Annotated in this window: 57 protein-coding genes, 4 tRNA genes and 1 pseudogene (2 of these 62 only partly in view); 27 read left to right on the forward strand and 35 right to left on the reverse strand. The window is 53.0% G+C overall.

From position 1 onward, the window contains the following. The 7 genes from gutQ to srlA all read right to left on the reverse strand — a co-directional run. Positions 1–174 carry the 5' end (the start) of an arabinose-5-phosphate isomerase GutQ gene (gene gutQ, locus FDW88_RS11960; RefSeq protein ID WP_096755978.1) on the reverse strand. The gene continues 792 nt to the left of window position 1, outside the view, so the window shows 174 of its 966 coding nt (coding positions 1–174); it begins with the start codon at positions 172–174; its stop codon lies off the left edge, out of view. Then, positions 167–940: a DNA-binding transcriptional repressor gene (locus FDW88_RS11965; protein ID WP_117343186.1), complete on the reverse strand. Its 774-nt coding sequence runs from the start codon at positions 938–940 to the stop codon at positions 167–169. The genes gutQ and FDW88_RS11965 overlap by 8 nt, the downstream gene beginning before the upstream one ends. Positions 941–1364: 424 nt before the next feature. Next, positions 1365–1724, reverse strand: coding sequence for a transcriptional regulator GutM (gene gutM, locus FDW88_RS11970; RefSeq protein ID WP_115257635.1), 360 nt, complete (start codon positions 1722–1724; stop codon positions 1365–1367). Positions 1725–1825: 101 nt separating this feature from the next. Next, positions 1826–2605, reverse strand: coding sequence for a sorbitol-6-phosphate dehydrogenase (gene srlD, locus FDW88_RS11975; RefSeq protein ID WP_115257636.1), 780 nt, complete (start codon positions 2603–2605; stop codon positions 1826–1828). A 17-nt stretch (positions 2606–2622) separates the two neighbouring features. Further along, complete coding sequence (gene srlB, locus FDW88_RS11980; RefSeq protein ID WP_096755982.1) at positions 2623–2985, reverse strand: PTS glucitol/sorbitol transporter subunit IIA; 363 nt, start codon at positions 2983–2985, stop codon at positions 2623–2625. A 13-nt stretch (positions 2986–2998) separates the two neighbouring features. Beyond that, on the reverse strand, positions 2999–3970 hold the full coding sequence (locus FDW88_RS11985) for a PTS glucitol/sorbitol transporter subunit IIB (protein WP_117343188.1): 972 nt from the start codon (positions 3968–3970) through the stop codon (positions 2999–3001). Beyond that, entirely contained in the window at positions 3967–4530 is a 564-nt protein-coding gene (srlA, locus tag FDW88_RS11990; RefSeq protein WP_096755984.1) for a PTS glucitol/sorbitol transporter subunit IIC, read from the reverse strand. Before srlA ends, FDW88_RS11985 begins: the two co-directional genes overlap by 4 nt. Before the next feature lie 262 nt (positions 4531–4792). Here srlA and mltB point away from each other — a divergent pair, with 262 nt between their 5' ends. The 16 genes and pseudogenes from mltB to FDW88_RS12070 all read left to right on the forward strand — a co-directional run bounded on the left by mltB (position 4793) and on the right by FDW88_RS12070 (position 18996). Further along, positions 4793–5872, forward strand: coding sequence for a lytic murein transglycosylase B (mltB, locus tag FDW88_RS11995; protein ID WP_096755985.1), 1080 nt, complete (start codon positions 4793–4795; stop codon positions 5870–5872). 192 nt (positions 5873–6064) lie between these two features. Beyond that, positions 6065–6562, forward strand: a complete 498-nt coding sequence (gene pncC, locus FDW88_RS12000) for a nicotinamide-nucleotide amidase (protein WP_096755986.1) — start codon at positions 6065–6067, stop codon at positions 6560–6562. A 92-nt stretch (positions 6563–6654) separates the two neighbouring features. After that, the gene (recA, locus tag FDW88_RS12005) at positions 6655–7719 is read left to right on the forward strand and encodes a recombinase RecA (protein ID WP_115257638.1); all 1065 of its coding nucleotides are present in this window, start codon (positions 6655–6657) and stop codon (positions 7717–7719) included. Between the two features lie 68 nt (positions 7720–7787). Then, a complete protein-coding gene (gene recX, locus FDW88_RS12010; protein ID WP_115257639.1) occupies positions 7788–8288 on the forward strand; it encodes a recombination regulator RecX in 501 nt (166 codons plus the stop codon). A gap of 128 nt (positions 8289–8416) precedes the next feature. Next, a complete protein-coding gene (gene alaS / locus FDW88_RS12015) occupies positions 8417–11044 on the forward strand; it encodes an alanine--tRNA ligase (RefSeq protein WP_115257640.1) in 2628 nt (875 codons plus the stop codon). Between the two features lie 238 nt (positions 11045–11282). After that, the gene (csrA, locus tag FDW88_RS12020) at positions 11283–11468 is read left to right on the forward strand and encodes a carbon storage regulator CsrA (RefSeq protein WP_000906486.1); all 186 of its coding nucleotides are present in this window, start codon (positions 11283–11285) and stop codon (positions 11466–11468) included. A gap of 379 nt (positions 11469–11847) precedes the next feature. Then, positions 11848–11940 (forward strand) — tRNA-Ser (locus tag FDW88_RS12025). 3 nt (positions 11941–11943) lie between these two features. Continuing rightward, positions 11944–12020, forward strand: a tRNA-Arg gene (locus FDW88_RS12030). Positions 12021–12080: 60 nt separating this feature from the next. Next, positions 12081–12157, forward strand: a tRNA-Arg gene (locus FDW88_RS12035). Positions 12158–12218: 61 nt separating this feature from the next. Further along, positions 12219–12295 (forward strand) — tRNA-Arg (locus FDW88_RS12040). Positions 12296–12563: 268 nt separating this feature from the next. Beyond that, entirely contained in the window at positions 12564–13130 is a 567-nt protein-coding gene (gene yqaB, locus FDW88_RS12045; RefSeq protein ID WP_137362612.1) for a fructose-1-phosphate/6-phosphogluconate phosphatase, read from the forward strand. Next, the gene (locus FDW88_RS12050) at positions 13127–13555 is read left to right on the forward strand and encodes a YqaA family protein (protein WP_115257642.1); all 429 of its coding nucleotides are present in this window, start codon (positions 13127–13129) and stop codon (positions 13553–13555) included. The genes yqaB and FDW88_RS12050 overlap by 4 nt, the downstream gene beginning before the upstream one ends. A 77-nt stretch (positions 13556–13632) precedes the next feature. Beyond that, entirely contained in the window at positions 13633–15189 is a 1557-nt protein-coding gene (gene gshA / locus FDW88_RS12055; RefSeq protein ID WP_137362613.1) for a glutamate--cysteine ligase, read from the forward strand. 149 nt (positions 15190–15338) lie between these two features. After that, positions 15339–15854 (forward strand): S-ribosylhomocysteine lyase, encoded by a 516-nt coding sequence (gene luxS / locus FDW88_RS12060; protein WP_135911530.1) that lies wholly within the window; start codon positions 15339–15341, stop codon positions 15852–15854. A gap of 329 nt (positions 15855–16183) precedes the next feature. Beyond that, positions 16184–17542: a glycoside-pentoside-hexuronide (GPH):cation symporter gene (locus tag FDW88_RS12065; protein ID WP_137362614.1), complete on the forward strand. Its 1359-nt coding sequence runs from the start codon at positions 16184–16186 to the stop codon at positions 17540–17542. Positions 17543–17625: 83 nt separating this feature from the next. Beyond that, positions 17626–18996 (forward strand): annotated as a pseudogene (locus tag FDW88_RS12070) (carbohydrate porin). A 111-nt stretch (positions 18997–19107) separates the two neighbouring features. Here the strand turns inward: FDW88_RS12070 and emrB are convergent. The 14 genes from emrB to FDW88_RS12140 all read right to left on the reverse strand — a co-directional run bounded on the left by emrB (position 19108) and on the right by FDW88_RS12140 (position 33187). Next, a complete protein-coding gene (gene emrB, locus FDW88_RS12075; RefSeq protein ID WP_115257648.1) occupies positions 19108–20646 on the reverse strand; it encodes a multidrug efflux MFS transporter permease subunit EmrB in 1539 nt (512 codons plus the stop codon). A 16-nt stretch (positions 20647–20662) separates the two neighbouring features. Then, positions 20663–21835 carry a multidrug efflux MFS transporter periplasmic adaptor subunit EmrA gene (emrA, locus tag FDW88_RS12080; protein WP_096755997.1) on the reverse strand — a complete coding sequence of 391 codons (1173 nt, stop codon included), beginning with the start codon at positions 21833–21835 and terminating at the stop codon, positions 20663–20665. A gap of 130 nt (positions 21836–21965) precedes the next feature. Then, a complete protein-coding gene (mprA, locus tag FDW88_RS12085) occupies positions 21966–22496 on the reverse strand; it encodes a transcriptional repressor MprA (RefSeq protein ID WP_096755998.1) in 531 nt (176 codons plus the stop codon). Between the two features lie 90 nt (positions 22497–22586). Then, positions 22587–22922 carry an L-valine transporter subunit YgaH gene (gene ygaH, locus FDW88_RS12090; protein WP_096755999.1) on the reverse strand — a complete coding sequence of 112 codons (336 nt, stop codon included), beginning with the start codon at positions 22920–22922 and terminating at the stop codon, positions 22587–22589. Then, positions 22912–23649 carry an AzlC family ABC transporter permease gene (locus FDW88_RS12095; protein ID WP_115257649.1) on the reverse strand — a complete coding sequence of 246 codons (738 nt, stop codon included), beginning with the start codon at positions 23647–23649 and terminating at the stop codon, positions 22912–22914. Before FDW88_RS12095 ends, ygaH begins: the two co-directional genes overlap by 11 nt. A 122-nt stretch (positions 23650–23771) precedes the next feature. Next, positions 23772–24956 (reverse strand): MFS transporter, encoded by a 1185-nt coding sequence (locus FDW88_RS12100; RefSeq protein ID WP_137362615.1) that lies wholly within the window; start codon positions 24954–24956, stop codon positions 23772–23774. A 155-nt stretch (positions 24957–25111) separates the two neighbouring features. Then, entirely contained in the window at positions 25112–26107 is a 996-nt protein-coding gene (gene proX / locus FDW88_RS12105; protein ID WP_137362616.1) for a glycine betaine/L-proline ABC transporter substrate-binding protein ProX, read from the reverse strand. Positions 26108–26176: 69 nt separating this feature from the next. Next, positions 26177–27241, reverse strand: a complete 1065-nt coding sequence (gene proW, locus FDW88_RS12110; protein ID WP_135911534.1) for a glycine betaine/L-proline ABC transporter permease ProW — start codon at positions 27239–27241, stop codon at positions 26177–26179. Continuing rightward, a complete protein-coding gene (gene proV / locus FDW88_RS12115) occupies positions 27234–28436 on the reverse strand; it encodes a glycine betaine/L-proline ABC transporter ATP-binding protein ProV (protein WP_096756003.1) in 1203 nt (400 codons plus the stop codon). The genes proW and proV overlap by 8 nt, the downstream gene beginning before the upstream one ends. 354 nt (positions 28437–28790) lie before the next feature. Beyond that, positions 28791–29750, reverse strand: a complete 960-nt coding sequence (gene nrdF / locus FDW88_RS12120; RefSeq protein ID WP_117343194.1) for a class 1b ribonucleoside-diphosphate reductase subunit beta — start codon at positions 29748–29750, stop codon at positions 28791–28793. A 10-nt stretch (positions 29751–29760) separates the two neighbouring features. Further along, the gene (gene nrdE, locus FDW88_RS12125; protein WP_137362617.1) at positions 29761–31905 is read right to left on the reverse strand and encodes a class 1b ribonucleoside-diphosphate reductase subunit alpha; all 2145 of its coding nucleotides are present in this window, start codon (positions 31903–31905) and stop codon (positions 29761–29763) included. Further along, entirely contained in the window at positions 31878–32288 is a 411-nt protein-coding gene (gene nrdI / locus FDW88_RS12130; protein WP_115257653.1) for a class Ib ribonucleoside-diphosphate reductase assembly flavoprotein NrdI, read from the reverse strand. The genes nrdE and nrdI overlap by 28 nt, the downstream gene beginning before the upstream one ends. Further along, a complete protein-coding gene (nrdH, locus tag FDW88_RS12135; RefSeq protein WP_115257654.1) occupies positions 32285–32530 on the reverse strand; it encodes a glutaredoxin-like protein NrdH in 246 nt (81 codons plus the stop codon). Before nrdH ends, nrdI begins: the two co-directional genes overlap by 4 nt. A 225-nt stretch (positions 32531–32755) precedes the next feature. Beyond that, positions 32756–33187 carry a carboxymuconolactone decarboxylase family protein gene (locus FDW88_RS12140; protein ID WP_137362618.1) on the reverse strand — a complete coding sequence of 144 codons (432 nt, stop codon included), beginning with the start codon at positions 33185–33187 and terminating at the stop codon, positions 32756–32758. A gap of 90 nt (positions 33188–33277) precedes the next feature. Here FDW88_RS12140 and FDW88_RS12145 point away from each other — a divergent pair, with 90 nt between their 5' ends. After that, on the forward strand, positions 33278–34612 hold the full coding sequence (locus FDW88_RS12145; RefSeq protein ID WP_137362619.1) for a PLP-dependent aminotransferase family protein: 1335 nt from the start codon (positions 33278–33280) through the stop codon (positions 34610–34612). Positions 34613–34735: 123 nt separating this feature from the next. After that, complete coding sequence (locus FDW88_RS12150; RefSeq protein WP_096756010.1) at positions 34736–35086, forward strand: DUF2002 family protein; 351 nt, start codon at positions 34736–34738, stop codon at positions 35084–35086. Here the strand turns inward: FDW88_RS12150 and alaE are convergent. Next, on the reverse strand, positions 35051–35554 hold the full coding sequence (gene alaE / locus FDW88_RS12155) for an L-alanine exporter AlaE (RefSeq protein WP_137362620.1): 504 nt from the start codon (positions 35552–35554) through the stop codon (positions 35051–35053). The genes FDW88_RS12150 and alaE overlap by 36 nt on opposite strands. Before the next feature lie 488 nt (positions 35555–36042). On the opposite strand from alaE, the gene stpA reads away from it, so the two are divergent. Continuing rightward, the gene (gene stpA, locus FDW88_RS12160; RefSeq protein WP_137362621.1) at positions 36043–36444 is read left to right on the forward strand and encodes a DNA-binding protein StpA; all 402 of its coding nucleotides are present in this window, start codon (positions 36043–36045) and stop codon (positions 36442–36444) included. A gap of 35 nt (positions 36445–36479) precedes the next feature. On the opposite strand, the gene FDW88_RS12165 is transcribed toward stpA, so the two are convergent. The 3 genes from FDW88_RS12165 to FDW88_RS12175 all read right to left on the reverse strand — a co-directional run bounded on the left by FDW88_RS12165 (position 36480) and on the right by FDW88_RS12175 (position 37576). Beyond that, positions 36480–36659 carry a hypothetical protein gene (locus tag FDW88_RS12165; RefSeq protein ID WP_115257657.1) on the reverse strand — a complete coding sequence of 60 codons (180 nt, stop codon included), beginning with the start codon at positions 36657–36659 and terminating at the stop codon, positions 36480–36482. Between the two features lie 80 nt (positions 36660–36739). Then, a complete protein-coding gene (locus tag FDW88_RS12170; RefSeq protein WP_135911540.1) occupies positions 36740–37267 on the reverse strand; it encodes a rhodanese family protein in 528 nt (175 codons plus the stop codon). A gap of 9 nt (positions 37268–37276) precedes the next feature. Then, positions 37277–37576 carry a helix-turn-helix transcriptional regulator gene (locus tag FDW88_RS12175; protein WP_096756015.1) on the reverse strand — a complete coding sequence of 100 codons (300 nt, stop codon included), beginning with the start codon at positions 37574–37576 and terminating at the stop codon, positions 37277–37279. A gap of 184 nt (positions 37577–37760) precedes the next feature. On the opposite strand from FDW88_RS12175, the gene FDW88_RS12180 reads away from it, so the two are divergent. Further along, positions 37761–37919, forward strand: a complete 159-nt coding sequence (locus FDW88_RS12180) for a YqaE/Pmp3 family membrane protein (RefSeq protein ID WP_015585265.1) — start codon at positions 37761–37763, stop codon at positions 37917–37919. On the opposite strand, the gene csiR is transcribed toward FDW88_RS12180, so the two are convergent. The 7 genes from csiR to FDW88_RS12215 all read right to left on the reverse strand — a co-directional run bounded on the left by csiR (position 37916) and on the right by FDW88_RS12215 (position 46107). Continuing rightward, the gene (csiR, locus tag FDW88_RS12185) at positions 37916–38608 is read right to left on the reverse strand and encodes a DNA-binding transcriptional regulator CsiR (RefSeq protein WP_096756016.1); all 693 of its coding nucleotides are present in this window, start codon (positions 38606–38608) and stop codon (positions 37916–37918) included. The genes FDW88_RS12180 and csiR overlap by 4 nt on opposite strands. Positions 38609–38653: 45 nt before the next feature. Next, positions 38654–40054 (reverse strand): GABA permease, encoded by a 1401-nt coding sequence (gene gabP, locus FDW88_RS12190; RefSeq protein ID WP_096756017.1) that lies wholly within the window; start codon positions 40052–40054, stop codon positions 38654–38656. Positions 40055–40198: 144 nt separating this feature from the next. Next, positions 40199–41482: a 4-aminobutyrate--2-oxoglutarate transaminase gene (gabT, locus tag FDW88_RS12195; protein WP_117343199.1), complete on the reverse strand. Its 1284-nt coding sequence runs from the start codon at positions 41480–41482 to the stop codon at positions 40199–40201. 24 nt (positions 41483–41506) lie between these two features. After that, entirely contained in the window at positions 41507–42955 is a 1449-nt protein-coding gene (gene gabD, locus FDW88_RS12200) for an NADP-dependent succinate-semialdehyde dehydrogenase (RefSeq protein WP_137362622.1), read from the reverse strand. 23 nt (positions 42956–42978) lie between these two features. Then, positions 42979–44247 (reverse strand): L-2-hydroxyglutarate oxidase, encoded by a 1269-nt coding sequence (gene lhgO / locus FDW88_RS12205; protein WP_137362623.1) that lies wholly within the window; start codon positions 44245–44247, stop codon positions 42979–42981. A 19-nt stretch (positions 44248–44266) separates the two neighbouring features. Next, on the reverse strand, positions 44267–45244 hold the full coding sequence (gene glaH / locus FDW88_RS12210; protein ID WP_137362624.1) for a glutarate dioxygenase GlaH: 978 nt from the start codon (positions 45242–45244) through the stop codon (positions 44267–44269). A gap of 260 nt (positions 45245–45504) precedes the next feature. After that, positions 45505–46107 (reverse strand): short chain dehydrogenase, encoded by a 603-nt coding sequence (locus FDW88_RS12215; RefSeq protein WP_137362625.1) that lies wholly within the window; start codon positions 46105–46107, stop codon positions 45505–45507. A gap of 98 nt (positions 46108–46205) precedes the next feature. On the opposite strand from FDW88_RS12215, the gene FDW88_RS12220 reads away from it, so the two are divergent. Further along, entirely contained in the window at positions 46206–47096 is an 891-nt protein-coding gene (locus tag FDW88_RS12220; protein WP_115257665.1) for a LysR family transcriptional regulator, read from the forward strand. A 96-nt stretch (positions 47097–47192) separates the two neighbouring features. On the opposite strand, the gene FDW88_RS12225 is transcribed toward FDW88_RS12220, so the two are convergent. The 3 genes from FDW88_RS12225 to FDW88_RS12235 are packed head-to-tail and all read right to left on the reverse strand — an operon-like array spanning position 47193 to position 50144. Next, on the reverse strand, positions 47193–48707 hold the full coding sequence (locus FDW88_RS12225; protein ID WP_137362626.1) for a tripartite tricarboxylate transporter permease: 1515 nt from the start codon (positions 48705–48707) through the stop codon (positions 47193–47195). A 10-nt stretch (positions 48708–48717) separates the two neighbouring features. Continuing rightward, the gene (locus FDW88_RS12230; protein ID WP_096756025.1) at positions 48718–49152 is read right to left on the reverse strand and encodes a tripartite tricarboxylate transporter TctB family protein; all 435 of its coding nucleotides are present in this window, start codon (positions 49150–49152) and stop codon (positions 48718–48720) included. 14 nt (positions 49153–49166) lie between these two features. Next, a complete protein-coding gene (locus FDW88_RS12235) occupies positions 49167–50144 on the reverse strand; it encodes a tripartite tricarboxylate transporter substrate binding protein (protein ID WP_137362627.1) in 978 nt (325 codons plus the stop codon). Between the two features lie 152 nt (positions 50145–50296). Here FDW88_RS12235 and tctD point away from each other — a divergent pair, with 152 nt between their 5' ends. From tctD to FDW88_RS12265, 6 genes are all read left to right on the forward strand, one after another. Continuing rightward, positions 50297–50971, forward strand: a complete 675-nt coding sequence (gene tctD / locus FDW88_RS12240) for a transcriptional regulator TctD (protein ID WP_115257666.1) — start codon at positions 50297–50299, stop codon at positions 50969–50971. Beyond that, entirely contained in the window at positions 50958–52370 is a 1413-nt protein-coding gene (locus FDW88_RS12245; RefSeq protein ID WP_137362628.1) for a sensor histidine kinase, read from the forward strand. The genes tctD and FDW88_RS12245 overlap by 14 nt, the downstream gene beginning before the upstream one ends. Before the next feature lie 296 nt (positions 52371–52666). Then, positions 52667–54082 (forward strand): undecaprenyl-phosphate glucose phosphotransferase, encoded by a 1416-nt coding sequence (locus FDW88_RS12250; RefSeq protein ID WP_137362629.1) that lies wholly within the window; start codon positions 52667–52669, stop codon positions 54080–54082. Next, positions 54072–55358: an outer membrane beta-barrel protein gene (locus FDW88_RS12255; protein ID WP_137362637.1), complete on the forward strand. Its 1287-nt coding sequence runs from the start codon at positions 54072–54074 to the stop codon at positions 55356–55358. Before FDW88_RS12250 ends, FDW88_RS12255 begins: the two co-directional genes overlap by 11 nt. 1 nt (position 55359) lies before the next feature. Further along, the gene (locus tag FDW88_RS12260) at positions 55360–55917 is read left to right on the forward strand and encodes a polysaccharide biosynthesis/export family protein (RefSeq protein WP_137362630.1); all 558 of its coding nucleotides are present in this window, start codon (positions 55360–55362) and stop codon (positions 55915–55917) included. Between the two features lie 2 nt (positions 55918–55919). After that, positions 55920–56935, forward strand: partial view of a tyrosine-protein kinase domain-containing protein gene (locus tag FDW88_RS12265; protein ID WP_137362638.1) — the start only. The gene runs 1114 nt beyond the window's last position; 1016 of the gene's 2130 nt are visible here — the first part of the coding sequence; the start codon lies at positions 55920–55922; its stop codon lies beyond the right edge, outside the window.

A 56935-nucleotide genomic window follows, 5' to 3' on the forward strand; every position in this document is an offset into this window, starting at 1 on the left:
TTTGCCAATATGGCCAGACTTACCAATTCCGGAGACAATCACTTTGCCTTCGCAGTGGATGATAGTATTGGCGGCACGAACAAAGTCATCGCCGAGGCGTTCTGGCAGTCGGCTGGCTTCCTGGAGTTCCAGCATTAACGTCTGACGGCCCGCGTTCAGTAGTGCATCACTCATTGGTTTCTCCGGTTATGATCACTTCTATCCCTTTTGCTTCCAGCGCCTGACGAAATACAGGGTCGATGCCCGCATCAGTAATCAGCTTGTCGACGCTTTCCAGACTGCATACCACATTGGGGCTTTTACGCCCGAATTTCGACGAGTCCGCCATCAGAATCACTTCGCGAGCGGCATTGCACATCGCCTTGCTGACGGTATAGACCTCATTAAAGGTGGTCACACCCGCATTCAGATCGATGCCGTCGGTCCCCATGAAGAGTTTATCAAAACTGAACTGCTCGAAGGCATTTTCTGCCAGCTGTCCGTGAAATGACGCCGATTTTTTGCGAAATGTCCCGCCGGGCATCAGGATAGTTTGCTCGTTGTCCAGTTCCGAAAGGGCGTTAACAATGTGCAGGCTGTTGGTCATCACGGTGATGTTACTAAAGCGGGTGAGCATCGGCACCATCTGCAAAACGGTGCTGCCTGCGTCGAGAATGATTGAGTCGCCGTCGTGAATAAAACGCACGGCGGCTTCGGCAATTTGCGCTTTTTTATGCGTGTTGATTAGCGTTTTGTGATCGATGGGCGGGTCAGATTCGTCTTTGTTTAATACTACGCCGCCATAGGTGCGAATGACGGTGCCGGCATTTTCCAGAGTGACCAGGTCTTTGCGAATGGTCGTGCCGGTTGTGTCAAAGTAGTGGGCCAGTTCTTCAACCGAGCATTTTCCCTGCTTTTGCAGGTGCTCCAGTATGGCAGCCTGACGCTGACGAGGTTTCATAGGCGTGATTACCCTGACTTATGTATATACCCGTCATACTTCAAGCTGCATGTGCGTAGGCTTTATTCGGCCTTACGGCCTCACCCCTTCGGGGCCAGCGCAAGCGCTGTTCAAAACAGCCGAGGCGTTTTGTCCTGCAACTCGAATTATTTAGGGTGTAGGTTGCAAAATGATAATTTCGCAAGCTAATAGCATTCATAACGAAATTATCCATGTTTCAGTTTAAGCGCCAATGATAGTGCATTTTGGGAGAGAGGATCATGGGGAAAGATCACAGGCTTTATTCGGCCTTACGGCCTCACCCCTTCGGGGCCAGCGCAAGCGCTGTTCAAAACAGCCGAGGCGTTTTGTCCTGCAACTCGAATTATTTAGGGTGTAGGTTGCAAAATGATAATTTCGCAAGCTAATAGCATTCATAACGAAATTATCCATGTTTCAGTTTAAGCGCCAATGATAGTGCATTTTGGGAGAGAGGATCATGGGGAAAGATCACATCAGGCTGTAATTCATCAAGATGTTTGCCCATTATCGGGGCAATTTTGCCTGGTCTGGCGAATACGGTAAGACCTTTCATAAATAACGTATCAGTTACCCGCTGTTGCTCATCCAGAGCGATAGCAACCACAACGCGCGGTTTAAAACGTCCGCCGGAACGCCCGACGCCGACCCGACCCTGCTGACAAAGCTTGTCGAACGCGCGATTAAAGCGGGATATTTGCCAGCCGCCCAGCGCTAGCTGTAGGCACCAGGCGATGGCGGCGACGGTAATCAGTGCGGAAACCATGTTATTGCTCCTTGATTATATGCCGGGTGGCGCTACGCTTATCCGGCCTACATAATATTCGTAGGCCCGGTAAGCGTAGCGCCACCGGGCAATCATACCTCTTAGAACATCACCTGACCGCCGGTGACGTTAATCGATTGTCCGGTGCAGTAAGACGCTTTCGGGCTGGCGTAAAACAGCAACATGTTCAGCACGTCCTGATAATCGCAGCCGCGCTTGAGTGGGACCTTATCCACATAGTACTGCTCCACTTCATCCGGTTTGAGGCCAAGCTTGGTGGCATACTGTGGTAACAACGACTGGAACATCGGTGATTTCAACAGATTACCGAGCATCAAGGAATGCACGGTAATCCCGTATTCCGCGAGATCCAACGCCAGTGACTGGGTTAATCCCACGCCGCCGAATTTTGCTGCGCTGTAACCTGAGTTGTGTTTGCTGCCCACTTTGCCGGATTTTGAGTTGATCTGGATAATGCGCCCCTGCACGCCGTCGCGGATCATCAGGCGTGAGAATTCACGTGCACAGAGGAAATAACCGACCAGATTCACCTGCAGCGAGCGGTCGAAATCTCCAAGCTCAAAGTCGCTGATAAACGCCGCTTTGGCGATACCGGCACTGTAAACCAGCAGGTCGGCGCGACCGAATATCTCATCTACCCCGCGTGATAGCGCCAGCACGCTTTGTTCGCTGGTGGCGTCGGCACCAAAGCCGTAAGCGGTACCCTCACCAAACTCGGCATTAATTTCCTGCGCCACGTTTGCGGCTTTATCGCTTTGAATATCGACCACCGCAACGCGGTATCCCTCTGTCGCAAGCCCACGGCAAAGGAATGCCCCCAGGGTCTGGCCTCCACCAATGACAACGGCAACTTGATTCATTTTTCTCTCCTTTACGCTTAAGCAACAAACTTCAAAATACAGCCCGGCGCGATGGCGTCCGGTACCGGCCCCGCAACGTGTACGGTGCCAGGAAATTCCGCTTCACTCTGTCCGTCGAAGCGCAGGGTGATATGCCCCAGTTCACGCAAGTTCATTTCTGCCACACTACCCACGGCGGTGACCGGGTAGCGATGCTGGCCCAGCTCAAACTGAATACCCGCCTGCAGAACGCCATTTAGCTCGCCGTGGCAGTGGATGAAACAAAACTCTTCGATATCCGCAGGCGCGCCTTCACGAAAGGTAATCAGCATCTGGTCACAGAGTGCATCCGGTGCGCTCTGGCCAATGCGGGTGATGGTGGTTTGATAGATCACGGTCATCTTTGAGAGCCTCTTATTGATAAATAAAGCCGGAAACAAACCAGGCGATGAGAACGGTAGGCGCGCCAGTCAGGAAGCGGCTTACCAGTACGGACGGCACGCCGACGCGCACGGTGTCCTGACGGGCTTCTGCCAGTGATAATCCCACAGGGATGAAGTCACAGGCGGCCTGGGCGTTGATCGCGAATAGCGCAGGCAGCGCCAGATGTGGAGGGATGTTGCCCAGACCAATCTGCACACCAATCAATACGCCGATAACCTGAGCGATCACCGCGCCTGGGCCGAGGAACGGCGACAGCAGCGGGAAGGAACAGATTAATGCCAGCGTCACGAGCCCCAGCGGATGGCTGGCCAGCGGCGCCAGGCCGTGGGCGATCCAGTCACCCAGACCGGAGGCCATGATTATGCCGATCAACGCCGAGACGAATGCCATAAACGGCAGAATGGTTTTCAGTACGGTATCAATCGTGTCTCGCCCGGACTGGAACAATACCGCCACGGCGGAACCCATGCCCATGCCGACTTTCGCCAGCAGGCCATCGCTCTGTTCAGTGATCTTTTTACTGGTGTCGTAGTCGCGACCCGCCGTGGTGCCTGCCGGTGGTGGCGTCGCGGCGGCTTCACCGACTGCGGTAATGTTGTCTTCTTTGACGCCGGAGACATAAATATCTTCGGTAATGTACTGCGCCAGTGGGCCGGACTTCCCGGTGGAATGAATGTTAATTGTCGGAATCCGGCGTTTCGGGTAAATACCGCAGCGTAGCGTGCCGCCGCAGTCGATGATGGCTGCGCCGATTTCGTCTTCTGCAGGCTCGCCCTCTTTAAAGCCATCAATAGCCTGCCAGCCGGTTAATTGCGCCAGCTTGTCGACAATCGCCGGGCGTGTTCCTGCGGTGATATAGACAATTTTCTTACCGGGGGTTGCGTCCAGTTCAAGCGGGCCACCCCAGCCACCGGTACCTCTTTCAATACGAATACGCCTCATGATGTCGCTCCCGCCAGATGGACTTTCTGCTCAAGTTGAATGCCCATTTTCTTTTCGAAGATGGAGGTGGTGAGGTCGGTCACCCAGCCGCGGAAGAAGTTTGTCACCAGGCCAACCAGCAGATAGCTCACCGCGAGTGGACCGAGCGGCAGGCCAAGCGTGGTCAGGCCGCTGGCGATCCCCAGATAGACAAACAGTTCGCCGGGATTGATGTGTGGAAACAGCCCGTTCATTGAGTGGCAGCTATAAGAGGCTGCCGCGTAGTAACTGGGTTTGTACTTCTCGGGCATAAACCGGCCCAGACTCAACGTCATCGGATTACAAAAAACAAAGGTGCCGATGCACGGCAGCAGTAGATAGCGAGACAGCGGGTTTCCGGCACAGCGTTGAGCAAAACGTTCAATTCGCTGCTGGCCAATAAAGTTAATGAGCGCGTTCATGATGACCAGCAGGCTAATTAACAGTGGAAGAATCCCGGTGACCATGCTGGTGAACACTTCTCCGCCTTTCTGAAACAGCCCGATGAACCACTCTGCGCCCAGGGTGATGGTGTCGATCATTATTCTCTCCTGTAGGGGGTTGGGAATTTGCTAGAACGTGGCTTATTTTAATCACAATGAAAGATTTTAAAGTGTTATTTTGATCGCAAAATGAAAGATAAATATTTTATTGTGAAAGTTATTGCGTGAGGGATCGCAAATGGGGTGGTAAACGGTGAAAGGGGCGGTAAATTCTGCGAAGGAGCGCGACTACCGCTTCCTTGTGTGGCGGTGGATGCTTTACCATACTTCTCTCTGGCTGAATCTGTTTAATGGATGTCTCATGTTCAAGCGTCGTTATGTAGCATTACTTCCCCTTTGTGTGTTGCTTGCTGCCTGTAGTAGCAAACCAAAACCTTCAGAGACTCAAACGACAACGGGTACGCCTTCTGGCGGCTTCCTGCTTGAGCCGCAACACAACGTCATGCTGTCGGGCGGCGACTTCGCCAATAATCCGAATGCGCAACAGTTCATCGATAAAATGGTGAGCAAGCACGGCTTTGACCGTCAGCAGTTGCAGGAGATCCTGTCGCAGGCCAAACGTCTGGACTACGTTCTGCGCTTGATGGACCGTCAGGCACCGACAACGCAGCCGCCAGCCGGGCCTAACGGTGCATGGCTGCGCTATCGCAAGCAGTTCATCACGCCAGATAACGTACAAAATGGCGTGGCGTTCTGGAACCAGCATGAAGATGCGCTGAAGCGCGCATGGCAGGTCTACGGCGTACCACCGGAAATTATTGTTGGCATTATCGGTGTCGAAACCCGCTGGGGCCGCGTGATGGGTAAAACGCGAATTCTGGATGCGCTGGCGACGCTGTCGTTTAACTATCCGCGTCGGGCGGAATACTTCTCCGGTGAGCTGGAAACCTTCCTGCTGATGGCTCGAGATGAAAGCGATGACCCGCTGGACCTGAAAGGCTCCTTTGCCGGTGCAATGGGCTACGGGCAGTTCATGCCGTCCTCTTACAAAGAATATGCGGTTGATTTCAATGGCGATGGGCACATCAACCTGTGGGATCCGGAGGATGCCATCGGCAGTGTGGCAAACTACTTTAAAGGTCACGGTTGGGTGAAAGGCGATACGGTGGCGGTGCCGGCAAATGGCCAGGCGCCAGGGCTGGCAAACGGGTTTAAAACCCAGTACAGCATTTCTCAGCTTGCGGCTGCAGGTCTGACGCCACAGCAGTCGTTGGGTAACCATCAGCAGGCCAGCCTGCTGCGTCTGGATATTGGCACCGGTTACCAATACTGGTACGGGCTGCCGAACTTCTACACCATTACCCGCTATAACCACAGCACGCATTACGCGATGGCCGTCTGGCAATTAGGTCAGGCTGTAGCGCTGGCGCGCGTACAGTAATTACCCGCAACCGGTCTACAGGAGGAAACCTCTTGTAGGCCGGATAGGATGCCTGGCACCGCCATCCGGCAGATCTTCTTGACGCGACGGATCTATTTCCGGAATCCCCCTCGTAAATTACTCTCCTCATCCCCACATTTGTTTTGAAAGTGCTATCTTGTCCGGCATATTTTTTAACTGACAGAGGCTGAAATGACCGACAGTGAACTGATGCAGTTAAGTGAACAGGTTGGGCTGGCATTGAAAGCGCGCGGCGCGACGATGACCACCGCAGAGTCCTGTACCGGCGGTTGGGTAGCGAAAGTCATTACGGATATCGCCGGCAGTTCCGCCTGGTTTGAGCGCGGATTCGTGACCTACAGTAACGAAGCCAAGTCGCAGATGATTGGTGTGCGAGAAGCGACGCTGGCACAGCATGGCGCGGTGAGTGAACCGGTGGTTGTTGAAATGGCCATTGGCGCGTTAAAAGCGGCCCGCGCTGATTTCGCCGTTTCTATAAGCGGAGTTGCCGGGCCGGATGGTGGCAGCGAAGACAAGCCGGTTGGGACCGTCTGGTTTGCCTTTGCCAGCGTAAGCGGCGAGGGGATCACGCGCCGGGAATGCTTCAGCGGCGACCGCGATGCGGTGCGTAGACAGGCGACCGCCTATGCGTTACAGACCCTGTGGCAACAATTTCTACAAAATACTTGATACTGTATGAGCATACAGTATAATTGCGTCAACAGAACATCATCTTTCACGATTCTTGGTTCAACCCGAGAGTGGCATGACAGGAGTAATTAATGGCTATCGACGAAAACAAACAGAAAGCGTTGGCGGCAGCGCTGGGCCAGATCGAAAAGCAATTCGGTAAAGGCTCCATCATGCGCCTGGGTGAAGACCGTTCCATGGACGTGGAAACCATCTCCACCGGTTCGCTTTCTCTGGATATCGCATTGGGTGCAGGCGGTTTGCCGATGGGGCGTATCGTCGAAATCTACGGGCCAGAATCCTCCGGTAAAACAACCCTGACGCTGCAGGTGATTGCTGCCGCACAGCGCGAAGGTAAAACCTGTGCGTTCATCGATGCAGAACACGCGCTTGACCCTGTTTATGCCCGTAAGCTTGGTGTTGATATCGACAACCTGCTGTGTTCTCAGCCAGATACCGGTGAACAAGCGCTGGAAATCTGTGACGCACTGGCGCGTTCCGGTGCCGTAGACGTTATCGTTGTTGACTCCGTTGCCGCGCTGACGCCGAAGGCGGAAATCGAAGGCGAGATCGGTGACTCTCACATGGGCCTCGCGGCACGTATGATGAGCCAGGCGATGCGTAAACTGGCGGGTAACCTGAAACAGTCCAATACGCTGCTGATTTTCATCAACCAGATCCGTATGAAGATTGGCGTCATGTTCGGTAACCCGGAAACCACGACCGGTGGTAACGCACTGAAATTCTACGCCTCTGTTCGTCTGGACATCCGTCGTATTGGCGCGGTGAAAGAGGGCGATAACGTAGTCGGTAGTGAAACCCGCGTTAAGGTCGTGAAAAACAAAATTGCTGCGCCGTTTAAACAGGCCGAATTCCAGATCCTTTACGGTGAAGGCATCAACTTCTACGGTGAACTGGTTGACCTGGGCGTGAAAGAGAAGCTGATTGAAAAAGCCGGCGCATGGTACAGCTACAACGGTGAAAAAATTGGTCAGGGTAAAGCGAACGCAACCAACTGGCTGAAAGAAAACCCGACTACCGCAAAAGAAATTGAGAAAAAAGTTCGCGAGTTACTGCTCAATAACCAAGATTCAAAACCGGACTTCTCCGTTGATGACAGCAGTGAAGGCGTAAAAGAAACGAACGAAGATTTCTGATAATCTGATTTTATCGTATAAAAAGGGCTGCATATGATGCGGCCCTTTTCCATTTCTGAAGGTGCACTATGACAGATTCAACGTCTCGCCGATCCGCGTATTCTCGACTGCTTGACCGCGCTGTGCGCATACTTGCCATGCGCGATCACAGTGAGCAGGAACTGCGACGGAAACTGGCAGCCCCGGTTATGGGAAAAAATGGACCGGAAGAAATTGATGCTACGCCAGAGGATTACGATAAGGTTATTGCCTGGTGTATAGAAAGCCGCTACCTGGATGACGACCGTTTCGTTCAGCAATTTATCGCCAGTCGTAGCCGTAAAGGCTATGGCCCCGCACGTGTGCGCCAGGAGTTGGGACAGAAAGGTATTTCCCGCGAAGCCATCGAACGCGCGATGCGTGAATGTGAGATTGAGTGGGCGCAGTTGGCGCGAGATCAAGCCATCAGAAAATACGGTGAGCCCTTGCCGGTGGATTTTGCAGAAAAGGTGAAGGTCCAGCGTTTTTTGCTCTATCGCGGCTATCTGATGGAAGATATTCAGACAATATGGCGAAATTTTGACGATTGAGCGCATACGGGATTTTACTTCCCCGTGAAGAAAACTTATCTTATTCCCACTTTTCGATTGCCAGCGGCGCTGTTTACGTGCCTGTGCTGGTGATGACATTTCGTTAGCTTGATTTCTTCAGGATAATTATGAGCAAGAGCACTGCTGAGATCCGTCAGGCGTTTCTCGATTTTTTCCACAGTAAAGGACATCAGGTAGTTGCCAGCAGCTCCCTGGTTCCAAACAATGACCCTACTTTGTTGTTTACCAACGCCGGGATGAACCAGTTCAAGGATGTTTTCCTTGGTCTCGACAAGCGTAATTATTCCCGCGCAACCACTTCGCAGCGTTGCGTACGTGCGGGCGGTAAACACAATGATCTGGAAAACGTCGGCTACACTGCACGTCACCATACTTTCTTCGAAATGCTGGGTAACTTCAGCTTCGGCGATTACTTCAAACACGACGCCATCCAGTATGCATGGGAACTGCTGACCGGTGAAAACTGGTTTGCCCTGCCGAAAGAGCGTCTGTGGGTAACCGTTTACGAAACTGACGATGAAGCCTTTGAAATCTGGGAGAAAGAAGTCGGTATTCCGCGCGAACGTATCATCCGTATTGGTGATAACAAAGGTGCGGCCTATGCCTCCGACAACTTCTGGCAGATGGGTGACACCGGTCCTTGCGGTCCGTGCACCGAAATTTTCTACGATCACGGCGACCACATTTGGGGTGGCCCTCCGGGAAGCGCAGAAGAAGATGGCGATCGCTACATTGAGATCTGGAACATCGTCTTCATGCAGTTTAACCGTCAGGCTGACGGTACTATGGAACCGCTGCCGAAGCCGTCCGTAGATACCGGTATGGGTCTGGAGCGTATTGCAGCTGTGCTGCAACACGTTAACTCCAACTACGATATTGACCTGTTCCGCGCGCTGATTGAATCCGTGGCGAAAGTCACCGGTGCTACCGATCTGAGCAACAAATCGCTGCGCGTGATTGCCGACCATATCCGTTCCTGCGCGTTCCTGATTGCCGATGGTGTTGTGCCGTCGAATGAAAACCGTGGCTATGTGCTGCGTCGTATCATTCGTCGCGCGGTGCGTCATGGCAACATGCTGGGCGCGAAAGACACCTTCTTCTACAAGCTGGTGGGGCCGCTGGTCGAGGTGATGGGTTCTGCGGGTGAAGAACTGAAGCGTCAGCAGGCACTGGTTGAGCAGGTTCTGAAAACTGAAGAAGAGCAGTTTGCCCGCACGCTGGAGCGTGGTCTGGCTCTGCTGGATGAAGAACTGGCAAAACTGTCCGGCGATACGCTGGATGGCGAAACCGCCTTCCGCCTGTACGATACCTACGGCTTCCCGGTTGACCTGACGGCAGACGTTTGCCGTGAGCGCAACATCAAGGTTGACGAAGCGGGCTTTGAAGCCGCAATGGAAGAACAGCGTCGTCGCGCGCGTGAAGCCAGCGGTTTTGGTGCCGACTACAATGCGATGATTCGCGTTGAGGGTACCTCTGAATTTAAAGGCTACGAGCATCTGGAACTGAACGGTAAAGTTACCGCGCTGTTTGTAGATGGTAAAGCGGTAGACGCAATTAACGCAGGCCAGGAAGCTGTTGTCGTCCTTGACCAGACGCCGTTCTATGCGGAATCAGGTGGTCAGGTTGGCGATAAAGGCGAACTGAAAGGTGCGGGCTTTGCGTTTGCGGTTAGCGATACGCAAAAATATGGCCAGGCAATTGGTCACATCGGCAAACTGTCTGCGGGTTCTCTGAAAGTGGGCGATGCCGTGCAGGCTGACGTCGATGAAGCGCGTCGTGCGCGTATTCGTTTGAACCACTCCGCAACGCACCTGATGCATGCGGCGCTGCGCCAGGTTCTGGGCACGCACGTGGCACAGAAAGGCTCACTGGTTAACGATAAAATTCTGCGTTTCGACTTCTCTCATACCGAAGCGATGAAACCAGCTGAAATTCGTGCTGTTGAAGATCTGGTGAATGCGCAAATTCGTCGCAACCTGCCGATTGAAACTAACATCATGGATCTCGACGCGGCGAAAGCCAAAGGCGCAATGGCGCTGTTTGGTGAGAAATATGATGACCACGTGCGCGTACTGAGCATGGGGGATTTCTCTACCGAACTGTGTGGTGGTACTCACGCTAGCCGTACCGGTGATATCGGCCTGTTCCGCATCGTGTCTGAGTCCGGTACTGCAGCGGGTGTGCGTCGTATCGAAGCTGTAACCGGCGAAGGTGCTATCAATACCGTGCGTGCTGAGAGCGACCGCTTAAGCGAGATAGCGCATCTGCTGAAAGGTGATAGCCAGAATATCGGTGACAAAGTGCGTTCCGTACTGGAGCGTACGCGTCAGCTCGAGAAAGAATTGCAGCAATTGAAGGAACAGGCCGCCGCGCAGGAGAGTGCAAATCTTTCCAGTAAAGCGGTTGATATCAACGGCGTGAAACTGCTGGTCAGCGAACTGACCGACGTTGAACCTAAAATGCTGCGTACCATGGTTGATGATCTGAAAAATCAGCTGGGGTCTACCGTTATCGTACTGGCAACGGTAGTTGAAGGTAAGGTTTCTCTGATTGCGGGCGTGTCTAAGGATGTGACTGACCGTGTGAAAGCAGGGGAACTGATTGGTATGGTCGCTCAGCAGGTAGGCGGTAAGGGTGGTGGTCGTCCGGACATGGCGCAAGCCGGTGGTACGGATGCCGCAGCTCTGCCTACAGCGTTAGCCAGTGTGAAAGGCTGGGTCAGCGCAAAACTGTAATAATTATAAGCGTAATCCAACGCTGCGGAGGTCAATCTGCAGCGTTTGCATCAACGCTATCGACAACGATAAAGTCAGGTTGAAGTTGTGTATATCGGCTAAACTTAGGTTTAACAGAATGTGATGCCGTGACTGCTTACACTTAGGTGTTTGTCATCGCTTACTTTTTGGCGTTATATGATGGATAATGCCGGGATACAGAGAGACCCGACTCTTTTAATCTTTCAAGGAGCAAAGAATGCTGATTCTGACTCGTCGAGTTGGTGAAACCCTCATGATTGGCGATGAGGTCACCGTGACAGTTTTAGGGGTGAAGGGCAACCAGGTACGCATCGGCGTAAACGCCCCGAAAGAAGTTTCTGTCCATCGGGAAGAGATCTACCAGCGTATCCAGGCTGAAAAATCCCAGCAGTCCAGTTACTAAGGTTTTCGCGTCTCACCTTTCTGGTGAGGCGCAACCTGATTTAGCGCCTCTCTTTTCCTGCTTCTGTTACTTTTCCTTTTCGCTTTACCTCCTGACACCCATCTTGTTCTTCTGATTTCACGCTGTTTTCACTGCTGCACTGCACTTTTTGCCTTTTCCTCAATTTTTCTGTTTGCCCGCCCCCCCGAGAAAACGCCAATTTATCTGTTGATAAAACACTCTTTTTGCCGTTTTTGCAGACTAATTGCGCGTGAAATGTGCAAACGATAAAAGCACTGGAAAAATTGTTTGACTTATAAGTACCAGAAAGTAATATGTGCGCCACGCAGCGACGATGAGCAGAAACAAGTTCTTCGAAGCACTCGCAAGAGGCGTTGTTGGTGAGGTGGCCGAGAGGCTGAAGGCGCTCCCCTGCTAAGGGAGTATGCGGTCAAAAGCTGCATCCGGGGTTCGAATCCCCGCCTCACCGCCATTTGCATCCGTAGCTCAGCTGGATAGAGTACTCGGCTACGAACCGAGCGGTCGGAGGTTCGAATCCTCCCGGATGCACCATATTATCCGATATTGCTTTAGCAGCGGTATCAACTCTGCAGTAAAGTAAGTTTCCCTGATGCATCCGTAGCTCAGCTGGATAGAGTACTCGGCTACGAACCGAGCGGTCGGAGGTTCGAATCCTCCCGGATGCACCATCTCTTACTTGATATTGCTTTGATAGCGATATCAATATCGCAGTAAAATAAGTTCCCTGATGCATCCGTAGCTCAGCTGGATAGAGTACTCGGCTACGAACCGAGCGGTCGGAGGTTCGAATCCTCCCGGATGCACCATCTTCTCCGAAATAACAGCTAAACCGTTGTTTCATGGTCTGCGAGACAGTCGCAAGCACCAGGAAGGATAACGTTGCTTCAGCAACGGCCCGTAGGGTGAACGCCAGTGAGTAATCCTCCCGGATGCACCATCTTCTCCGAAATAATCCCCAGCACCATCTCTCTTTTTCTGAATCAAACTTCTAAAACAATCCTCAATTCGCTGTCAGCGACAAAATCAATCAATTACGATAAAGTAACGTCTGGTCATTCGGCTTGTGAGAAGACGATGTACGAACGTTATGCGGGTTTGATTTTTGATATGGATGGCACCATTCTCGATACCGAGCCAACGCACCGTAAAGCGTGGCATGAGGTGTTAGGGCGTCATGGGCTCCGTTTTGACGAGCAGGCCATGGTCGCACTCAACGGTTCCCCAACGTGGCGTATTGCACAGTCAGTCATTGAACTGAATCATGCCGATCTCGATCCCCATGCGCTGGCGCGTGAAAAAACCGACAGCGTTAAAAGCATGCTGTTGGATAGCGTTCAGCCATTGCCGCTTATTGATGTTGTTAAAGCCTGGCATGGTCGTCGGCCTATGTCGGTCGGAACCGGGAGCGAAAGTGCCATTGCAGAGGCGCTGCTCGCGCATTTAGGGCTACGTCACTATTTTGATGCCGTCGTCGCAGCTGACCACGTACAACGCCATAAACCCGCACCTGACACGTTTTTACTGTGTGCCGAGCGTATGGGTGTTGTCCCGACTCAATGCGTGGTATTTGAAGACGCTGACTTCGGCCTGCAGGCTGCACGTGCGGCCAGTATGGATGCCGTGGATGTCCGGTTATTGTGAGTGATGGACTGTCACTCCTGTCACTGTTTGCCAGCAGTTTCCTCAGCGCCACGCTGTTACCTGGAAATTCTGAAGTTGTTTTAGTGGCTCTGCTGGTTTCCGGGGTGAGTCATCCCTGGGTCTTAGTCTTAACAGCAACAATGGGTAATAGCCTTGGAGGGTTAACTAACGTTATCCTTGGGCGTTTCTTCCCGTTACGTAAAACGTCACGATGGCAAGAGAAAGCGATGGGGTGGCTGCAGCGCTATGGCGCTGTCACACTATTATTAAGCTGGATGCCGGTTGTGGGGGATTTGCTGTGCCTGCTAGCGGGATGGATGCGCATCTCGTGGGGGCCAGTACTCTTTTTTTTATGCCTTGGCAAAGCGTTGCGTTATGTTGTGGTCGCAGCGGTTACGACGCAGGGCATTATGTGGTGGCACTAATTGTGTTGTGGAAATGCCTGTAGGGTAACCAATACTATGATGCTAATTAAAACGATTTTGACAGGCGGGAGGTCAATTTGATCCCGGACGTATCACAGGCACTGGCCTGGCTGGAAAAAAATCCTCAGGCGTTACAGGGGATTCAACGTGGTCTGGAGCGCGAAACGCTGCGTGTTAATGCTGATGGCTCATTGGCGACGACAGACCACCCGGATGTGTTAGGCTCAGCGCTGACGCATAAATGGATAACAACGGATTTTGCCGAAGCGCTGCTGGAGTTTATTACTCCTCCGGGCGACGACATCCAGAAAATGCTCACGTTTATGCGTGATCTGCATCGCTATACCGCCAGAAATCTGGGCGACGAGCGTATGTGGCCACTGAGCATGCCTTGCTATATCGCTGAAGGTCAGGATATTGAACTGGCGCAGTACGGTACCTCGAATATTGGTCGTCTGAAAACGCTCTACCGTGAAGGTCTCAAAAACCGTTACGGCGCGCTGATGCAAACGATTTCCGGCGTTCACTATAATTTCTCGCTGCCGATGGCATTCTGGCAGGCGAAATGTGGCGTAACGGACGATGAAGATGCCAAAGAGAAAGTGTCTGCTGGCTACTTCCGCCTGATCCGCAACTATTATCGTTTTGGTTGGGTGATCCCGTACTTGTTTGGCGCATCTCCGGCGATTTGTTCTTCTTTCCTGCAAGGAAAGCCGACAACTCTACCGTTTGAAAAAACGGACTGTGGTATGTATTACCTGCCGTACGCGACATCGCTGCGCCTGAGCGATTTGGGTTATACCAATAAGTCGCAAAGCAATCTCGGTATTACGTTTAACGATTTGCATGAGTATGTGGCAGGATTAAAACGAGCGATTAAAACCCCTTCCGAGGAGTACGCGGCGATCGGTCTGGAGAAAGACGGTAAACGTCTGCAAATTAACAGCAACGTACTGCAGATTGAAAATGAACTGTATGCGCCTATTCGCCCGAAACGGGTAACCCGTAGCGGTGAATCGCCGTCAGATGCGCTGCTTCGCGGCGGCATTGAATACATTGAAGTGCGTTCGCTGGATATTAACCCCTTCTCACCCATCGGCGTAGATGAGCAGCAGGTACGTTTCCTCGATCTGTTTATGGTGTGGTGTGTCCTGGCGGACGCTCCGGAAATGAGCAGCGATGAACTGCTCTGCACGCGTACCAACTGGAATCGTGTGATTCTGGAAGGACGTAAGCCGGGCCTGACGCTAGGCATTGGCTGTGAAACCGCCCAGTTCCCGCTGCCGAAAGTGGGTAAAGATCTGTTCCGTGACCTGAAGCGCGTGGCGCAAACGCTGGACAGCATCCATGGAGGAGAGGAGTATCAAAAAGTCTGTGACGAACTGGTTGCCTGCTTTGATAATCCTGAACTGACATTCTCCGCGCGGATCCTGCGGTCAATGATTGATACGGGCATTGGCGGCACGGGCAAAGCGTTGGGCGAGGCTTATCGCAATCTGCTGCGTGAAGAGCCGTTAGAGATCGTGCAGGAAGAGGCGTTTATTGCTGAAACAGCGGCTTCAAAGCGTCGTCAGCAGGAGATTGAAGCGGCGGATACTGAGCCGTTTGCCGCGTGGCTGGAAACGCACGCTTGATACAAAAGAAAAAGGCCACTCGGGAGTGGCCAAAATTTCATCTCTGAAACCAGGGATGATGATAACAAATGCGCGTCTTTCATATACTCAGACTCGCCCCGGAACAAAGAGTTCAGATTATTTTTAAAAATTTTATCGGAGGTGGCTAAATGCCGTTGTTAGATAGTTTTACTGTCGATCACACCCGGATGGAAGCTCCCGCAGTCCGGGTTGCAAAAACGATGAACACCCCGCATGGCGACGCCATCACCGTGTTTGATCTGCGTTTCTGCATTCCGAACAAAGAAGTGATGCCTGAAAAAGGGATCCACACGTTGGAACACCTGTTTGCCGGGTTTATGCGTAACCACCTTAACGGTAATGGCGTTGAGATTATCGATATCTCTCCAATGGGCTGCCGTACTGGCTTCTACATGAGCCTGATTGGTACGCCGGACGAACAGCGCGTGGCTGACGCCTGGAAAGCGGCGATGGCTGACGTGCTGAAAGTGCAGGATCAAAATCAGATCCCGGAACTGAACGTCTACCAGTGTGGAACGTATCAAATGCATTCGCTGAGCGAAGCGCAGGAAATTGCCCGTCATATTCTGGAACATGACGTACGCGTTAACAGTAATGAAGAGTTGGCGCTGCCGAAAGAAAAATTGCAGGAACTGCATATTTAGTCTGATTTATTACGTTTTCCTGTTATTCGAAAACCCCGGCCTGCAACCGGGGTTTTTTATTATCATTTTTCCTTAGCCATAAAATATTTATATTACATTTGTTTGGTGAATATTATTTTGTGTTAATAACTAACAAGTTCGCAACGAATAAAACGTGAGCGAAGAAACAAAAATAAGGGCCAATAAGTAAACCTACCTCGCTGCGATCACATAAAGAAAAAAACATAAACAGTTAACAGAAAAACATAATGGATTAGGCCAGATAAGATGTTTTAAAAATACCCTACGACAGAAACCGGTTACATTTTTGTATTGGCAAAGGAGTTTGTATGTCTACAGGGGACAAGATATCGATCAGGGAAAAGGTGGGGTACAGTCTGGGTGACGCGGCCAGCCACATCGTTTTTGACTCTTCGGTGGCAATTCTTGCGTATTTTTATACTGATATTTATGGTTTACCGCCTGCGGTAATGGGAACGATGTTTTTACTGGTCCGCTTGCTGGATGCGATTACCGATCCCATTATGGGGGCGATTGCCGATGCAACCTCCACGCGCTGGGGACGTTTTCGCCCATGGCTACTGGCGATTTGTGTACCCTTTGCCGTCAGCTGTGTGCTGGTTTATTCCATTCCTGATTTTTCCGACAGTGGAAAAGTGGTCTATGCGGTGGCGGCATATATCTTTATGACGCTGATGTATACAGCCATTAATATTCCTTACTGCTCACTGGGTGCTGCGCTGACGTCCGACCCGCGTGAAAACCTGTCCTTGCAGTCATGGCGTTTTGCGATTACGCCAATCGGCGGTGCGCTGGGAACGGCGTTAATTTTACCGCTGGCAGATTATCTCTATCCTGGTGATAGAGCGACGGGGATTCAGGTTTCAATGGCTATCTTCGGCGTCATTGGTTGTCTGATGTTTATCATCTGTTTTTTAACCACCAAAGAACGTGTGCAGCCGATCAAAGAGGAAAACCTCAATATTACCCGTGATGTAAAAATTTTATTCAAGAATGAACAGTGGCGTATTTTATCTGTTTATAACTTTATGATGCTGGTTGCGGTGGTGCTGCGCGGTGGGGCAGTCGTTTACTACGTTAACACGGTGCTGAACAAAGGTGCTGATATTATTACCGTCTTTATGCTGGGTAGCATGTTTGCCTCAATGCTGGGGTCGATACTTGCTAAACCCTTTGGTACCCGGTTCTGTAAAATCAAACTCTCTTTTTGGGTTAACTTACTCACAGCCGTATTTGGTGTGCTGTGCTTCTTTGTGCCGGTTCAGTATTGGATAGTTGTGCTTGCGGTTCATATTATTATTTCCATTATTCAGGGCGGTAATGGTGCTCTGCAATGGTCGATGATTACCGATGCGAATAATTACGGTGAATGGAAAACGCACCGTCGAATTACCGGAATGAACGTCGCAGCAAATATTTTTGTCATCAAATTGGGTGTTGCCGTTGGTGGTGCTATTTTGGGCTGGGTACTCGCAGCATTTGATTATGCCTCAGGTAGTGCTGTGCAGTCCGCGTCTGCCGTACAGGGCGTTACGTTATTATTCACCATTATTCCTGCAATATTTTATATTCTGACGGCATTCTCTATTAAATTCTATGGATTAACAGAAGCAAGAATGAATGGCATTGTCACCGACCTTAAAAGCGGTAAGTTTGCGCATTCCTGATAATAACCAAAATATTGTAATAGCAGGAGGATGAGATGTTTACGACATCTCATCTGGTATACATCAAACTTTAGGGATGAATAATGAAAGCGAAATATTTGGCGCTGATGATCGGTGCTTGCTTATCTCAAAACCTGTGGGCTGCAAATAATAGTACCATTGAGTAACGTCTTGCTGAACTGGAGCAGCGTGTTATTCGCGCAGAACAGCGGGCAACTGACGCCGAGTCGCAGGTTCAGTCGCTACAGCAACAACAGGTAGCGGCAGCACCTACGGTGAAAGTTGAATCAGCCGAACCCGTCGCAGCAGGCGCTAACCCACCAAAACTGACGTTATCCGGATTCAGCGATATTAAATTCTACGGTGATGTGGAGTTTAATATGGATGCTGCCAGTCGTTCCGGTAGCCTGACATCAATGCGCACCTCCGCCAACAAAGACTGGGCGCCGGGAACCAATGAGCGCTGGGATATCAACGGACGTCTGCTACTGGGATTTGATGGCTACCAGCGGCTGAACAACGGTAACTTTGCCGGTTTCTCGGTCCAACCGCTGGCTGATCTGACCGGCAAAATGAATCTCGATGATGCGGTCTTCTTCCTTGGGCGTGAGAACGACTGGAAAATTAAGGTCGGGCGCTTTGAAGCCTATGATATGTTCCCGCTGAATCAGGATACCTTTGTTGAGTATTCGGGGAATACGGCGAATGACCTCTACAGTGACGGCTACGGCTACATCTATATGATGAAAGAGGGGCGTGGACGTAGCGACAGTGGCGGTAACTTCCTGCTGAGTAAAACCATCGATAACTGGTATTTTGAAGTGAATACGCTGCTGGAAAATGGCAGTACGTTGTTCTCCGAGAAGCAGTATCACGGCATGGATTTAACCAGCGATAAAAATGTGGCCTATGTTCGACCGGTTATCGCCTGGCAAAATGGCCGCTTCTCCACGGCGCTGGCGATGGAAAGTAATGTCGTGAATAACGCCTATGGTTATTACGATAACGGCAAGTGGATCGATCAGTCAGATCGTACGGGGTATGGTTTTACCATGACCTGGAACGGACAAAAAACCGATCCAGAAGAGGGGGCTGTCATTAACCTCAATACGGCGTATATGGATGCGACTGATGAAACCGACTTTACTGCCGGGGTGAATGCGTTATGGCATCGCTTTGAACTGGGTTACATCTATGCGCATAACAAAATTGAAGCGTTCAACGCGACCAATATTGATGCCGTGTGTGAAGATGACTGCTGGATCACCGATCCAGGCAATTATGATATCCACACCATCCATGCCTCATATTTATTCCCCAACGTCATGGATATGAAAAACTTTAATATCTATCTCGGTGCTTATGCCTCATGGGTCGAGGCCGATCCACATAATGGCGACAGCAGCGAAGATGCGCGTTACGGCGGACGTCTGAGATTCAAATATTACTTCTGATAATCACAAGGCCCATTACATCAATGATGGGCCTTGTTGTCGCAGGAATTAGAGATAACCCGATACCTGGGCACAATAAAAAGGGATCCGCAGATCCCTTTAAACATCGAGTTAGTGCGCCCCACCGCCGCCGCCGCCCGCGCCGAATGGCGGTTTGGCGAACCACACCAGGCTGAGCAGTAGGATGAATATCCCCGCCGACATCCAGAAGATTTCGTTGGCGGAAATTATCAGCCCCTGGTTGGTAATTTGCTGCGCTAGCCAGCCGGAGGCCTGCTGCTGGGTCATCCCAAGATCCTGCAACTGGCTATACATCGCCTGTGCATTAGGGTTGTAGGGGTTCACTGACTCCGTCAACTGCGCGTGATGTAGCGACTCACGGCTAGTCCACATCGTTGTGGTAATCGATGTGCCGATTGAGCCTGCCAGCGTTCGCGTAAAGTTAGACAAGCTTGACGCCGCTGCCAGACGCTCAGGCGGTAAGCCAGACAGCGTGATGGTGGTCAGTGGCATAAAGAAGCAGGCTACGGCGAACCCCTGAATAAATTGCGGCCAGGCCGATGCGCCAAAATCCATACCGGGTTCGAACGTCCACGCGCGCCAGTAGAAACAGACGGCATACATAATAAAACTAAACGTGACCAGCCGACGCATATCCAGCTTGTGGGCGAAACGACCAATAATCGGCGACAGGATCACCGGGATTATCCCCACCGGTGCGGAGGCCAGGCCTGCCCAGGTCGCTGTATATCCGTAGACCTCCTGCAACAACTGCGGCAGCAGGACGATAGCGCCGAAGTAGAGCATATAGGCCAGGCTGATACACAGGCAGCCGATGGTAAAGTTTCGCGACTTAAACAGCGAGAGATCGACAATCGGGTTATCGTCGGTAAGCTCCCAGACAATCAGGAAACTGATGGCTACCACGGCGACGACCGTCAGGATAATTATCTCCTGCGAGGCGAACCAGTCCAGCTCTTTACCGCGATCGAGCATAATCTGCAAACTGCCGATACCAACAACCAGCAGCGCCAGACCAATAGCGTCAATGCGTCGCTGTTCGGTACGGGTTTCCCGGCCGCGCAGGGTTTGTAGCGTCATCAACACCACCACCGCCCCGATCGGCACGTTAATGAAGAATATCCAGCCCCAGTGATAGTTGTCGCTGATATAGCCCCCGAGAATCGGGCCACAAATAGGGGCGACAATCACCGTCATCGACCACAGCGCGAGGGCGATAGAGCGTTTGGCGGGCGGATAGTTATTCAGTAACAGGCTTTGTGAAAGCGGAATTAATGGACCGGCGACAATCCCCTGAATCACGCGGAAGAAAATCAGCATGGTCAGGCTGTTGGACATCCCACACGCCCAGGACGCAATGACAAAGCCGATGGTGGACCACATGAACAGCTTTACTTCGCCAAAGCGTTTGGCCAGCCAGCCGGTGATCGGAATGGAGATAGCATTCGCCACCCCGAAAGAGGTGATCACCCAGGTCCCCTGGCTCAATGAAGAGCCAAGGTTCCCGGCAATAGTGGGGATCGCCACGTTAGCAATGGTGGAGTCCAGCACCTGCATGAATGTCGCCAGTGACAACGCGATCGTCATAATGACGAGCTGCGCGCCTTCCAGCGGTTTTTGCTGTTGCATCACACGCACCTTTGAATTAGCCCGCGTTGGCCCGCACGATCTCTTCGATCATTTTATTGACCGGAGCAAGGTTGATTTCTCGAGCATTACTTTCTGCAACCGGCGTCGTACGCACCTGGCTTGCCAGAATCTGTCCGTCACGATTTTGGGTATCGACCGTTACCAGCGTAGACAGGCCAATACGCAGTGGATGTTGCGCTAACTGCTGGGCATCCAGTTCAATACGCACGGGCAGACGCTGGACGACTTTGATCCAGTTACCGGTTGCGTTCTGTGCTGGCAGCAGCGAGAAGGCGCTACCGGTCCCCATATCGAGACCGACAACCTTACCGGTGTATTTCACGTCATCGCCGTAAATATCACTGATCACCGTTGCCGGTTGGCCGATGCGCATATGCGCAAGCTGGGTTTCTTTGAAGTTGGCGTCCACCCACAGGTTGGTGGCAGGGACAACGGCCATCAGCGGTGTGGTTGGGCTAATCTGCGCGCCAGGCTGCACGGCACGACGGGACACGTAGCCGGTCATCGGGCTAACAATTTTGGTACGTTCCAGCGCCAGCCAGGCATTACGCACTTCGGTGGCCGCTTGTTGCACGGCAGGCTGGTCTTCAAGCTTACTGCCGAGGATCATCGCCTGGTTGGCATTGTATTGCTGTATTGCGACATCAAGCTGAGCCTGCGCGCTGGCAACGGCATCACGCGCATGTTGCAGTTCTTCGCGACCGATCAGGTTAGCATTTCCCAATGGGACGCGGCGATTAAAGTCGCTTTGTGCCTGCGCCAGGGCGGTTTTCTGCACCTCAATGCTGGCCTGAAGCTGCTTGCTGTTGATCATCAACTGGTGCGTCTGGCGCACGCTGGAGGCCAGCGCCGTTTTGGCTTTTTCAAGCGCCTGCTTAGCGTCCGTCTGGTCGAGGGTCACCAGCACGTCGCCTTGTTTGACATAGTCAGTGTTATCAGCCCAGACTTTCGTCACGCTGCCTGATACCTGCGCCATGATTTGAACCTGGTTCCCTGCCACGTACGCATCGTCTGTCTCTTCGACATGACGCAGTACTAAAAACCAATAAATCCCATATGCCACGGCAATGATAATAAAGAGCAAGGTCAGAAGCAGCAGCATACTTTTACGTTTGCCATTCTTCTTGACCGGTTGCTGCGGGGTTTGAGTCTCCGCATTTGCGCTCATGTTGTTCTCCACGATCTTATTTTTTTTCACATCGGCTGAGCCGACCTGTTTATCAGAAAGGCCAGCAGGGTGACCTGCTGGCCTGTCGGTTTTTCATTTATCAATCTGGATTTTTGAGCGTGTCGGCGCGTTAACGCAGCGCGTCGAGTACCGTGCCATCCTGTTCCATCTGATCAAGACGGGTCAGAAGCTTGCGGGTGATGTGCTCAAGCTGATCTTTTTCTGTGGTGCTAAGAGATGACCAGAGCTGATGCAGACAGTTATGCTGAGGCGGTAATACCTCTTGCAAGAATGCATGGCCTTTCTCGGTCAACTGTAGATGCAGGCAGCGGCGATCGTTATCGCTTTCGCGACGCTCGATCCAGCCACGTTTTTCTAACTCATCCGCGATACGCGTGGCGTTAGTCCGCGACGAACCCAGTGCGCAACTCAGTTCAGAAGGCTGAATACTGTGGTTTTCCTGAGACTCCAGCGTAATCAACGCCATAAACAACGTCTCGTTAATCCCTTGAGCTTTCAGCATTTTATTGCGGTTTTCCAGCAGCTTGCCCTGCATGTGCATGCAAAGACGAGTCAGAAGAACTTCCTGGTAAGGGAATTCTTCGTAGCGGCTGGCGCGAAATTTTAGCATTTGTTCAATGGGCGTAAACGAACTATCCATTTGGGTATAACCTCATTAATTTCAGCCGATATAGTAACGACAGTGACAAATAAAGTAAATGTATTATTTATTTAAAATGATTATTTTTACCTATAAAACAACCCACATTTTCCAGGCTAATCCGTAGCCCAGAGCACTCAGCAATGTCGGAATGATGATGCTGCGGGTCTTAAAATAGCTTGCGCCCAGTACAACAAACCCCACCAACGTTGGCACAAACCGACGAGCGTCGTGCATAACTTCAGGTGCGGTAGACACCACCAGTAGGGCGCAAATTGATGCTATGCCAATGGTGTCGAGTAAAATGCCGGTTGCGCCGCGTTTTGTCGGGCGAACATTTCCCACCCCCAGACGCAGCGGTAAATAACGAAAGCAGTAGTTGACGCCGCCAACCAGCAGGCCAAGCAGCAGAACCTCATAACTCATCAGGCGCCCCCTGCCAGAATGACTGGATAAGCGCCGTCAGACATCCACAAACAATGCCAGCGAGTATGGCGGCAGGAATAGAAAAAAACGTCACGCCCGCCAGTGCTCCGCCGAGTGCCGCGGTCACACACAGCGACTGTTTACGCTGAAATGACGCGAGCAGAAAGCTCATAAACAGCGCCGGGAGCATAAAACCCAGCGCCGCTTCGACCGCCGGAAAATCCTTCAGTAAGCCACTGCCGGAGAATGCGCCAATAATCGTACCGAATACCCAGGAAATCCAGGCACATAGTGCGATCCCCATCATCCAGTTCTCACTCCAGCGGCGATTGTCCCGCACCAGCTTCGCCGTTGCGGCGGCAAACACTTCATCAGTGAGGCCAAAGGCCCACACTGCGCTTTTAGGTTTACTGAGTCGTTGGGCGATGCGGCTGCGCAGGGAAGGGCCATACAACACATGGCGTACGTCCATGGCCATCACGGTGAGCGCGGCGACCCATAGCGAACTGCCCGCGGCAAGCATGGTAGTGATGACGAACTGGCTGGCACCGGCATAGATAATGCAGGAGAAAAAGACGCTTTCGACGGGCGTAAAGCCCAGACGAGTGGCATTGAGACCAAATGCAAAGGCGACCGGAATATAGCTGATGACGATCGGCAGACTGTCTTTGAATCCTTCCGTTAAGGTTGCCGGGCTGGGGTCTGACTGGGGAACAGGGCTTTCCATAGGATTATAGGCTTCATTACCGAAATTTAAATAACCTGGCTCAATGAGTTATAACCTTAGCAGACTGATGAGCTCCTTAACACCCTGAGGAGCTCAATCAGCGGCAAACACGCGCGATACGCTTAATTTACGGCTTCCTGGCGGTGAAAACCTCGCCACCAGACCAGCAGGTTGAGTACGGCAACGGTCGACCCTGCCAGACAAACGCCAGCCCAGCCGGCATGCTGCCAGGCAGAGGCTGAAATCAGTGAACCTGCCGCCCCGCCAATAAAATAGCTGGTCATATAGCCGGCGGTCAGTCGGTTACGCGCATCCGGGTGAATGCGGTAAATAACCGTCTGGTTGGTGATATGCACGCCCTGAACGGTGAGATCCAGTACCAGAATGCCAATTATCAGCATCGGTACTGACGTATGACCCAACCAGATTGCCAGCCAGGAGAGCAGCAGTAACAACAGACCTAATGTCGTGGTGAGATGGGATTTGCCCTGATCGGCAAATCCACCTGCAGGACGAGCGCCGAGCGCACCGGCGGCACCGGCCAGGCCAAACAGGCCAATCATGCCTTCTGAATAGTTAAACGGCGGTGCCGCCAGCAAAAATGCCATTGATGTCCAGAGAATACTAAAGTTGGCAAACGTCAGGCAGCCCAGCATCGCCCGGGTACGCAGCAGTTTATCGTGGATAAACAGGCTGAAGACCGAGCCTAACAACTGTGGATAGTTGAGATGGGTTTCTGATTTCATCTTCGGCAGTCCGCGCCATTGCGCGATAGCCATTAGCGCCATCAGCACCGAGGCGACCCAAAATACCGTGCGCCAGCCGCCGAGATTCGCCAGCAGCCCGGCCACGGTACGAGCCAGTAAAATCCCCAACAGCAGACCGCTCATAATGGTGCCGACAACTTTGCCGCGTGTCTCCGGCGTGGCGAGTGTGGCCGCCAGCGGAACCAATATTTGTGCTACGACGGAAAACAACCCGGTCAGTGCCGTGCCGAGGAGCAGCATGCCCAACGACTGGCTGCTGGCGGTAATCAACATGCCGCCAGCGGCGAGTAACGTCATGGACACGATAAGCCCCCGCCGCTCAAACATATCGCCAAGCGGTACCAGAAACAGTAGGCCCGCGGCGTAGCCAAGCTGTGCCGCGGTGACGATAAAGCCTGCGGTACTGGCAGATAATGAGAAGTTGCGCGCGATGGTATCGAGCAGCGGCTGGGCGTAATAGTTACTGGCGACGGCGAGACCCGTGGCGATGGACATGAGCAGGATCAGCGATCGGCTAAGTCCCTGAGAGGAATTTGTCATTGTTTTCAGCTGAATAATGGATTTCTGAAACAATCATAACGGAAGTGGATAAATGTTGCTGATTTGTTAGGTGATGGATTGTGCGGTTTCGGGCGAGTGAAGAGCTGCGTGCCGGATAAGGCGCATTGCGCCGCCATCCGGCATTTGAGATGCGTTTACTTCTGCGCTGCTAACGCGTCTTTTACCCAGCCGTCGAACTGCTGCTGGTGGGCTTTGATCCAACCATCAACGTGACCCTGCACATCGGCTTCGGAAGCTTTGCCCTCATGCATCATCGCGTTCTGTGCGTTGATGTCCGCCAGTGGCAGCTTGATGATGGCAAACAGCTTCGCCGCGGCCGGGTTTTTCTCTGCCCATGCCTTGTTGGCAACGATATGCATGGTGTTGACCGGGAAGCCGTAGTTCGCGCCGTTTGGCAGCTTGGTGTCAATGTCTTTCTGCTCACCCGGCAGGGAAGAGAACGGCACCTGCAGCCAGACCACGTCTTTGCCCGGCTTCATCACGTCGCTCACCCAGTATGGTGTCCAGGTGTAGTAGAGAATCGGTTTGCCTTCTTTAAAGCGCGTGATGGTGTCAGCCATCATCGCCGCGTAGTTGCCGTGGCTGACGTCGACCGTTTTTTGCAGATCGAAGGCTTTATTCTGGTGGTTGATGACCGCTTCGCAGCCCCAGCCTGGTGAACAGCCCATCATGTCAGCTTTACCGTCGCCGTTGGTATCAAAGATTTTGGCAATCTTTGGATCTTTCAACTGGGCGATATTGGTGATTTTGTACTGCTCAGCGGTTTTTTTGTCGATCAGATACCCCTGTGCAGCCCCCGTCACGAATACCCCTTCGCGATAGAACTTTTTGTCTCCGCCCGCGGCGGCGTACATGTCGTCATGCAGTGGCTGCCAGTTCACGGCGGTAAAGGTGGCATCGCCAGAAGCAATAGAGGTGTAGCCGACGTTGTAATCAACTTCGCTGGCTTTGTTGACGGTATAACCCAGTTTTTCCAGCGCACGAGCGACCAGCTGTGTCTGGAACGATTCTTCAGAGATCGTGCTCTGGATAGGTTGCACGGTAATGCCTTTGCCCGGCAGGTCGGCAGCGAAAGCGCTGGTGGAGACAAGGGTGGCAAACGCTGTGGCAAAAAGTACGGTATGTCGCATCGTTATTCCTTTAATTATTGGAGGGACGTGCAGGCCCGGTAAGCGCAATACCACCGGGCAACAGGTGAATTACTTAGTGAAAGGGCGGGTGATAAGCCCAACAGGGCCGGTGGTGTACCAGCGACGGTTACCCCGGCTGCGCGAGTCGCGACCGACGGCCTGCGTCAGGCGGTCCAGAATGATGGCGAGGATCACAATCCCAACCCCGCCAACGGTAGCCAGCCCCATATCGAGACGCCCGATACCGCGCAGTACCATCTGACCCAATCCACCGACGGCGATCATCGAGGCGATGACGACCATGGAAAGCGCCAGCATCAGCGTCTGGTTAACCCCCGCCATAATGGTGGGCATCGCCAGCGGCAGCTGGACTTTAAACAGCATCTGACGCGGGCTGGCACCAAAGGAGCGTGAAGCTTCAATCAGGTCGGCTGGCACCTGGTTAATACCCAGAATGGTCAGACGCACAATCGGTGGCAGGGCGAAGATAATCGTCACTACGACGCCCGGCACGTTACCAATGCCGAATAACATCACAATCGGCACCAGATAGACGAACGCAGGCGTGGTTTGCATGGCATCGAGCAGGGGACGAACGATCTTTGCCGCACGCGGACTGCGCGCCAGCCAGATCCCCATCGGTAAACCGATTAGCACACAGAACAGCAGCGCGGTCAGCACCAGCGCCAGGGTGATCATCGCCTGTGACCAGGCGCCAATCGCGCCAATCGCGACCAGTGAAATCAGCGTGGCAACGCCCATCCCGATGCCAGAAATCTGCCAGGCGATTAAAGCGAAAAGAATAATCGCCACCGGCGCAGGCATCCCCAGCAGCAGTTGCTGGAAGCCGTTGAGAATGTAATCTACCGGGACACGAATGCCCTGGAAGACGGGACGAAAGTGGGTCACCACCCAGTCGATCCCTTCGGTGACCCAGCTATCGAGCGGGATCAGCGTTTTATGGAACGGATCCATAATATTGAAATGCTCAGGTGCTGGCGCGGGCGCGCTGGTCAGCCAGTCTGCGCTGCCGCCGTCGGTAGGCGCGCTTGACGCGGTACCCCAGGCATCAGCGGATTGTGCAGCGCTATCGGCTGCTGGTGTCGTGTCCCACGGATTTGTTTGATCAGTCATTGTTTGCCCCCTCGCGATCTAAAGCCTGTAGCAGCATGCGTTTGGAAATAATGCCCACATACTGATGTTCCTCATCGACAACCGGTACCGCGCACGGTGCTTGCCCGACATGAGAAAGCAGCTCGCTCAGCGGCGTTTTCGCCTCTACGGCTAACGGTTCGTCGATCAGTGCGGCTTCAATACCCTGCGCCTGACGTAAGGCGGTTTTTAATGAGTCGATGGAGACCACGCCAACAAACTTGTTTCCGCGTTCAATCACGTAACCAAATTCACGATCTTTATCCTGCAATAATTGCAGTGCCGAACGTGGGCCAATCCCTGGTGTTTTACGAATTAAGCCTTCAGGGCTACGACGGGAAATATCTTTCGCGCTGAATACCTGGCTAATATCAACGCCACGGAAGAAGGTGCGCACATAATCATTGGCCGGATTATTCAGGATTTCATCCGGGGTACCGACCTGCACCACTTCACCATTTTGCATGATGGCGATGCGATCACCAATGCGCATGGCTTCGTCGAGATCGTGGGAAATAAAGACCACGGTTCGCTGATGCTTTGCCTGCAGTTTTACCAACTCATCCTGCATCTCGGTACGAATTAAAGGATCGAGCGCAGAGAAGGCTTCATCCATTAATAAGATGTCAGGGTTAATGGCTAATGCGCGGGCGAGACCGACACGCTGGCGCATACCACCGGAGAGTTCATCCGGGTATCCGTGAGCGTAATTCTCAAGCCCGACCTGGCGGAGCGCATCCAGCGCTTTTTCACGACGTTCATCCGCAGCAATACCGGCTAACTCCATACCGAAGGCCGTATTGTCGAGTACCGTCATGTGCGGCATCAGGGCAAAGGACTGGAATACCATCGCAATCTTTTTTCTGCGCACCTCGCGAAGCTCGGCATCGGATATCCTGGCGATATCCACGCCGTCAATCAGTACCTGCCCGCGGGTGGGTTCAATCAGGCGATTGAGAAGGCGTACCATTGTGGATTTACCCGAACCGGATAATCCCATGATGACAAATATCTCGCCTTCTTCAATGGCCAGACTGGCGTCTTTAACGCCAAGCGATAGCCCTGTTTTTTCCAGAATCTGCTCTTTTGAAAATCCTTTTTCAATATATTTGAACGCTCTCTGGGGATGCTCGCCAAATATCTTATAGAGATTTTTAACTTCTAATTTAATTGCCATGCAATAGAATTATTCCTGTTATTTGTTTATATCGATATAGTACCTGGTGAAAATAGTAATCTTTTTCTACCCTAACATACTGAGAATCTGAGACAACCCTGAATTTGGTTGTGGCATGAATATTGCCAAAGGCCAGATGGCGAGATTTCCCGTGATATAAGGGCTGAGCGTGGATGAGACTTCTTTGATATTTTTTGTAAATGGCAGTAAAAAGTCGCCTGAATTGTTGAAATTCAGGCGAATAATGCGGCTAATATTGAGTGTAGATCACACAATGATATTTGTGTGATAAAAATGTGATCCCGTTAAAATATTAACGCGAAAAGTGTAGGGTATTTTCCGCGAAAATGAGATCTAGAAATTCCAGTCGTCGTCTTCAGTTTCGACGGCTTTCCCCATCACGTATGACGAGCCTGAACCGGAGAAAAAATCATGGTTTTCATCGGCGTTGGGCGACAGCGCGGCGAGGATTGCCGGATTGACATCCGCCATTTCCGCCGGGAACAGGGCCTCATAACCCAGGTTCATCAAGGCTTTATTGGCGTTGTAACACAGGAACGCTTTCACCTCGTCGGCCCAGGCGGTTTCGGCATACAACACTTCCGTGTAGTGAACTTCGTTATCGTACAAATCCATCAGCAGATCGAGGGCAAAATTCTTCAGTTCCTCACGAGCTGACAGTGAAATATGCTCCAGCCCCTTTTGATATTTATAACCAATGTAATAACCGTGAACTGCTTCATCACGAATAATCAGACGGATGAGATCGGCGGTATTGGTCAGCTTACCGCGGCTGGAGAAATACATCGGCAGCCAGAAGCCGGAATAGAACAGGAACGATTCCAGAAATACGCTGGCAATTTTCTTCTTCAGTGGATTATCGCTGGCGTAATGCTGCAAAATAATCTGCGCTTTGCGTTGCAGCGCGGCATTTTCTTCACTCCAGGCGTAGGCTGCATCCACATCTTTGGTCTGGCAAAGGGTGGAGAAAATAGAGCTGTAGGAACGAGCGTGCACCGCTTCCATAAAGCTGATATTTGACAACACCGCTTCTTCATGTGGGGTTAATGCATCCGCCATCAGCGCGGGCGCGCCGGCAATATTCTGAATGGTGTCGAGCAGCGTCAGCCCGGTAAAGACGCGAATGGTGAGCTGCTGCTCGGCGACGCTTAGCGTTTGCCAGGCGGGAATATCATTCGACAGCGGGACTTTTTCTGGCAACCAGAAATTACTGGTCAGCCTGTTCCACACCTCCAGATCTTTATCATCCTCAATTTTGTTCCAGTTGATGGCGCTCACGCGGTTTAGCTTCATCCTGCTCTCCTTACAGCGCGCATGACACGCAGCCTTCAATTTCAGTACCTTCCAGCGCCAGCTGGCGCAGTCGGATGTAGTACAGCGTTTTGATGCCTTTTTTCCACGCGTAGATTTGCGCTTTGTTGATATCGCGGGTGGTGGCGGTGTCCGGGAAAAACAGCGTCAGCGACAGCCCCTGATCGACGTGTTTGGTTGCCTCGGCGTAGGTATCGATGATTTTTTGCGGGCCAATCTCGTAGGCATCCTGATACAGCGCCAGATTTTCGTTGGTCATAAACGGGACAGGGTAATACACACGCCCCGTTTTACCCTCTTTGCGAATCTCCACCTTAGACACAATCGGATGAATACTTGAGGTGGCATGGTTGATGTAGGAGATGGAGCCGGTTGGCGGCACCGCCTGTAAATTCTGGTTATAAATACCGTAGCGCATCACATCCTCACGCAGCTGTGACCACATTTCACGCGTCGGCAGCGTCACGCCGCGAGTGGCAAACAGTGCGCGGACTTTCTCGGTTTTTGGCTGCCAGTCGCCGCTTAAATAGCGATCAAAATACTCGCCGCTGGCGTAGCGCGACTGGTTGAATCCGGCAAAGGTCTGGCCACGCTCTTTGGCCAGCAACATGGAGGTATGCAGGGCATGCCAGGTGACGGTGTAGAAATAGAGATTGGTGAAATCCAGCCCCTCCGGTGAACCATAGGCAATACCTTCGCGTGCCAGATAGCCATGCAGGTTCATCTGCCCCAGCCCAATCGCGTGCGAAGCGCTGTTCCCGGCTTCAATCGACGGAACGCTGCGGATGTGGCTCATGTCGGAGACGGCGGTTAAGCCGCGAACCGCTGTTTCAACGATGCGGCCAAAGTCCGGCGAATCCATGGTGTGGGCAATGTTCAGCGAGCCGAGATTGCAGGAGATATCGCGTCCAATCTGCGCGTAGTCGAGGTTTTCATCGTAGGTTGAGGCGCTGTTGACCTGCAAAATTTCCGCGCACAGGTTGCTCATGTTGATGCGACCGGCAATGGGGTTGGCGCGGTTCACCGTGTCTTCAAACAGGATGTAGGGGTAGCCGGACTCAAACTGGATTTCCGCCAACCGCTGGAAGAAGTCACGGGCGTTAATGTACCGCTTGCGCACGCGTGCGTCGGCGAGTAACTCGTCATAGCGTTCGCTGACGGCGATGTCGCTAAACGGTTTCCCGTAAATACGCTCCACGTCATAGGGGGAGAACAGCGCCATCTGCGCATTCTCTTTTGCCAGACGGAAGGTAACATCCGGGATCACCACGCCAAGTGACAGCGTTTTAATGCGAATTTTTTCATCGGCGTTTTCGCGCTTGGTATCGAGAAAGCGCAGAATATCCGGGTGGTGCGCGTGCAAATACACCGCACCCGCGCCCTGTCGCGCGCCCAGTTGGTTGGCATACGAAAACGCATCTTCCAGCATTTTCATCACCGGGATCACCCCGGAAGACTGGTTTTCAATACGCTTAATCGGTGCTCCGGCTTCGCGCAGGCTGGAGAGCAGAAACGCCACGCCGCCACCGCGTTTGGAAAGCTGCAGCGCCGAATTTACCGCCCGACCAATGGACTCCATATTGTCTTCAATACGTAACAGGAAGCAGGAGACCAGCTCGCCGCGCTGGGCTTTGCCGCAATTAAGGAAGGTTGGCGTGGCGGGCTGAAAACGCCCGGCGAGCATATCGTCGGTGAGTCGCAGGGCAAGCGTCTCATCACCCTGTGCCAGCGTCAGCGCCACCATCGTCACGCGATCGGCAAAATCCTCGAGGTAGCGTTTACCGTCAAAGGTTTTCAGCGTATAGCTGGTGTAATACTTCCATGCGCCGAGAAAGGTCTGGAAGCGAAACCCGCTGGCGTGAGCGTGGGCAAACAGCTTCACCACGAAAGCGCGATCGTAACGGGTTAAAACGCTTTCGTCGTAATAACCTTCGCTTACCAGCGTATCCAGACGCGCGTCCTGGCTGGCAAACACCACCGAGTTGGGCTGCACGTGATTTGTCATAAACGCGTCCACCGCCTGATGGTCTTTCTCAAACTGAATACGCCCGGCGTTATCGTACAGATTCAGCATGGCGTTAAGTGCGTGATAATCCAGCGTGGGCTGAACTACGCGTTCTGCGGTTGTTGTTGCCAAAATTCGCTCACTCCTTTTCGCACGTTGTCGATGTCACCTGGCGTCCCCATCAGCTCAAAGCGATAGAGCCACGGCACGGCGCATTTTTGTGAAATTACGTCACCCGCGCGGCCGTAGGCGTCGCCGAAATTGCGATTGCCGGCGGCGATGACGCCGCGAATTAACGCCCGATTGTGGGGATCGTTTAAAAAGCGGATCACCTGTCGCGGGACCGCGCCTGCCGTACCACCGCCGCCGTAAGACGGCACGACTAAAATGTAAGGTTCGTCTACCTGGATCCGCTCGCGTTCGTTAAGCGGAATTCGCACGGCGGGCAGCCCCAGACGCTGCATAAAGCGATGGGTATTTTCAGAGCTGCTGGAGAAGTAGACGAGGGTGCTCATGTGTTGGCCACGTGGGGCTGCGGACGCAGACGATTGATCATGTCCGGGCGAAATCCTGACCAGCGGGTTTCCCCTGCTACCACCACCGGTAATTGGCGAAACCCCTGCTCGCGCAGGGTTTCTGCCAGCTCGGGGGCCAGATCGACATTGATCATCTCGACGTCAAGCCCACGACCTTCCATCGCCCGTTTCGTGGCGTGGCACTGAATACAGTTATTGCGAGTGTAAATAATAATACGCATGATTCGTATTTCCATTTATGGGTGTAAAAGCGGCGCTATAATGGCGTCGGGTTGTGTGTGTCGTGATGTAATCAATACTAGATGTAGTTTATAAAATATTCAACCATACAAGATATGGGATTTTAGAGTGGTGAGGGGCCGGGAGATGAGTGTGGCGGAGGGCGGGGTATGTAGCATTACGGGTTGCCGGATAAGGTGTTTCCGCCGCCATCCGGCACCACAGAATTACATGCGCATGCCAACTGCCAGACGGTTAAAGCAGTTCATCAGGCTAATGGCGAACGTCAGATCGCTTATTTCTTTGGCGCTAAAATGGTTCAGCAGCGGCATATAAACGTCGTCTTCGGCGTGCGTCGAGGCGATGTGGGTAACGGATTCGGCCCATGCCAGCGCTGCGCGTTCCTGATCACTGAAATGGTGGCTGACGCGCCATCCTGCCAGCGCATCCAGTTTGGTCTGCTCTACGCCAGACTTACGCAGGGCTTTACTGTGCATTTCCAGACAAAACGCGCAGCCGTTGATTTGCGAGACCCGCAGGTAAATCAACTCCGTCAGTGTAGGCTCCAACGCGCAGTTTTCCAGCGCTTTGCTGGCCTGAACCAGAGCGTTATAGATTTCAGGGCTAAGTTCATAATAGGGCTGGCGTAACATCGTCATGGTATTTCTCCTCGTTTGGATGACCCGCAATGTAGCACTATAATGGTCTGCTAAAGAGAGCCATATTGTTATCAAAAAAGCAGACCATAAATGCCACGCTATCAGCAAATCGCCCGTCAGTTAAAAACCGCTATTGAGAAAGGGGAACTTAAGCCTGGCACACGCTTGCCGTCCAGCCGCACCTGGTCCCAGGAACTGGGCGTTTCACGCTCGACGGTGGAAAACGCCTACGCAGATCTGGTGGCGCAAGGCTGGCTGGAACGACGCGGGCAGGCCGGAACGTTTGTCAGTCAGCAACTGCGACTGGACACTTCGCCCGTCGCACCAACGGTCTTTGCCGGAGAAAACCCTACACCGCAACTTTTTCAGATGGGATTACCGGCGCTCGATCTCTTTCCCCGCGAAGTCTGGGCGCGGGTGATGGGGCGGCGTTTACGCACGCAGACACGTTTCGATCTCGCCTTGGGTGATGTCAGCGGCGAACTGTTGCTACGCCAGGCGATCGTTGATTATCTGCGCATATCCCGCAGTATTGAGTGCCTGCCAGAGCAGATTTTTATTACTTCGGGCTATGCGGCCTCCATGACCTTAATCCTGCGGGCGCTGGCAAATCCCGGCGCAGGGATATGGGTAGAAGATCCCGGTTTTCCGCTGATCCGCCCCGTTATAACGCAGGAACAGGTTGAACTGCTGCCCGTCCCGGTCGATGGCGAGGGTCTGGATGTGAGCGCCGGGATCCGCGACTACCCGCAGGCGCGTTTTGCCCTCCTCACGCCAGCCCATCAAAGCCCGTTGGGCGTTGCTCTCTCGCTTGACCGTCGACACCAATTGCTGGAGTGGGCCGCCCATGCGCGGGCATGGATCATTGAAGATGACTACGACAGCGAGTTTCGCTACCACGGAAAACCGCTGCCGCCGCTAAAAAGCCTGGATGCGCCGCAGCGGGTGATTTATGCCGGTACCTTCAGCAAATCATTATTTCCGGCTTTACGTACAGCCTGGTTGGTGGTGCCGGTGACGGAGGTCGCGCGCTTTCGCCGCCAGGCGGCGCTGACGGCTTGTCACGTGCCGCTGTTATGGCAGCAAACGCTGGCGGATTTTATTCGTGATGGCCATTTCTGGCGGCACCTGAAAAAAATGCGCCAACACTATGCCCAGCGGCGTCAGTGGATGGAAAGTGCGCTGACGGAATACGGCTTTACCGTTGTACCTCAGCAAGGCGGAATTCAACTGGTGATATCGGTGAGCGGCGAAGATACGGCGTTGGTGCGCAAAGCGAATCAGGCTGGCCTGGCGGTTCAGGCGTTAAGCCAATGGCGAATAACTTCAACGGGAGAGGGCGGTATATTACTGTCGTTTACCAATATCCCGTCGGTGGAAATGGCCCGGCAGGCCGCCCGTCAACTTCGGCTGGCAATAACCTGATCCAGCGCCATGCTTAAGATAGCCGCCTCACTCTCTTCATGCGTTTATGGACTTTTCTGAAAGCGTTGCTAATGCTGAATCAGGTAAGGTAAGCCCGCGGTAAAAGATAACGAGGAAAAATATATGTATTTAAGACCCGATGAGGTGGCGCGCGTACTTGAGAAAGTAGGCTTTACCGTGGATGTAGTGACGCAGAAAGCGTACGGTTATCGACGTGGCGAAAACTATGTGTATGTTAATCGTGAAGCGCGTATGGGACGCACAGCATTAGTGATCCACCCCACGTTAAAAGAACGAAGTTCTTCGTTAGCGGATCCGTCAACGGATATTAAAACCTGCGATCACTATCAGCAATTCCCGCTTTATTTAGCCGGAGAAACCCATGAACATTATGGTATTCCACACGGCTTCAGCTCGCGTATTGCGCTGGAACGTTATTTAAATGGGTTGTTTGGTGACGTGAGTACAAACTAAAGACGCGACTGGCGGGGCCAGTCCTTTCGCCTGATGATAGCTGCTGACTTTAAACAGACGGCGGCAATAATCAAGGAAGTAGCCGTACACCGCACCCATCAACATTGAAACCACGATGTTGGAACTGACGGCCGCCGTGATCTGGTGCCAGTCTGCGCCAACCGTGAGCAGAATGACCACATACACCGGTGACTGGAAGGTCACGTATGCCAGCACATCCGCCAGATTTTTTGCCCATCCCGCCGGTGTGGCTTTACGCGCCGCACGCATAAACAGATCGCGGTACATACCGTAAGGCCAGGCGATCAGAATGTTGACAGGAATCGCCACCAGTCGGGAAGAGAGCGACTGCTCAAAGGTCATTCCGGAAAGGAATACTTCAATCAACATGTTCACGACAGAACAGTAAACAACCATCGCGAACGTGTCTGCTACAGCATGACGCAAGCGTGACTGCGGAGAGAACATGTTAATGCTCCTTGTAAGAAGAGGTAAAAAGGTATCGCATACCTTGTTGCTAGTGATTTGTTTTGCTGCTTTCGCGCTTCAATAGGATATCTGCCTGCATAATAACTATCAACTAGCTTAAAATTTTTATTTATTGTCTTTTTGTCGATAAAATGCTCTGCAATGGTCTGTTTTTTGTTCGTTTTGGCATTTTCGTTGTCATGTTGATTAAATGTCTTTCAAATCATTATGTTATATTGATTTGTTTTTCTGGTTTTTTTACGAACTTTTCTAGATGTTTTTGAATATTACGCCGACATATTTATTTTTATTATCGGGTCATTACAAAATTGCATTGCAGGATGCCCCTGCGATGAGGTGATAAATATTAAGGTAACGTTTTGATTAATAGCTCGAGATCGACAGGGGCTGGAAATAGAATAATCAATCGAATATAATTTTTGCTGTAATACCATTTTTGCTTTATGCGTTAAAGAGGTTTTATTAATATGAGTTCAATGTTAAAAAACTTAAATAATATCCGCTCGCTGCGTGCAATGGCTCGTGAATTTCCGGTCGATGTACTGGAAGATATGCTGGAAAAATTCAGGGTGGTCACCAAAGAACGACGTGACGAGGAAGAACAGTTACAGCGCCAGCGTGCAGAACAGCAGGAAAAAATTAATACGCTGCTGGCGCTGATGAAAGCAGATGGGTTTGAGCCAGAAGAGTTGCTAAGCATGACGACGGTGACGTCGCGAGCAGTTAAAAAACGTCAGCCGCGCCCGGCAAAATATCGTTTTACCGATCTCAATGGTGAAGTGAAAACCTGGACTGGACAAGGCCGCACGCCAAAACCTATTGCGCAGGCACTGGCTGCTGGTAAATCACTCGATGATTTTTTGATCTAATTAGCAAGGCGGTGAGAGTGTCTCACCGCTTATTTTCAGCAAACGCCAAAATCGCCGTCTTCGCTATATCGGGTGACATCTGCTGCTTTCAGGGTGAATTTTTCACCGCTTTCATTACTGGCCTGCACGGCCACAATCTGCTCGTCATTTACTTCAACAACTTTCAATTTTGGTCCGCCCATACGCGGTTGAACCAGATCGCCGGGTTTAAACATACTGTCCTCCGTTCTTGATGGCAAAACCCACCATAGATCAGGGCCATCGGCGGGTACAGCGCTGTTTCACTGATTACCGCTTAATGAGTACGCCGATTCCAGGGCATTTTATCCAGCAGCCGCGCCATGCCGCAGAAGCCGGTAACGCCTGCCAGGATAAGCCCCGCGCCGACAAAGCCGCTGAGCAGAAAGAAGGCGCTGCCAACGGCGTAACCGAGAACCACGCCGAGTAAGATAAGACTGCCTGCGGCAATCTGCACCTGGCGCATCAGCGGTAACGGCTGTGATTTATCTTCTACGACCGGCAAACCTGCTGCCTTCCAGCCGTCGATTCCCCCCTCAAGCAGCCAGCACTGGGCTGGTGCAGCAATTGCACTCAGTTTTGTGGCCGCATTTTGTGTGCGCTTACCCGACTGGCAGTGAAAAATAATGCGATCAGCGCGTAAGTTATCCGGCAATAACCCCTGGTCGAGCGCGGACAACGGTGCCAGATGCGCCTGCGGAATATGTTCGCGCAGATACTCATCGGCATCACGAATATCAATCAGTTTGGCTCCTTGCGCTAACAGCGTCTGCGCCTCGCGCGGGGAAATCGTCCCAATGGTCATGTTGGCTCCTTACGGGCAATATAGTGTTTTTAATGTGGCGATGAGGGAATTCACCGCCGCATTTTTGATGAAGTAGAGAATGCGCTGGGCATCACGTTGGCGGTCTATTAATCCTTCTTCGCGCATCCGCGCCAGATGCTGGGAGGTGGCAGAGGGGCTGAGTCCGGTGATCCGCGCAAGCTCACCCGCGCTGGTCCCCGGCGACCCGCAAAGCATGCACAAAATGAGCAACCGCTTCGGGTTGCTCATTGCTTTTAGCAAGCTGGCGGCCTGTTCAGCGCTGGCCTGGAGTTGTTCGAGTTCAGTCATATTTATTTAAGTAATTGCTAAATTAAGCATAGTCTAAAATAAAGAGACAGCTTACGCCAGCGTCAAGAGCGTAAAGGAGGGTAAAACAGCAGGGCGAGACGGGTGGAGTTAGCTACACTGATTATTCTTAGAGATAAAATCTCTTTCTAAACAATGATTAATTTTTTGCTTGTAGGGAGTGTGTATGGGGTTCTGGAGAATAGTTTTAACGATCATTTTACCTCCGCTTGGCGTGCTGCTGGGCAAAGGTTTTGGCTGGGCGTTTATCCTCAATATTGTGCTGACGCTGCTGGGCTATATCCCTGGTCTGATCCACGCTTTCTGGGTACAGACCCGCGATTAAACTTTTTCTGCCAGCAGTTTGCCGGACATCGCCTGCTGAATAATCGGAATCGGCGTCAGCAGGTGCTGGCGCATTAATTCACTGGCGCGTACGGCATCGCGCGCCAGAATTGCGTCGGTCAGCGTCTGATGCTGATCGTGTTTATCTTCCAGCATTTCCACCGACAGCACCGTTTTACGCAGCCAGATAAACCGGTAGCGCGCCGCCAGAGAGAACAGCCGTTCACGCATTTGCAGCAGATACTGCGACCCACAGCCGGCAACAATCGCCGTATGAAACGCCTGATGGCGCTGATCCCATTCATCCAGCATCTCTTCGCTGGCATCAACGGCTTCCAGTTTGCTGAGCATATGTGCGCGCGCCAGAATTTCCGCTTCCCAGGCGTCGTCGCCGCGTTCGATAGCCAGACTGACCAGCATGGCTTCCATATTGGCGCGGGCGTCAAAAATATCCAGTAGCTCCTGCTCAGACATTGACGCCACACGATACCCTTTCTGATTGACCACCGTGACCAGTCGCTCCGCCACCAGCTGCGAAAGCGCCTCGCGCAACGGTCCTACGCCGAGTTCATAGCGTGACGTCAGCAGACTCATTCGCAATTTTTCATCTGGCTGAAACACCCCGCGGATAATGTCGTTCTTGAGCCAGCGGTATCCATCAATGGCCGTCGGTTGGGAAATGGCGGTCATGGTCTTACTCCTGAAAAGGTGTCCCGGCCTGCGCCGGGAACAGGTTTAGCGCGTACTGTGCAACGGTGCTTTTTGCCACGATAGCAGTTTTTTCCAGCGCGCCATAATCGGCACGGTGCAAATGATCGCGATGGCGAGCAGCCCGGTTGAGATGACTTCCAGCTGTTGTGCCGGACGAAACAGCATCGCCACCAGTACAAAGCCAATAAAACCGATCACCAGCCACGTCAGCCACGGATAGAGCCACATTTTCATCTTGATATCTGCACCTTCCGCCAGCAGGATTTTGCGCATCCGCAGTTGGGAAACAGCAATGACCAGATAGACCAGCAGCGCGATGGCACCAGAGCTGTCGATGAGAAATTTAAACACTTTTGCCGGTGCGTAATAATTCACGATCACGGTGAGAAACGCCGCCCCGGTGGAGAGTAGCACGGCGACATAAGGCGTTTTGCTGCGGTTGAGTTTACCCATAAAGGCCGGGGCATCACCGCGACGGCTCAGGGAATACAGCATACGGGAGGAGGTATACAGCGCTGAGTTCAGACAGCTGGTGACTGACAGCAAAATGACACAGTCCATGATCAGCTTAGCGTGCGGGATATGCAGTAACTCCAGCACCGAGCGGTAAGAGCCCACCTCTTTCAGCCCCGGCATATTCCAGGGGATCAGCGCGACGACCACAAAAATGGAACACAGATAGAAAATGGAGATACGCCAGATGACTGAGTTCGTGGCGCGCACGATGTGTTTATCCGGCGTGTCGGACTCGGCGGCAGCAATGGTGACAATTTCTGCGCCCATAAAAGAGAACATGGTGATCAGCATCGCGCTCAGCACTGCGCCAAAACCGTTGGGCATAAAACCGCCCTGATCCCATAGCCTTGATACTCCGCTGACCTCGGCGTAGGGATAAAACCCACTAATCGCCGCCGCCCCGAGGGCAATAAATGCCAGGATGGCAATCACTTTGCACAGTGCCAGCCAGAACTCAAACTCGCCGTAATTTTTGACGCTTAGCAAATTACTGCCGGTTAACGCCAGCGTGATAACCAGGGAAAATAACCAGATGGGCACGCCCGGGATCCAGGAATGCAGAATGATGGCGGCAATGTTGGCTTCCAGTGGAATAACCAGCACCCAGAACCACCAGTACAGCCAGCCAATGGTATACCCAGCCCACGGGCCGATGGCCTTATCGGCATAGGTAGAAAACGATCCGGTATCCGGCGTGGCGACGGCCATTTCGGCCAGCATGCGCATAATCATCACCACCAGTAACCCGGCGAACAGATAGGCCAGTAGCACCGCGGGACCGGCTTCTGCAATCGCTACGCTTGAACCGACAAACAGGCTGGCGCCGATAACCCCGGCAATAGACAACATGGTGACGTGGCGTGATTTCAGCCCGCCCCCTAAATCATGTGATTGTGACACTTGCCCCATCTTTTAACCTCGTTATTGTTATTGACGTCGCTTCCTGCACCTTACCCGTAGGCCCGGTAAGCGGAGCGCCACCGGGCATCACAATATTGCCGGAGGCGGCGCATGCGCTTTATCCGGCCTACAATCCCCGCTCAGATACGGGGTTTAGCCTTGCTTCGCCTCGGCAAAACACTCGGCGATGATGTCCAGCCCCTGGCGGATTTGCCCGTCTTCAATGGTCAGTGGAACGAGGATGCGCAGCACGTTGTAGTACGGTCCGCAGGAGAGCAGGATCAGCCCTTTATCACGGGCGCGGGCGACAATTTCGGCGGTCAATTTCGCATTAGGCTTATGGCGATCGCCGTCTTCAAACAGTTCAATCGCAATCATCGCCCCCAGGCCACGTACGTCACCAATCTCACGGTGGGTTTCGGCAATCGCCAGCAGGCCGTTGCGCAGGGTGTTGCCGAGGTCATTGGCTTTTTGCAGCAGATTTTCCTGCTCGAAGATGTTCAGCACCGCCAGCGCGGCGGCACAGGCAATCGGGTTCCCGGCATAGGTGCCGCCCAGACCGCCCGGTGGGATCGCGTCCATCACCTCGGCGCGTCCGGTTACGCCCGCCAGCGGGAAGCCGCCGGCAATTGATTTGGCGAACGTGGTGATATCCGGCGCGACGCCCATTTGTTCCATCGCGAACAGTGTGCCGGTACGGCCCGCGCCGCTCTGGACTTCATCGGCAATCAGCATGATCCCATGCTCGTCACAAATGGCGCGCAGGCGCTGCATAAAGGCAGGGGAGGCGGCATAGAAACCGCCTTCGCCCTGGATAGGTTCAATGACGATGGCGGCAATGTCTTCCGGTGCGGCATCGTTTTTGAAGATGCGGTGGATACTGGCGATGGCATCGTCTTCGCTGATGTCATGCAGCGCACAAGGATACAGGGCGCGATAAACGTGGCCCGGCATCAGCCCCATACCGGCAGAGTAAGGGTTTACCTTTCCGGTCAGCGACAGGGTGTAGTGGGTTCGGCCATGGTAAGCGCCGCTAAAGGCAATGGTACCGCTGCGTTTGGTGGCGGCGCGGGCAATTTTTACCGCGTTCTCCACCGCTTCGGAGCCGGTGGTCACTAGCAGGGTTTTCTTGGCGAAATCGCCCGGCACCTTTTGGTTCATGATTTCACACAGTTCGAGGTACGGCTCGTAGGCCAGCACCTGGAAGCAGGTATGCGACAGCTTTTTCAACTGCGCTTCTACCGCAGAGACAATCTGTGGGTGCAGGTGGCCGGTGTTCAGCACCGCGATGCCGCCAGCAAAATCAAGGAATTCACGCCCTTCAACGTCCCAGACCCGGCAGTTTTCTGCGCGTTCGGCAAAAATCGGGTGGATCTGTCCTACGCCACGTGGAACTGCGTTGCTACGACGTTGCATGAGTTCTTTATTGGTGCTCATCAGGTGTTCTCCAGTATTGTTTTATTAAAGTCCGATACACATGTATTTGATTTCTAAATAGTCTTCGATGCCGTATTTCGATCCTTCACGGCCAAGACCGGAGGCTTTGATGCCACCAAAGGGAGCGACTTCGTTGGAGATAATGCCGGTGTTAATGCCGACAATGCCGTACTCCAGCGCTTCACCGACGCGGAAGACGCGGCTCAAATCACGGGCGTAGAAATAGGCGGCAAGGCCGAACTCGGTATCGTTGGCCTGCGCGATGACGTCAGCTTCGTCTTTAAAGCGGAACAGCGGTGCCAGCGGGCCGAACGTCTCTTCTTTGGCAACTTTGGCATGGTTGGGCACGTCGACCAGGATGGTTGGCTGGAAGAAATTACCGCCCAGCGCGTGAGCCTTACCGCCGCTGATAATCCGGGCGCCTTTATCCAGTGCGTCGGCGATGTGTTCCACTACTTTGGCGACTGCCTTTTCATCGATCAGCGGTCCGGTGGTGACGTCAGGTTGCAGGCCGTCGCCAAGGTGCAGCTTGCTTACGGCTTGTTGAAGTTTTTCGGCAAAGCGCTCATACACGCCATCCTGGACATACAGACGGTTGGCGCAGACGCAGGTCTGCCCGGCATTGCGGAACTTCGAAGCCAGCGCGCCTTCGACCGCTTTGTCGAGATCGGCATCGTCAAAAACGATAAACGGCGCGTTGCCGCCCAGCTCCAGCGACACTTTTTTGATGTCTTTGGCACACTGCTGCATGAGCTGACGACCAATTTCAGTGGAGCCGGTAAACGACAGCTTGCGCACCAGCGGGTTGCTGGTGAGCTCATTGCCGACCGCGCCCGCCGAACCGGTGACCACGCTGAAGACGCCTGCCGGGATCCCGGCGCGGTTAGCCAGTTCTGCCAGCGCCAGCGCGGAGAACGGCGTCTGGCTGGCGGGTTTAAGCACCATGGTGCAGCCTGCGGCCAGCGCCGGACCAGCTTTGCGGGTGATCATTGCCGACGGGAAGTTCCACGGCGTAATTGCGGCGGTGACACCAATGGGCTGCTTAATGACGATCAGGCGTTTATCGGCCTGATGGCCGGGAATGGTGTCGCCATAAATGCGTTTACCTTCCTCGGCAAACCATTCAATAAAGGAGGCGGCATAGGTGATTTCGCCTTTGGCTTCCGCCAGCGGCTTACCTTGTTCGAGTGTCATCAGGCGGGCGAGATCGTCCTGGTGCTCAATCATCAGGTTGAACCAGCGGCGCAGAATCGTCGCCCGCTCTTTGGCGGTTAGCGCACGCCAGGCAGGCAGTGCACGGTTAGCTGCCTCAATGGCTTCACGGGTTTCATCCGCGCCCATTTTCGGTACGCTACCCAATTGCTGACCGTTGGCGGGATTGGTCACCGCGATAGTTTCGCCGCCGTTGGCGTCGCGCCAGTGGCCGTCAATCAGCGCCTGCTGGCGAAATAAGGTGGGATCGTTAAGTTGCATAATAGCGTCCTGTCGTAAAAGGGTTAACGGGTAAAGGCGGCGTGTAATGTCTCCACGCTACGTGCCGCACGCAGCGTGCGTCCGGGATTGCTCTGGTTTTCCAGTAGCGCATGAACTTTGCTGACGATATGCGCCCCGATGGGGAGAGCCGATGTCGCCGCCGGCGAAGGCGCGTTGCAGGTGTGGATCGAGCGCGGCGTGGTGACAAACAGGAAGTCGTCAATCAGTTTGCCATCTGGCGATACCGCTTGTGCTCGCACGCCCGCAGGCCAGGGCTGCAGGTCTTTTAGCGTCAGGCTCGGGCAGTATTTTTGTACCCGGCGCAGGTAGCCGCTTTTGCACAGCGAGTTTTTCATCTCGCTTAAGCCGGAACGTAAATTGTTTTGCAGCACCCTACGGATGCCGGAAGAGCCGAGGATTTCCAGCGTGTCACTCAACGAAATATCACGTTTACGATAACCTTCACGCTTAAACGCCAGCACCGCGTTGGGGCCGACCGTGATGCTGCCGTCAATCATGCGGGTGAGATGTACGCCGAGAAACGGCATTGACGGATCGGGGATCGGGTAGATCAGGTGGTTGACGATGTGGTTATGTTCCGGCGCCAGACGGAAGTATTCCCCGCGAAACGGACAGATGATAAAGCCCGGCTCAACGCCGAGCATTTTCACCAGTCGGTCAGCCATCAACCCGGAGCAACTAATCAGCGTAGCACCCTCATACTCCTGGCCCTGGCGGGTGTGTACGATAACGCCCGCAGCGTGTTCTTTCAGGCCGCTGACTTCGGCGTTGTAAACAATCTCGCCACCTTTGGCCTGGAAAATTCTCGCCATCGCGGCGGTGACGTCGCGGTAGCTGACGATCCCGCTTGATGGCACAAAAATCCCGCCCAGCCCGGTGATGTTAGGCTCGCGCTCGTGCAGTTCTTCGGCATTGAGCCATTCGCGCTCAAGACCGTTGGCGGCGGTGCGATCCCACAGGGCGCGCATACGCTCCATTTCAAGCGTTGAGGTGGCGACCAGCATCTTTCCACAGACGTCATAGCGGATGCCGTTTTGATCGCAAAAGGCTTTGGTGGCGAGATTACCGGCCAGACAAAACTTCGCCTTCAGGCTGCCGGGGGTGTAATAGACCCCGGCATGGATCACTCCGCTGTTGTGGCCCGTCTGATGACAGGCCGGACCGGACTCTTTTTCCAGCAGCGCAATTCTGGCGTCCGGGTAGACATCAATCAGCTGCATGGCGGTCGACATGCCGATAATGCCGCCGCCAATAATCACAAAATCATACATCCGCTTAATTCCTTCGCGCTTACTGATGCGTCTGGTAGTGGTTTGTAGCGTAGGCAAAGTAACCACGCTGGCGCATCAGTTCGCGGCGCAGGTCCGGATGCGACGTAAAGCGATCGCGACCGTGCAGCCAGAACAGGTTGTTGATCAGCAGGAATTTACCGACCGAAACCGGAACGGACAGGATGCTTTTGCTGGTCTCCAGCGCATCGGAGAGCGCGCTTAGCCAGACACCCTCTTCATAATCTTTTGGCTGGACGAACTGGTCGATGTAGCGCATTACCGGGCGACCCTGCTGGTCGACGTCAAACACCGGATGAAACACGTCCTGGCTGACGTTTTTGCTTGGCGGCGCGGCAAAACGCATTGGGCGGCGGGCCAGCGGATGGGTGAAGTAGTTCTCCAGATGTTCCCAGTCGTCGAGGTGCAGCAGCAGCGAATTGCCGCCGGCCATGTTCTGCTCGTCGATTTTCATCATCAGCACGTAGTCGGTGATTTCTTCGAGGTAGGTGCCGTCGTTATGCAGCTCCATTACGCGGTGTGGCTGGCGCAGGTAGCTGTCGGAGTTATCGACGTTTTTCACCACGAAACGCGCGTAGTACTGACCGCTCATCGCATCAAAGTTGGAGCGGCCGATCAGATGCGCCACTGCCGTTGCCAGTTTGACCATCTCCTCTGCCTGCGCCACGTCATCGACACCTTCCGCGTTGATCAGCAATGCACCTTCGGCGCGATCCAGCAACGTTTTTAGCAGCAACGGTTGCAGCTGATTGCCGCACAAGTCGTCGAGGATGTTTGCCACTTTGAAGCGCAGGAAGGATTTGTATTCCAGCGCCTGCACCGGCCATTGCGCCACGGCCTGCAGAAATTGCTCAGCGGTTTGGGCAGAAAACGTCAGCTCCAGCAGGCGTGGTGACTGGGCTGACGGTTTCAGCGTGAAGCCACGGTAGTGCTGGGCTGGATCTTCAGCGTTCGGTTGTACGGCAGTCAGTGCGTTCATCAGAATCGATCCTCTCAGTAGATTGTCAGGGAGACATGGCGCTGCTCGTTTCGTAGCCATAAACTAAAAATATCTACATTTTTGGAAAACGCGCACAGAATGAACTTGTTTGTTTATTATTTGTGATCAAAAACAACAAATATTTAACATTATAAAAGGTGAGGGTAATTACGCGGAGCGGGAGGGAATACGGAGAAGGATCTTTTAAAACAGAGGGTTAATCAGGCTGCCGCTGGCGGAGCGCCGCAACAGCCGCAATATCAGTAGCCGACTTTGTAAATACGACCGGTTTGAATGCCTTCGACGCTGCGCCGATAGGCGTTAGCGACCGTGGCGGCGGGGACGCTTTCAAAGCCAGGGAAGAAACCGTCATACGCCGCAGCGGATTCACTCAGCACGGTGGGGCTTATCAGGTTAATGCGTATGCCGCGCCCTAATTCGCAGGCTGCGGCGCGTACAAACCCTTCCAGTCCGGCGTTGACCGTGGCAGCACTTGCCCCTTGCGCAATCGGCTCATGGGCGATAATACCGCTAATCAGCGTAATCGAGCCGCCCTCGTTGAGGTAATGCTGCCCGGTCAATGCCAGCCGCACCTGGCCTAGCAACTTATCCTGCAACCCCTGATTAAACTCGCCGTCGGTCATGGTCGACAGGGGGCCAAAGAACAGGCTACCGGTGGCGGAAACGATGGCATCTACCCGACCGATTTTTTCAAACAGCGCCTGCACGCTGTGCTGTGAGGTGATATCGACCTGGTAATCACCCTGCGTGCGGCCCACGCGAACAATCTCATGTTTGCGACCCAGTTCTGCTGCGACTGCGCGGCCGACGGTACCGCTGGCACCAATAATGACGATTTTCATAACCACCTCCGCAATTGTGTGAGCCGCTATTCTTTAATGAAAATGAAATCGGATAAACTGGCTAAAAGTTAGATGATTACTAACCAGAGGTTTGTAATATGGATAAGCTTCGCGGCATGGAAACGTTTATCGCCGTGGTGGAAAGCGGCAGCTTTACCGGGGCGGCAACGCGGTTGGAAATGTCGGCGGTGATGGTAGGGAAATATATCGCACTGCTGGAAGCGCAGCTCGGTACACGGTTACTGGAGCGCAACACCCGTCGGCAAAGTCTGACCGACGCCGGGCGCGTCTATGTTGAGGAAGCCCGGCGGGTGCTGGAACAGGTGTCGATAGCCGAACGCTCGGTGGAACGACTGCGGTTGGCACCGGTGGGGACGCTGCGCATCAGCGCGCCCACGTCTTTTGGCGCCTGTGTCGTTTCGCCGCTGGCCGCGGCTTTTTTACAACGCTGGCCCGAGGTGCGTATTGAACTGGATCTGACTAACCGGATGGTGGATTTGGTGAACGAGGGGGTCGATCTGGCGATCCGCATTGGTGATATTCACCAGACGGATGTGGTGGCGAAATATCTGTGCCCGTACCGTATGGCGATCTGCGCGTCAGCGGACTATCTGGCGCGTTACGGTACGCCCCGGACGCCTGCAGATCTGGTAGACCATCTGTGCTTGTCCCACACGGTGTGGACGGCGCGTAACGAATGGACGTTGCCGGGTATGGAAGGTGAAGTCAGATGGAAACGCGATGCGATCCTGCGCTGTAACGATGGTCACGGTCTGCGCATGGCGGCGGTGGCGGGCGCGGGGTTGCTGTTGCAGCCGGAAGTGTTGCTGGCGGACGAGCTTGCCAGCGGCAAACTGGTTCGAGTGCTGGAGGGCTTTACGCCACAGCCGCGACCGATTCATCTGCTGTGGCGTCAGGATTTACGCCCCTTGCCGAAACTGACGCAGTTTGTCGAGCATATGCTGGAAGGCACGCAGGGGTTACGCTGAAAATAAAAATGCCGGATGGCGTTGCGCTAATCCGGCCTACGGGAGGTAGCTATTGTAGGCCGGACTAGACGCGTCAGCGCCCCATCCGGCCTATTATTAGCCGATATCCACCTGCGGTTTGCGGTTGCGCTTGCGGATCAGGCGCAGCACCGGTGGGATCACGATAACCATCACCGCCATCGCCAGCAGGACTTTTGCCACGCCGCTGGCCCACAGAATATCCATACTGCCGTTGCTGATCGACAGCGCGCGGCGCAGGTTCTGCTCCAGCATTTCGCCCAGTACAAAGCCTAAAATCAATGGCGACATCGGGAAGTGCATTTTACGCAAAATGTAGCCGAAGACGCCGAGCCCGACCATCAGTATCAGATCGAACGTCGTACTGTGTACCGCGTACACACCGACAGCGGAGACCGCCGCGATGGCCGGCACCAAAAACCACAGCGGGATGGTCAACATGCGGGTAAACAGACCGATCAGCGGGATGTTCATCACCAGCAGCATCACGTTGGCAATCAGCAGTGCCGCAATCAATCCCCAGACGATGTCCGGTTGCTCGGTAAACATCGCCGGACCCGGGGTGATGTTGTACAGCGTCAGCGCACCCATCATCACCGCCGTGGTGCCGGAGCCAGGTACGCCGAGCGTCAGCATTGGAATAAACGAGCCGCAGGCCGAGGCGTTATTTGCAGCCTCCGGTGCGGCAACGCCGCGAATATCCCCTTTACCGAAGCTGTCGCTGTTACCGCTGAGCTTTTTCTCGGTCATGTAGGTTATGGCGCTGGCGATGGTCGCCCCGGCGCCGGGCAACACGCCGACAAAAAAGCCTATCACCGACGAGCGCAGCGTCGCGCCCACGCATTGCGCACCTTCTTTGGCGTTGAACATCATGCGGCCGGTTTTACGTACCAGCGCCTGACCGCTGCTGGTATGTTCCAGCATTAACAGGATTTCTGAGACAGAGAACAGCCCAATCACCACCACGATAAACTGCACGCCGTCGGAGAGATGGACACTGTCAAAGGTGAAGCGATATACCCCGGTGTTGGCGTCTACGCCGACGGTCGCAAGGCCAAGACCGATCAGCGCTGCCAGAAAGGATTTCAGCGGGTTTTGCGCCATCATGCTGCCGAGGCAGGCAATGGCGAAGACCATTAAGGCAAAGTATTCTGCCGGACCGAAGGCCAGCGACCATTGAGCCAGTGCCGGAGCAAACAGAATGATGCCGCCGATGGCGATCAGCGAGCCAAAGAAAGAGCTGACCGCCGAGATAGAGAGAGCCACGCCGCCGCGTCCTTGCTGCGCCATCGGGTAGCCGTCGAGGGCGGTCATAATAGCGGCGGCATCGCCGGGAACGTTCAGCAAAATCGACGAGATTCGCCCGCCGTATTCGCAGCCGATGTAAACGGTCGCCAGCAGGATCAGCGCGGACTCTGCGGGAAGGTGCAACGCAAAAGCCAGCGGCAACAGGATCGCCACGCCGTTAATGGGGCCTAGCCCCGGCAACAGCCCGACAATGGTGCCAACAAAACAGCCGATCAGCGCAATGACCAGGTTTTCCGGCGTCATCGCCACCGCAAAACCCTGAGAAAGATATATCCAGGTATCCATCGTTTCTCCGTTAACTCAGCCAGGCGCCGAGAGGTAAGGTGACGTCAAGCAGCCGATCGAAGGCATACCACAGCAGAATGCCAAGAACCGACCCGGAAATACCCGCCGCCGGGATGGTGGCCCCGAACAGCAGGCCAATCACCACGGTGAGAATGGCGGTGGCAATGGGAAAGCCCAGCCACTCGAATCCCCAGGCGTACATAAACAGAATAATCACCATCGTCAGCAGCTTTTGCAGTACGTGGCGACGAGGCCAGCTGATGGTGTCCGGGTGGCGCAGGAGTAACGCCACGGCGCACAGCAACATCAGGCCGATAATGCCCAGCGGAAAGGGACGCGGGCCGACCGGCTCATAGCTGTATTCGCTGGTTATTTGCCAGGCCACGAACAGCCCGGCTATACAGAGCAACAGCCAGATACCCGCAAAAATACGATCGCTCATCATTGTTGCCCCTGCGCTTATTTAGCCAGACCGAAGGCTTTTGCCTGCTCACGATAATCGGTGACCTGCTTCTTCACGTAGGCGTCGAGTTGTTGCCCACTCATGTTGAATTCAAACAGACCGCGAAGATCGCGTTGCTTTTTAAATTCATCGGTTTGCTGGAGTTTGGCAAAGGCGTCAACCCACCATTGATACTCGGCGTCGCTGACTTTGGGTCCGACGTAGAAGCCGCGGATAATCGGCCACACGAGGTCATATCCCTGCTCTTTGGCGGTGGGCACATTGGCTAACTGACCCGGTAAACGTTGGTCGGAGAACACCGCCAGGACGCGGATTTTGTCGCCGTTGAGGTAGGGCACCATCTCGCTGAGATCGCCGGAGACCACCTGCACGTGATTGCCCATCAGCGCTGTGACCGGTTCACCACCGCCCTCGAACGCCACGTAACGCATCTTATGCGGATCGACGTTGGCTTTTTGCGCCAGCAACGCCGACTTCATCCAGTCCTGACTGCCAATAGAGGCACCGGCGCCAATCACTACGCTGTTGGGATCTTTCTCCATGGCCGTCAGCAGGTCTTTCAGCGTTTTCCATGGGGCATCGTTGCGCACGGCAATCATGCCGTAGTCGGTGCCGACGCTTGCCAGCCAGCGCACATCGTCGACGCCGTAACGGCCAAATTTACCCTGCGACAGGTTCAGCAGCGACCCGCCGGAGAAGGCCACCACGGTGCCTGCTTCGGCAGGGCGTTGGGCGACGATGGCGTTATAAGCGACCGCCCCGACGCCGCCAGGCATATAGGTCACGCGCATCGGTTTTTCGATGGCGCCGGTTTCCATCATGCTCACCTGAATCAGCTTACAGGTGAGGTCAAAACCGCCGCCGGGTTTTGCCGGGGCGATACATTCGGTGCGTGAAGGCGCTTGTTCCGCCAGAACAGAGGTACTCATCAGTAACATGCTTGCAGTAAGGGTATGAAGTAATTGTTTTTTCATTATTTATCCTCACGCCGGATGACCGGATTTCGGGTACGGAAGATTATTTTTGTGATTATGTGAGCCGATGTGTAGCAGTTCGGTTGCGTGATTGTTAAAACATTAACCTTTCAATTCCCTTTCAATGCGGCAGAAACTTTACAGGATGTGATATGCGTCTCTTATTAGCGGAAGATAACCGTGAGCTCGCTCACTGGCTGGAGAAAGCGCTGGTGCAAAACGGTTTTGCCGTTGACTGCGTGTTTGATGGTCTGGCGGCCGATCACCTGTTACACAGTGAAACCTATGCGCTGGCGGTGCTGGACATCAATATGCCTGGGCTGGACGGTCTTGAGGTGGTTCAGCGGCTGCGTAAGCGCGGGCAAACGCTTCCCGTTTTGCTGCTGACAGCACGTAGTGCGGTGGCGGATCGGGTAAAGGGGCTTAACGCCGGTGCGGATGATTACCTGGCAAAACCGTTTGAGCTTGAAGAGCTGGATGCCCGGCTGCGGGCGCTGCTGCGGCGTAGCGCGGGGCAAGTGCAGGGTATACAGCAACTCGGTGAGCTGGCGTTTCATGATGAGGGTTATTTTCTGCTGCAGGGACAACCGCTGGCGCTGACGCCGCGCGAACAGGCGCTGCTGACGGTGCTGATGTACCGACGGTTGCGTCCGGTCTCGCGCCAGCAGTTGTTTGAACAGGTCTTCAGCCTGAGCGATGAGGTCAGCCCCGAAAGTATTGAGCTTTACATCCACCGTTTGCGTAAAAAACTGAACGGCAGCGACGTGCGTATCGCGACCCTGCGCGGCCTGGGCTATGTACTGGAGCGCAGTGATGAAGTGGGTTAAGCCGCAGTCGCTGTATCTGCAACTGCTGATGTTCCTTGGCTTACCGCTGCTACTGCTGTGGGGGCTGTCGGCGTTTAACAGCTATGTCAGTGCCCTGCAGGCAGCGACCCAGGCGTATGACCGGACGCTGCTCTCATCGGCGAGAACGGTATCCGAGCGGCTGGTGGTGCGCAATAAACGCCTGGAAGTCAACGTACCGTGGGTGGTACTGGACAGCTTTGAGCTGAACATGAACGATCGGCTGTACTACAAGGTGGTGGATCCGACGGGGAAGGTCATTTCTGGCTATGACGATTTGCCGGCGATGCCGCCTTCCACCTCGCGCACCCGGCTATACCCGGCGCTGGCGTGGTTTTATCATACTGAATATCGCGGGGAGGCTATTCGCGTGGCACGCCTGCTCCAGCCGGTGAATGAAGGCGGGATTGTCGGTATGGCGGAGATTTATGTCGCCGAAACGCTGCAATCACGACGCTATCTGGCGCGACAGCTGCTGTTCTCATCCTGGGTATCCCAGGGGCTGCTGGTACTGCTGACGCTGGTGCTGGTCGGTTGGCTGCTGCGACGGGTATTACGCCCGATGCGCCAGCTGTCATCATTGATGGTACGCCGCGAGCCGGGGCTGCTGACGCCACTGCCGGAGCTGCTGCCGTGGTCGGAAACTCGTTTGCTGATCGTGGCCTTCAATCGCTACATTGACCGGCTACGCGCACTGATATCGCGCCAGGAGCGGTTCAGCGCAGATGCTTCTCATCAGTTAAAAACCCCGCTGGCGGTGCTAAAAACGCAGGCTGCGGTAGCCCTTGCTAGCCCGCAGCCGCAGCAGTGGTATGAGAGTTTACAGGCCATGAGCACTACGCTCGACAGCACCATTCAATTGACGGAGCGATTGTTACAGCTTTCTGCCGTGAAGCGCAAAGAGCAGGGAGAAAGACACTTTTCATCGGTCAATCTGTTTGAGGTGGTGCAAACCAGCTGTTTTACCCGCCTGGCGCAGGCGCGCAGCAAAGCCATCGATCTCGGCTATGAAGGGGAACAAGAGGCGGTGTGGATTGAAGGGGATGATGTTTTGCTCGGCGAACTGTGCGGAAATCTGCTGGATAATGCGCTGAAATACACGCCTGCACAGGGGATGGTCACCGCCCGGCTGCTGCGTGAGGGAGAAAGCGTGGTGCTGGTGGTTGAAGACAGTGGCCCCGGTATTGATGACGATCGGGTGCATCAGGCGCTGTTACCGTTTCATCGCCTGGATAATGTGGACAATGTTCCCGGGGCGGGGATTGGGCTGGCGCTGGTCAATGATATTGCTCGCCTGCACCGCACGCACCCACAACTGTCGCGCAGTGAAACTCTGGGAGGGTTAAGCGTGCGGGTGCGGTTTTTATGCGTCGCGGGTTAAAGCAGCTAAAAATAATCAGGCATAACCTATTTTGCTAGTCGACGAATGGTTATCTGTCAATAATATATCCGTTGTAGATAATCATATATTTCTAATAATAAAAATCAAATAGTCATGAAAATAATATCCAATTAAATCAAGTGGGTATGAATTTTTCATGAGACTGTAGTCACAATTTGTAATACTAGTAATTACATTTGCTGACACTCCGACATTGCGATTTTTGAGCTTGTGATATAATTAGCCATATCAAGCGATAAAAAAATAATTAAAATCAATCGATAATAGGCTGAGATATGCTTAAAAATTCGCTAAAGATTAGCAGTCAAGGATATCCAGTTTATATAAAACTGGTCGATTTCCTTGTCATCAATTTTACTCTAATTTTTAGCGCAAAACTGCTAGGCATGCTGCCGTTTTCGACGATTGTAATCCTCAGTGTGATCTTCTCACTTCTGTTTTTGTTGTTTGCTGAATACACCAAAATGTACCAGCAGAAGATCAAAACCATTAGCTTGCGCAATCAAAAGAGACTGCTGGCGTGTACGCTACTGGCCATTTTCTGTAATGAGTGGGTTCGTACGACCATTGCGGATCCTCAGTCGCTGGGGGATCTGAATGCACTGGATCCGCCTTTTTGTTCAGCTATTGTCATTTGGTATTTTATTCCACTACCTGTCCTTTATTTTATTCGTTTTTTTCTTTTTAAATACTCAGCCAAGAAACATATTCGCGTTGCCGTTATTGGCCTGACCGAGAATGGTCTGGCGGCGGAAAATGCGTTGACTACGGAATACGCCAACATCAAGTTAGACCTGGCATTTTATGATGAGCGCAGTCCAGATCGTTGTGGCGATGTGGTTGATAAAATAAAAAGCCCCTTTCGCGGCTCGGTCATTAATTTAGTTGAAGAAGCCAAAAATGGGAATATAGATGAGATCTATATTGCGCTACCGATGGTGGCGTTACAGCGCATTCGTCATTTTTTGGCGATGATGTCTGATACCACGGTCGATACCTATATTGTGCCTGACTTTTATACCTACAGTAACAATATGTCCAAGCTGCGCTCGATCCACAACCTGCAAACCATCGGCATTTTTAGCTCGCCGTTTGAAGGTGCAGGATCGTTTATTAAGCGGACTGAAGATCTGGTACTCGGGAGTCTCATTATGGTGATGATCTCCTCACTGATGCTAGTCATCGCCATTGGGATCAAACTCACCTCGCGCGGCCCGGTATTTTTCAAACAAGACCGCTATGGTCTGAGTGGGCAAAAAATTAAGGTCTGGAAGTTTCGCTCAATGCGGGTGATGGAGAATTCTGACACCGTTATTCAGGCTACGAAGAACGATCCACGGGTGACGAAATTCGGTAGTTTTTTACGTCGCACCTCGCTCGATGAACTGCCGCAATTTATTAATGTGTTGCAGGGAAGTATGTCGATTGTCGGTCCCAGACCGCATGCAGTTACGCATAACGAGCAGTACCGTAAGCAGGTCGAAAATTACATGATCCGCCATAAAGTGAAGCCAGGGATCACCGGTCTCGCGCAGATTAACGGGTTTCGTGGGGAAATCGATGCGCTCTATAAGATGGAAAAACGTGTCCAGTATGACATTGAATATATTCAAAACTGGTCATTATGGTTGGATATAAAAATTATTATTAAAACTATTTTCAAAGGATTTGTCGGTAAGAATGCATACTAAAATACTCGTTATTACCGGGATCGTGATATCGCAGTCCGCATGGGCTGATCTGACACCGAAATCACACATTGGCTTTGCGGGGATCGACTTCCAGGGCAAGGTTGCTGTGGATTATGGTTATGATGATAACGTGACATATCAGCCACATAACCGCGATGCGAAAGGTTCCGCCTTTCAGAGTGCTGCGCCCGTGCTGAGTATGATCGGCGAGCGCGGTCAGGATACGTATTTGCTGATGTATTCGGGGGATTATCGCCACTACTCCAGCGATTCTGCGGATAACTACAACGATCATTTTTTCCGTTTTAACGGTGCCTGGCGTTACGGGCGAATGCATGGCTTAACCCTAAATCTGGAAGATTCGCTTGGGCATGAAGATCGCGGTCGCGATATTACTGAGGGCTTTTTGCCGAGTCAGTTTCGCCAGTATGGGATTAAATCTCCACTGACGACCGATTTTATCAACAGCGAACTGCGCTACAGCTACGGCGCGCCGGATGGGCGCGGTAAAGCGGAACTGGCGTTGTTATATAAAAAGCTGACGTTCGGTAATACGTCGGATGTTCAGGATACCAGTAAAGAATTTTATACCTACATTCAGCAGCAGGAATGGCATGAGAATAGCCTGGTTGCGGAGATATTTGACCAGTACACGTCGAGAACACGTTTTCGCTATAGCTTTATTACTAACCAGCGTCATTACGATAACAACTCAGAAAAAGACAGTAATGAATACTATTTGCTTTACGGCCTGAAATCGCAGTTGACGGGTAAAACGAATGTCGACATGAATATTTCATGGTTGTACAAAACATTTGAAAACGATCCAAACTCGCATGATTTTAATGGTCTAAACTGGGATGTAAAAGGAGAGTGGAAACCGTTACAGCAGTCAGTTTTCACCGCGCGGACGTCACAAAGTATTAAAGACCCATCGGAAGTTGGGGGCTATATTTTAGTTACTGAATATGGGATTTCTTACCAGCATTTTTGGTTGGGTAATCGCTTTTCTACCCTTCTCGACTATGCATACACAATGGAAGATTATAAAAAACAGAACAAAGATCGCCATGATAAAAATGGTGTATTTAGCGTAACGATGAGCTATGACTACACGCCGTCGGTGAATTTTGCGATTAAATATCAGGTAGATACATTGAATTCTAATAAGGATACTGACTCGTTTTATATCGGTCCCAACGACAAATATAAAGTCATCAGAACGCTAGGTTATGATAATTCTATGATTATGCTTACAGCTAAGGTTCAGATCTAAAATGAAAATAATAGAACTGTGCGCGTGTTTTCTATTCAGTATCCTGTTGGTCGGATGCGCAACGTCCAGGCCACCATTAACGGACGACCCTGCGGCAAGCGCAGAGGATTACCGTCTTGGTGCGGGGGATACGGTCAATATTGTGGTTTACGGCGAACCCGAGATGACCATGAAATTTATCGTCGATAAAAGCGGAACCATCAATTTCCCTTATATTGGCACGCTCGCATTAAAAGAGAAAACGCCGGACCAGGTGACTGCGGAATTAACGCAACGCTTGCGTAATGGATATATGGTTAATCCCATGGTGACGGTTAGCGTCGCTGAATTTCGTAAATACTACGTATCAGGCGAAGTGAAAAGCCCTAATGCTTTCGCGTATGAGCCGGGGCTTACCGTGGAGAAAGCGATCGCTCAGGCGGGCGGATTTACCGATCGCGCTGACCGTAAAGATATCAATATTCGCCAGGCGGGCAGTCATCAGCTGCTGGAGAATGTGGATTTAACGCACTCGGTGCGTCCAGGTGACGTTGTGATCATTGGCATGGGGTTCTTCTAATGATGAAACTCTCTATAGTGGAAAACGGCAAAAAGCGAGAAAACGCAGTCGAACTCTCCCGCTTTGCCAAAGAACTTAAAAAGAACGCCTGGAAAATTGCGCTAACCGGAATTATCGCCGGAGTGGTGGCGTATCCCTTGATCAGCATGATGTCAGCAAAGTATGTCTCGACGGCGACGGTGCTGATTAAGGCACAAGCCGATAACGTTTCGCCGTTTCCACAGGTGGATGGTTTTGATTCAACGCGCAGCGGATATTACGAAACGCAATATGCGCTGATGCAGTCACGCATTATTCTCGAGCAGGCGGTACGCGACCTGAAGTTGGATGAAAATCCCGATTTTACTGGCAATAAATTGGCCGCAGCGGGGGCTAATAGCGGGGATAATCAGCAACAGAGAGTCGATCAGGCGCTGAAGACATTATCTCAACATCTGAAGGTCATCGGCATTCGCACGACCAATCTGGCCTCTATTTCCTATGAGTCACCCTCAGCACAGCAATCGGCTGAGATAGCCAACGGCGTCGCGCAGGCTTTCATCAACTATACGGTTGAGCAAAAACGGCAGAAAGTGGAGAACGCGAAGGCGCTGAATGCGGAAAAGATGGCAGAGCTTCAGGCTGCGATCGTGAAGCAAAAAGAGACGATGGATGGCTACCTGAAAAATGCCGGGCTGCTGACCTTTCGCGGTATTGACGGTTTTGAAACCGAGCAGCTTAGTATTGTGACTAATCGTCTGGCCGATGCGACCCAGCGTCGGGTTGCGGCGGAGTCGGTCTATAACGAAGTGAATGGCCGGGGGAGAACCCTTGAGAGCATCATTTCTTTGCCCTCGGTTTCTGACCACGCCCAGATTCAGGACTTACGTATCGCGTTGATTCAGGCGCAGCGCGCGCTGTCGGAACAGCGAAAACTGTATGGGCCGAAACACGCGACGATTTTAAAAGCGGAAGCCGACGTTCAGTCGATCCAAAGTCAAACCGGGCGGGTGCTGGGCGAACTGAAAGTTGGCTTACG

It is taken from the genome of Citrobacter sp. wls829 (genome assembly GCF_005280825.1).
GTDB classification, from domain to species: Bacteria; Pseudomonadota; Gammaproteobacteria; order Enterobacterales; family Enterobacteriaceae; genus Citrobacter; species Citrobacter gillenii.

Excerpts from the sequence above, each read along its gene's own strand:
- FDW88_RS11965 (WP_117343186.1), bottom strand. The coding sequence starts at position 940 with ATGAAACCTCGTCAGCGTCAGGCTGCCATACTGGAGCACCTGCAAAAG.
- gutM (WP_115257635.1), bottom strand. The coding sequence starts at position 1,724 with ATGGTTTCCGCACTGATTACCGTCGCCGCCATCGCCTGGTGCCTACAG.
- srlD (WP_115257636.1), bottom strand. The coding sequence starts at position 2,605 with ATGAATCAAGTTGCCGTTGTCATTGGTGGAGGCCAGACCCTGGGGGCA.
- srlB (WP_096755982.1), bottom strand. The coding sequence starts at position 2,985 with ATGACCGTGATCTATCAAACCACCATCACCCGCATTGGCCAGAGCGCA.
- FDW88_RS11985 (WP_117343188.1), bottom strand. The coding sequence starts at position 3,970 with ATGAGGCGTATTCGTATTGAAAGAGGTACCGGTGGCTGGGGTGGCCCG.
- srlA (WP_096755984.1), bottom strand. The coding sequence starts at position 4,530 with ATGATCGACACCATCACCCTGGGCGCAGAGTGGTTCATCGGGCTGTTT.
- mltB (WP_096755985.1), top strand. The coding sequence starts at position 4,793 with ATGTTCAAGCGTCGTTATGTAGCATTACTTCCCCTTTGTGTGTTGCTT.
- pncC (WP_096755986.1), top strand. The coding sequence starts at position 6,065 with ATGACCGACAGTGAACTGATGCAGTTAAGTGAACAGGTTGGGCTGGCA.
- recA (WP_115257638.1), top strand. The coding sequence starts at position 6,655 with ATGGCTATCGACGAAAACAAACAGAAAGCGTTGGCGGCAGCGCTGGGC.
- recX (WP_115257639.1), top strand. The coding sequence starts at position 7,788 with ATGACAGATTCAACGTCTCGCCGATCCGCGTATTCTCGACTGCTTGAC.
- alaS (WP_115257640.1), top strand. The coding sequence starts at position 8,417 with ATGAGCAAGAGCACTGCTGAGATCCGTCAGGCGTTTCTCGATTTTTTC.
- csrA (WP_000906486.1), top strand. The coding sequence starts at position 11,283 with ATGCTGATTCTGACTCGTCGAGTTGGTGAAACCCTCATGATTGGCGAT.
- yqaB (WP_137362612.1), top strand. The coding sequence starts at position 12,564 with ATGTACGAACGTTATGCGGGTTTGATTTTTGATATGGATGGCACCATT.
- luxS (WP_135911530.1), top strand. The coding sequence starts at position 15,339 with ATGCCGTTGTTAGATAGTTTTACTGTCGATCACACCCGGATGGAAGCT.
- FDW88_RS12065 (WP_137362614.1), top strand. The coding sequence starts at position 16,184 with ATGTCTACAGGGGACAAGATATCGATCAGGGAAAAGGTGGGGTACAGT.
- emrB (WP_115257648.1), bottom strand. The coding sequence starts at position 20,646 with ATGCAACAGCAAAAACCGCTGGAAGGCGCGCAGCTCGTCATTATGACG.
- emrA (WP_096755997.1), bottom strand. The coding sequence starts at position 21,835 with ATGAGCGCAAATGCGGAGACTCAAACCCCGCAGCAACCGGTCAAGAAG.
- mprA (WP_096755998.1), bottom strand. The coding sequence starts at position 22,496 with ATGGATAGTTCGTTTACGCCCATTGAACAAATGCTAAAATTTCGCGCC.
- ygaH (WP_096755999.1), bottom strand. The coding sequence starts at position 22,922 with ATGAGTTATGAGGTTCTGCTGCTTGGCCTGCTGGTTGGCGGCGTCAAC.
- FDW88_RS12095 (WP_115257649.1), bottom strand. The coding sequence starts at position 23,649 with ATGGAAAGCCCTGTTCCCCAGTCAGACCCCAGCCCGGCAACCTTAACG.
- FDW88_RS12100 (WP_137362615.1), bottom strand. The coding sequence starts at position 24,956 with ATGACAAATTCCTCTCAGGGACTTAGCCGATCGCTGATCCTGCTCATG.
- proX (WP_137362616.1), bottom strand. The coding sequence starts at position 26,107 with ATGCGACATACCGTACTTTTTGCCACAGCGTTTGCCACCCTTGTCTCC.
- proW (WP_135911534.1), bottom strand. The coding sequence starts at position 27,241 with ATGACTGATCAAACAAATCCGTGGGACACGACACCAGCAGCCGATAGC.
- proV (WP_096756003.1), bottom strand. The coding sequence starts at position 28,436 with ATGGCAATTAAATTAGAAGTTAAAAATCTCTATAAGATATTTGGCGAG.
- nrdF (WP_117343194.1), bottom strand. The coding sequence starts at position 29,750 with ATGAAGCTAAACCGCGTGAGCGCCATCAACTGGAACAAAATTGAGGAT.
- nrdI (WP_115257653.1), bottom strand. The coding sequence starts at position 32,288 with ATGAGCACCCTCGTCTACTTCTCCAGCAGCTCTGAAAATACCCATCGC.
- nrdH (WP_115257654.1), bottom strand. The coding sequence starts at position 32,530 with ATGCGTATTATTATTTACACTCGCAATAACTGTATTCAGTGCCACGCC.
- FDW88_RS12140 (WP_137362618.1), bottom strand. The coding sequence starts at position 33,187 with ATGACGATGTTACGCCAGCCCTATTATGAACTTAGCCCTGAAATCTAT.
- FDW88_RS12145 (WP_137362619.1), top strand. The coding sequence starts at position 33,278 with ATGCCACGCTATCAGCAAATCGCCCGTCAGTTAAAAACCGCTATTGAG.
- FDW88_RS12150 (WP_096756010.1), top strand. The coding sequence starts at position 34,736 with ATGTATTTAAGACCCGATGAGGTGGCGCGCGTACTTGAGAAAGTAGGC.
- alaE (WP_137362620.1), bottom strand. The coding sequence starts at position 35,554 with ATGTTCTCTCCGCAGTCACGCTTGCGTCATGCTGTAGCAGACACGTTC.
- stpA (WP_137362621.1), top strand. The coding sequence starts at position 36,043 with ATGAGTTCAATGTTAAAAAACTTAAATAATATCCGCTCGCTGCGTGCA.
- FDW88_RS12165 (WP_115257657.1), bottom strand. The coding sequence starts at position 36,659 with ATGTTTAAACCCGGCGATCTGGTTCAACCGCGTATGGGCGGACCAAAA.
- FDW88_RS12170 (WP_135911540.1), bottom strand. The coding sequence starts at position 37,267 with ATGACCATTGGGACGATTTCCCCGCGCGAGGCGCAGACGCTGTTAGCG.
- FDW88_RS12175 (WP_096756015.1), bottom strand. The coding sequence starts at position 37,576 with ATGACTGAACTCGAACAACTCCAGGCCAGCGCTGAACAGGCCGCCAGC.
- FDW88_RS12180 (WP_015585265.1), top strand. The coding sequence starts at position 37,761 with ATGGGGTTCTGGAGAATAGTTTTAACGATCATTTTACCTCCGCTTGGC.
- csiR (WP_096756016.1), bottom strand. The coding sequence starts at position 38,608 with ATGACCGCCATTTCCCAACCGACGGCCATTGATGGATACCGCTGGCTC.
- gabP (WP_096756017.1), bottom strand. The coding sequence starts at position 40,054 with ATGGGGCAAGTGTCACAATCACATGATTTAGGGGGCGGGCTGAAATCA.
- gabT (WP_117343199.1), bottom strand. The coding sequence starts at position 41,482 with ATGAGCACCAATAAAGAACTCATGCAACGTCGTAGCAACGCAGTTCCA.
- gabD (WP_137362622.1), bottom strand. The coding sequence starts at position 42,955 with ATGCAACTTAACGATCCCACCTTATTTCGCCAGCAGGCGCTGATTGAC.
- lhgO (WP_137362623.1), bottom strand. The coding sequence starts at position 44,247 with ATGTATGATTTTGTGATTATTGGCGGCGGCATTATCGGCATGTCGACC.
- glaH (WP_137362624.1), bottom strand. The coding sequence starts at position 45,244 with ATGAACGCACTGACTGCCGTACAACCGAACGCTGAAGATCCAGCCCAG.
- FDW88_RS12215 (WP_137362625.1), bottom strand. The coding sequence starts at position 46,107 with ATGAAAATCGTCATTATTGGTGCCAGCGGTACCGTCGGCCGCGCAGTC.
- FDW88_RS12220 (WP_115257665.1), top strand. The coding sequence starts at position 46,206 with ATGGATAAGCTTCGCGGCATGGAAACGTTTATCGCCGTGGTGGAAAGC.
- FDW88_RS12225 (WP_137362626.1), bottom strand. The coding sequence starts at position 48,707 with ATGGATACCTGGATATATCTTTCTCAGGGTTTTGCGGTGGCGATGACG.
- FDW88_RS12230 (WP_096756025.1), bottom strand. The coding sequence starts at position 49,152 with ATGATGAGCGATCGTATTTTTGCGGGTATCTGGCTGTTGCTCTGTATA.
- FDW88_RS12235 (WP_137362627.1), bottom strand. The coding sequence starts at position 50,144 with ATGAAAAAACAATTACTTCATACCCTTACTGCAAGCATGTTACTGATG.
- tctD (WP_115257666.1), top strand. The coding sequence starts at position 50,297 with ATGCGTCTCTTATTAGCGGAAGATAACCGTGAGCTCGCTCACTGGCTG.
- FDW88_RS12245 (WP_137362628.1), top strand. The coding sequence starts at position 50,958 with ATGAAGTGGGTTAAGCCGCAGTCGCTGTATCTGCAACTGCTGATGTTC.
- FDW88_RS12250 (WP_137362629.1), top strand. The coding sequence starts at position 52,667 with ATGCTTAAAAATTCGCTAAAGATTAGCAGTCAAGGATATCCAGTTTAT.
- FDW88_RS12255 (WP_137362637.1), top strand. The coding sequence starts at position 54,072 with ATGCATACTAAAATACTCGTTATTACCGGGATCGTGATATCGCAGTCC.
- FDW88_RS12260 (WP_137362630.1), top strand. The coding sequence starts at position 55,360 with ATGAAAATAATAGAACTGTGCGCGTGTTTTCTATTCAGTATCCTGTTG.